Origin of the sequence: Staphylococcus schweitzeri (assembly GCF_002902405.1) — a bacterium.
Taxonomy (GTDB): domain Bacteria; phylum Bacillota; class Bacilli; order Staphylococcales; family Staphylococcaceae; genus Staphylococcus; species Staphylococcus schweitzeri.
Genome location: NZ_PPQS01000001.1, coordinates 1 through 57,671, shown reverse-complemented (window position 1 = coordinate 57,671; position 57,671 = coordinate 1). Strand labels below are relative to the sequence as shown.

The window sequence follows — 57,671 nt, the reverse complement described above, 5'->3', positions numbered from 1 at the left end:
ATACGATGCTTCTATACCTTCTAAACTTAACAGTTCATCTGCCGCTTGTGCAACTGTTACTGGATGATAAATTTTATCGTCTGAACCATGAGCAATTGCTATGCCATTGTCTTCAACTTTTACTGTTCGAATTAATTCAGATCGATTAATGTAAGTATCTACATCATCTTTTAAGAAATGTTGCGTTAAAATCGTATCTGCACCATGTGCACGTAAATAACTCGCTGCATCAAACGTTCTTGAACCTGTACGTAATGTAAAGTTTCTTGTGTCTACAATAATACCTGCATACATTACAGTTGATTCAAGACGTGTTAAACGTTGTTCTGTCGGTTGATATTCCAATAATTCTGTTACAAGTTCAGCTGTTGAACTTGCATATGGTTCCATATATATCAACAATGGATTAGAAATAAAGCTTTCTCCACGTCTATGATGATCAATAACCACTTTACGGTTGGCTTTATTTAAGACATTTTCATCTAAAACTAGTTCCGGTTTATGCGTATCAACAATCACTACGGTAGTCTTAGATGTCATCATATCCCAAGCATCATCTGACGTAATAAATCGCTCTCTTAACTCTGGCTTTTTATCAATTTCATTCATCACGCGTCGTAATGTAGGATCAATGTCTGTCTCATTTAATACGATGTACGCTTCTAAATTATTCATCATCGCAAATCGAGATACCCCAATTGCTGCACCGATTGCATCTAAGTCAGGACGTTTATGTCCCATAATAATGACTTTGTCACCCTCTACAAGGATATCTTTTAAAGCATGTGAGATAACACGTGCTCTTACACGAGTACGTTTCTCCATTGGGTCAGTCTTACCACCATAGAAACGCACATTGCCATTGATACTCTTAATAGCAACTTGGTCACCACCACGTCCTAATGCTAAGTCTAATCCTGATTGAGACAACTCACCTAAATCTATTAAGTTTTCAGTACCTTCACCAACACCGATACTCAATGTTAATTGAGCGCGATAACCAACACTCTTTTCACGTAATTGACTTAAAATATCAAATTTAGACTCTTCTAAGTCCGCTAATATTTTTTGATTTAAATAGGCTACGAATTGATCGGAGCTATACCTTTTAAAGAATATATTATACTCAGTTGCCCATCGACTAATGACACGCGTTACCATTGAATTGATTTCCGAGCGCTGTGTATCATTCATATTTTGCGTAATCTCATCGTAGTTATCTAAAAATAATGTCGCAATAATCGGTTTAGAATTTTCATATAGCTCATTTGTTTGTATTTGTTCAGTTATATCAAAGAAGTAGAGACAGTGATCATTTTCAGAATAACGTACTCGGAAATGATACTGGTTATATTCTATTTCAACGAATTTCATTCTTTCTAATTGCTTTAAAATGTTTGGAAATACTTCGTTTACAGATTCTGAAATAACATTTGCTTCCATATGATCTGTCATAAATTGGTTAACCCATTCGATATGATCATTTTCATCTAAAACAATAATACCGATTGGTAAATGTTTGATGGCTTTATTATTAATTGTTGAAATTTGCGCACTCAAACCATCTACATAATTATCCATTTTCATTAAAGCTTGTCTAAATAAAACGACGCTTACAATTATCATCACGACAAGAACGATAGATGCAATTAACGCTATAAGACTATTAAAGATAAACCATACACCCATTAAAACAATTGCTGTGATGATCATGATGAGAAATGGTATTAGTAAAGCTTTCTTAGTGGACTGCCGATTCATTATTCCACCTCTATTCACTTTTTAGAATTATTTTTCATGATTCGCTTCAAATTCAAACTTAAATCGATAACACCAAGTAATCCTACAATATGTGTCGTAGGTGTCAGTAATGTACCGATAATCAGTAGTAAAATCGTTACTGCATTTGGTAAGCCTTTCGCTTTCCCAAAGAAATGAATAACACTTAAACCTTGAATATACATCACTAATGATAACACAAGTTGGAAGTTTAAAAGTATGCTCTGGAACACACTTGGTTGACCTGTAAACAATAAGCATATGATAACAATAATGTATATCCATAATAAAATGCCGCTCATTTGCCAAGCGAAAAGAGGCTTAAATACAGGTGTTGCGATTTTAAATTTTCGTAAAATCGGAAATGTAATGATTAAGTTAATTAAGACAATTAAAAATGTAATGATAATGATAAAGCCAGGTAATTGAACAGTTGCTTGTCTAAACCCTTCTTCAAGCATTTTGGTCATATTCGCATCAGCACCACTCATTGTAATTACTTCATGCAGTGATTGCTTGAAAGGTTTTACTATGCTCGCAGAAGGCGGGATTTTCCCGAACGTTTGAAGTAACATGAATGCGATTAATGAAATCAAACTCATCGCTACGGTTGTTACGTATAAAATTCTCTCTTTAGATGTCTTTTCTTTTAATAATTGACCGATGATTAAACTTGCGATTAAGACTAATATAATAGCACTTAAAACGAAAGTATTACCTAGAATGGTTGTTATAATCACTGTAATAAGTGCACTAATTCCAAAAGATTGTGTTGATTTATTCCATAAAACGATACCTGGTATGGTTGCAAATAATGCAAATACTAGTCCTAAACCAGGCATTTGATATAAAGCTAAAGCGACAAATATCAACATTATTGTTGCAATCATTGTTGCTTTAGGTTGTATTTTTGAAAACACATAAGCCACTCCCATATTTTTAACTATAGCTATTATTTTAACCTCTTTAATAGAAATTAACAATTTATAGGTTATCTCTTTCTATTATATTTAATTGATTACTATTTTTCTTGTTTTATAACTAACAACACATGCCATATAGATTGTTATATTGTCTTTATGATACCTGCTTTGAAGCTAATATGCTTCAATGTTTAACAATAACTATATCGCATTTTAGATACAGCCATTTCCATTAAGTATTTATGTCATTTATTCAAATTTAGTAACTATAGTTTCGACGTCTCATTTTTAAGAAAAACGAAATGATATTATTTACGTTTGAAATGCTTTAAATTTAAAAAATGATATAAATTAGGTGCCCACGTATTAAAATTTAGTAGGAACCCATCATGCCCTACGTTATCAGGCACAAAGAAATGACGGTGATATTTAAATCGTTCACCTAAGGCGCGTACTTGATCATCTGGATACAATAAATCATCAATAAATCCCATTGTTAACACCTTTGTTTCTAAATTTTTAAAAACATGCGTTACATCCGTACGACCGCGGTCAATGTTGTGGCTGTCTAAAACATCAAGCAGCGTTAAATAGCAATTCAAGTCGAAATGCTCTTTAAATTTATTACCTTGATGTTGTTGATATGCTACGACTTCTTCTGGTGTGAAACGTTCATCGTAACTTTTAGATGACCGATATGTCAAAAAACCTAACTGACGTGCAATACTCAATCCTTCTTTACCACCAATATGAATCGATTGTCTTGCAATTTCATTGAAAGCTCTGCTGTATGATGAAGTTCTACTAGTAGCAGCAAGAATGATAGCTTTATCTACTTGAAATTGTTGGTTATACAATAATTCCATTGCTTGCATACCACCAAGACTTCCACCTATTAATATATTAATCTTGTCATGTCCCAGTGCTCGAATACCTAATTCGTTAGCTCTAACGATATCTCGTAATGTTAGATTTTTAGGAAAATGAGCATCATTCAAAGGTGAACTTGAGCCAAAGGGACTTCCTATGACATCGAAGGTTAAAAATTGATAGTCGTTGATGGGCATATATCCACCATCAATAATTTCTCGCCACCATCCAGGATTATCATCTGTACCATATGTTAAATGATTACCGGTTAATGCATGACAAACTACAACTAGTGGTTGTCCATAATAACCTACATGTTCATATCGTAAACGTAAGTTATCTATGACTTCCCCAGATTCTGTTATAAATTCCCCTAAATTTAAAGTATCTACTGTGTAATTTGTCATTGTCCTTTCCTCCTTAAATAAAAAACTTCTTACCCTATTGAAAAGTAAGAAGTTTATTTACTTATCATTCGAGTAACTCGTTGGTTTTAGCACCGTGCTATAAAGTCGGTTGCTGAAGTATCACAGGGCCAAGTCCCTCAACTTCTCACAATAAGAAATATGAAATTGTTATGTGTTTAGTTGAGTTTAAGTCATGAATTACTTTTTATCATTTGAAATTATTGTTATCTAAATCTTATGATTAGCCAAATTGTTTTATATGTACAATTTCCCAAATCGCTATAAACAATTTGTATATCAGAATTTTCTGATTAATATCAGTTTACCTAAGTTTAAATATCTGTTCAATGATTTTAAAATATTTTTAAAAGAAAAATCTTAGTGCAGCCATGATAATAATCCCACTAATAATTGTAATAGTTAAACTGCGTGTAATTATCGATAAAATAACAGTAGGAATTAACGCAATGATATAGGGTATGTTTAGTGTATATCCATCGCTATGTGGTGTTTGTTGAATGATGCTATCGATGACTAATGCCGTAAATAATGTAATAGGAATAAATGAAAGCCAGCGAACAACGACATCTGGTAACTGTACTTTAGAAATCATAATGAAGGGAATGATTCGAATTAGTAGCGTTACGATACCGCATAATAAAATAAGTATTAACATGTTCATATTCGTTGTCATCGTTCCATCATCACTCCTAACACTGCCGCCATTGTTGCTGCAAATAATATAGCAAGGTAAGAAGGCATAAATATGCTTAAAGATAACATCATTACAATTACTACAATAACTAATACAATGTATATTCTTAATCGTGACTTAGTGATTGATTCGAATTGTGCGATTGCCAAAAAGATAAACATAGCTGTAATTGCAAAATCTAAACCTAATGCTTGGGGGTTTGAAATATATTTTCCAAATAAAGCACCAGCGACAGATGAAACTGTCCAAAATAAATATGCCGTTATATTCAGTCCATGCAACCATCGATCGTTGATGGGTTCCCCCTTTAAATAAGGTGTAATCGCGACACCAAATGTTTCATCAGTTACTAATGTACCTAATCCTATACGGTTCCAAAAACCATATGTTTTATAATTTGGCGCAAGCGACATACTCAAGAGAAACATTCTAGAATTTACAATGAATACAGTTAATACAATCGCTGATATGGGCGTTCCTGCAATAAACAACGCACACATAATAAACTGAGCGGCACCAGCGTATATAATAAGACATAACAATGTTATTTCTAAAATACTAAAATTTTGTGATGCAGCTACAATACCAAATGAAATACCAACACCTGCATATCCAAACAAAGTAGGAATACATTCTTTTATGCCTTGCCTGAAACTTAAATGCGATGTCATCTGTCCAACTCCCTCTTTAATATTTTAAATGTTTATAATTATGTAAAAATAATATATCTAGTCTAATACACTTCTCACACACAAGCAATAAAATTAGACTTCGGTTTGTCTTACGTTAGTCTTACCTCCGTTTAAAAACCTCGTTGCTACAGTATTTTATTTATCGGAATTTTCGGATAAAACTTAAGACATCCCTGCATTTTTATAAAACCTTCGTCTGGTAGCAAAGTAGTTTACTAATGTTCTTTTACGTCTTTTGTGATATTTTTTATACTGTTTATTCTACATACACTCCCCTTCCCCTACTCTGTTAATATTTAATTGTCATAACTCTTCCTATTCATGCATCAAGTGTAGTATATATGCATCACATCATTAACTATGGTGATAGTTAATATAAATTTGCTCTATCCTGATGATTCATCGTTATTTCTACAATTACACTGACAAATAGAGTGAAAAACTTCATGCATTTGAGTTGTTTACAATGGCATAATAATATTAATTTCTGCAACAAAAAAAGTGGTGATAGATTCGTCACCACTTTTTTTTGTAAACCTTTAATTATTTAACTGGTTTTGAAATTTGTGTTTTACCACCCATAAATGGTACTAAAGCTTCTGGAATTGTTACTGTTCCATCTTCATTTTGATAATTTTCAACGATAGCAGCAAATGTACGTCCAACTGCTAAACCACTGCCATTTAAAGTATGTGCTAATTCAGGTTTAGCTGCTTTATCACGTTTGAAGCGAATATTTGCACGACGCGCTTGGAAATCAGTACAGTTAGAACATGAACTAATTTCTTTATAGTCATTGTAACTTGGTAACCAAACTTCTAAATCATATGTTTTACTTGCGCTAAAACCGATATCACCAGTACATAAAATAACACGACGATATGGCAAACCTAATTCTTCAAGAATTGCTTCTGCATTTGTTGTCATTTCTTCTAAAGCATTCCATGAATCTTCAGGTTGTTCGAAACGTACCATTTCTACTTTATTGAATTGGTGTAAACGAATTAATCCTCTTGTATCTCTACCTGCTGAACCTGCTTCACTACGGAAACATGCAGATTGACCAGTGAATTTTTCAGGAAGCACACCTGGTTGAATAATTTCATTACGATAGAAATTCGTTAAAGGTACTTCAGCAGTTGGAATTGTATATAATCCTTCTTTTTCTACTTTAAATAAGTCTTCTTCAAATTTAGGTAATTGACCTGTACCATACATTGTATCTGCATTCACAAGCTGTGGAACCATCATTTCTGTATAACCGTGTTGAGTTGTATGTTTTGTAATCATATAGTTCATTAAAGCACGCTCTAATTGCGCACCTTCATTTGTTAAGTATACAAAACGCGCACCTGAAATTTTTGCTGCACGATCAAAATCAGCCATTTTCAATTCTTCTACAATGTCCCAATGTGCTTTTGGTTCAAATGAGAACTCACGTGGTGTACCCCATTTTTTAACTTCAACGTTATCTTCATCAGATTCACCTTGAGGTACATCATCACTTATTAAATTTGGAATACGACAAAGGATACCTATCATTTTATTATCTATTTCATTTAATTGACTATCTTTTTCTTTAATATCGTCACCTAATGTGCGCATTTCAGCAATCACATCATCAGCATTTTCTTTATTACGTTTTTTTAATGCGATTTCTTCACTTACTTTATTACGACGTGCTTTCATTTCTTCTGTTGCACTAATTAACTTACGTCGTTGCTCATCCAATTCTAAAATTTCATCTACAACTTTTGGATCATCTCCACGTAATTCAATTTTGCTCTTAACTGTGTCAGGCTCATTTCTGAATAATCTAATGTCTAACATTAACCTTCATCCTTTCCCAAATAATTATCATTTATTATGGAATGACGTACGTCTTTATTTTTTAGAAAATAAAAAAAGACCACATCCCTACAAGGGACGTGGTCTACGCGTTGCCACCCTATTTAACAATTTTAGATATAGTTATACACTAAAATCTAAATTGCACTTCACTAAAATAACGGTTATTACCGATTGTTCTTTCAATAAGTAGGTAGATTCATATACATGTTGATTCTTGTTCACACTAACCACAAGCTCTCTGACATCAAGCACTATATATTACTTGTCCTACGAACAATGTCTTATTAAGTTAGTTTTAATATAGCAAACTATATTTGCTTTTTCAAGTAACGATTAAGAACTTAATTCATGTCGATTTAGTGACATGCAGTTGTTTGATAAATTGATTGCTTTAAATAATGTGCAACCGCTTCAATATCTTTATGAAATTGACGGTCATGTGTAATAGATGGCACTATACTTCGAAACTCATCATACTTGCGACGTGTTTTTGGTGATAATCCTTCGATACCTTTCAACTCTGCTGCTTGTAATGCAATAACACACTCAATTGCCAACACACGTCTTGCATTTTCAATAATTTGATAACCATGTCTAGCAGCTGTGGTACCCATAGATACATGATCTTCTTGATTCGCAGACGATGTAATAGAATCTACACTTGCAGGATGAGCTAAAGTTTTATTTTCAGAAACAAGGCTTGCTGCAGCATATTGCATAATCATTGCACCACTTTGCAATCCAGGTTCCGGACTAAGAAATGCTGGTAAATCGCCATTTAACTGAGGATTTACCAGTCGCTCTAGACGACGTTCCGATACATTTGCTAATTCACTTACACCTAATTTAAGATGATCTAATGCAAAAGCAATCGGTTGTCCATGGAAGTTACCACCAGAAATGACAAATGTTTCATCTGTTTCCTCAAATATAAGTGGATTATCATTAGCCGCATTCATTTCAAATTCTAATTGCTGTTTTACATAGTTAAATACTTGAAAACTTGCGCCATGAATTTGTGGAATACAACGCAACGTATATGCGTCTTGTACACGTATTTCTGCTTGTCGTGTCGTCAATGTTGATCCTTCTAACCAATCACGCATACGCGCTGCCACATTAATCTGTTCTTGAAAATTTCGAACAGCATGCACTTCATGACGATATGCATCTATAATCCCATTGAGCGACTGATGTGTTAATGCTGCAATCCATTCAGATTGATAACCTAAACCTTCTGCTTCTATATAACTAATAACACCTTGAGCTGTCATAGCTTGCGTACCATTAATCAACGCTAAACCTTCTTTAGCCTTAAGTTTCAAAGGTTGTCTATTTAATTCACTTAATACATCGTCACTATCCATTTCTACATCTTTATAAAACACTTTCCCTTCACCAATCAACGCTAATGCTAAATGTGATAATGGCGCTAAATCTCCTGATGCACCGAGTGAACCTTGTTGCGGTATCACTGGTATAATACGCTCATTTATAAAGAATTGTAATTGTCTTACGAGGTCTAAAGTAGCACCTGAATGCCCTTTTAATAATGTGTTTAACCTTAATACCATCATGACGAGTGCCACTTCTTTTGAAAATGGCTCACCTAATCCACAGGCATGTGAACGTATCAAGTTCACTTGTAATTCATTGTATTGTGTTGGGTCTATACGCACATCACTAAATAATCCGAATCCTGTTGTAATACCATAAACTGTTTCTTCATTTTCAATAATACGTTCAACTACATCTCTACTTTTTTTGACACGTTCTAACGCCTCATCAACAATTTCTATCTTCGCTTGTTGTTGTAAAAATGATTTAATATCCTCAATTTTAAGTGTTTCTCCATCTAAATATAATGTCATACATGTTACCCCCTTATTTATATTAAGTAACCCATCCTCTTTGAAGTATACGTTTTCATTTTTATGGAAACAATGATTTTAAGTACATTTATAGTCTATTATCAGAGCACTATTGTAACGTGTTAAAGAATATTAAGATTATTGTAAGCATATTTAATAATTTATCTATTGACGAATTGCATATACAGGTATAGTATTTTCTATTGTATTTAGCGGCAAATCATGATGAATTAACATATTTATAATACAATTTGTTAAAACTTACTATATATTTTTAAAATTGAATATATTCGAAAAAAAGCTTTTACATGGGAGGTTATATCACTATGGAAACGTTAAATTCTATTAACATTCCTAAGCGTAAAGAAGATTCACATAAAGGTGATTATGGCAAAATTTTATTAATAGGTGGATCTGCTAACTTAGGTGGTGCCATTATGTTAGCGGCTCGAGCATGTGTATTTAGCGGTAGTGGTTTAATCACTGTAGCAACACATCCAACGAATCACTCAGCATTACATTCTCGTTGCCCAGAAGCGATGGTTATTGATATTAATGATACGAAAATGTTAACGAAAATGATTGAAATGACTGACAGTATACTAATTGGTCCGGGTCTTGGTGTTGATTTCAAAGGGAATAATGCCATTACATTCCTACTACAAAATATACAACCGCATCAAAATTTAATCGTAGACGGCGATGCCATTACAATCTTTAGTAAATTGAAACCACAATTACCTACATGTCGTGTGATTTTTACTCCGCACCTCAAAGAATGGGAGCGATTAAGTGGTATTCCTATTGAGGAGCAGACATATGAACGTAATCGTGAAGCGGTAAATCGTTTAGGTGCAACAGTTGTACTAAAAAAACATGGTACTGAAATTTTCTTTAAAGACGAAGATTTTAAATTGACAATTGGAAGCCCTGCAATGGCTACTGGCGGTATGGGTGATACTCTTGCTGGTATGATTACAAGTTTTGTAGGTCAATTTGATAATTTAAAAGAAGCTGTTATGAGTGCCACATATACCCATAGTTTCATTGGTGAAAATCTTGCAAAAGATATGTATGTGGTGCCACCATCAAGACTTATCAATGAAATACCTTACGCAATGAAACAATTAGAAAGTTAATTGTTTCATTTATTGCTTAACTAAAATGCCATAATGATGGCTAAACCCTATATATTATGGCATAAAAATAAGACTCCCCTACATTCAGGGAAGTCTTATTTTTTATGTTATTCTTCATCATCGTCGTCTGATGTTTGTTGTATATCTTCTTCAACACGATCCATAAAATCTTGTCTTACTTCAATACGTCCATCGTCATCAGTTTCCTCTGATTCAATCACTTCAGTATGAATTGCATTTCCTGGTGTTTCATCATTTACAACCGCTTCATGTCGTTGCTCTGTACCATCTTCAGATATAGCAGAAGTTGTTTGCTCATCTTCATTCGCTGCATCTTCTTTTACTTTAGCAACAGTAGAAACAAATTGATCATCACCTAAGCGAATTAAACGAACACCTTGAGCTGCACGACCATTTTGTGAAATATCTGCAACATCTAGTCGAATAATAACACCTGCATTCGTAACAATCATTAAATCTTCTTCACCAGTAACAGTTGTAATACAAACAACATTACCATTACGTTCAGTAATCGTTGCAGTCTTAATACCTTTACCACCACGATTTGATAAGCGATAGTCATTAACTGGCGTACGTTTACCATAACCATTTTCAGTAACAACTAAAACTTCATCTACACTATTTTCGTGAGCAACATCAAGTCCTATAACTTCATCGCCTTCACGAAGTGTAATACCTTTCACTCCTGTTGCAGTACGACCTAAAGGACGTAATGTTGATTCAGGGAATCGAATTAATGATGCATGAGAAGTACCGATCAGGATATCTTCTTGACCACTTGTTAAGCGAACTGCAATTAACTCATCGTCTTCTCTGAATGAAATAGCAATCTTACCATTTCTGTTAATTCTTGAGAAGTTACTTAATGCTGAACGTTTTACAATTCCACGTTTCGTTGCAAACACTAAGAAGTTTTCTTCACTTTCAAGGTCTTTTACAGCAATCATTGTACTAATTACTTCATCATTTTCAAGTTCAATAGCATTAACTACAGGAATACCTTTAGATTGTCTTGATAACTCAGGCACTTCATAACCTTTAAGTTTATAAACACGTCCTTTGTTAGTAAAGAACAATACATGATCATGTGTACTTAAAGTTACTAATTGACTAACAAAGTCTTCTTCTAAAGTATTCATACCTTGAACACCACGACCACCACGGTTTTGAGCACGATATGTAGATACCGGCAAACGTTTAATGTAGTTATTATGGCTCAATGTAATTACAATTTGTTCTTCTGGAATGAGATCTTCATCTTCTAAATCTTCAAATCCACCTAGTTGGATTTCAGTACGACGATCATCACCAAAACGATCTCGAATTTCTGTTAATTCATCTCTAACTAATTGTAGTAATACTTCTTCATCAGCTAAAATTGCTTCTAATTCACTAATATAATTTAATAGTTCATTATATTCTGCTTCAATTTTGTCACGTTCTAAACCTGTTAAGCGTCTCAAACGCATGTCTAAAATCGCTTGTGCTTGTTTCTCAGAAAGTTTAAAGCGTTGTTGCAAGCTTTCCATGGCAACTTTATCTGTATCTGATTCACGAATTGTTGAAATAATTTCGTCGATATGGTCAAGTGCGATACGTAATCCTTCTAAAATGTGGGCACGATCTTTAGCTTTACGTAAGTTGTATTGCGTACGTCTTCTAACAACTGTCTTTTGATGCTCTAAATAATGTACCAAGGCTTCTTTTAAATTAATAAGCTTCGGTCTACCATTTACAAGTGCAATCATATTCACACCAAATGATGTTTGAAGAGGTGTTTGTTTGTATAAGTTATTTAAAATAACACTAGCATTTGCATCCTTACGTACATCAATAACGACACGCACACCAGTACGTAAACTTGTTTCATCACGTAAATCAGTGATACCGTCAATTTTCTTGTCACGAACGAGCTCTGCAATTTTTTCAATCATACGTGCTTTATTCACTTGGAAAGGAATTTCAGTAACAACAATACGTTGACGACCACCACCACGTTCTTCAATTTCTGCACGAGAGCGCATTTGAATTGAACCACGACCTGTTTCATAAGCACGTCTAATTCCACTTTTACCTAAAATAAGACCAGCAGTTGGAAAATCAGGACCTTCAATATCTTCCATTAACTCAGCTATTGAAATATCAGGATTCTTACTTAAACTAAGCACCCCATTGATTAATTCAGTTAAGTTATGTGGTGGTATATTTGTTGCCATACCTACAGCAATACCTGATGCACCGTTTGCTAATAAGTTAGGAAAACGTGCTGGTAAGACTGAAGGCTCTCTTTCATTACCATCATAGTTATCGATAAAATCTATTGTATCTTTATTAATATCACGTAACAGTTCAAGTGTAATTTTAGTCATACGTGCCTCAGTATAACGCATTGCTGCTGCACCGTCTCCATCCATTGAACCAAAGTTACCTTGACCATCAACAAGCGGATAACGATAACTAAAATCTTGAGCCATACGTACCATTGCTTCATAAATAGATGAGTCACCGTGAGGGTGATATTTACCCATTACGTCACCAACGATACGCGCTGATTTTTTATATGATTTATCCGGTGTCATACCTTGTTCATTCAATCCATAAAGTATACGACGATGTACTGGTTTTAAACCATCACGAACATCTGGCAATGCACGAGCAACAATAACACTCATCGCATAATCTAAAAATGATTCACGCATTTCACTGGTAATATTTCGTTCATTTATTCTTGATTGAGGTAATTCAGCCATCAAGAGATCCTCCTTCAAAAGTTCAGTTCACAGCGCTTAGAAGTCTAAGTTTGCATAAACTGCATTATCTTCTATAAATTGTCTACGGTTTTCTACCACGTCACCCATTAACATTTCAAATGTTTGGTCCGCTTCAATTGCATCTTCAAGTTTCACTTGTAATAATGCACGGTGTTCAGGATTCATAGTTGTTTCCCATAATTGATCTGCATTCATTTCACCAAGACCTTTATATCGTGCAATTGACCATTTTGGCGTTGGATTCAATTCAGATTTAAGTTTTTCAAGTTCTCTATCATTGTAAACATAATACTTTTGTTTACCTTGTGTTAATTTATATAACGGTGGTTGTGCAATGTATACATAACCTGCTTCGATTAACGGTCTCATAAATCGATAGAAGAATGTAAGTAACAATGTTCTAATATGTGCACCATCGACATCTGCATCGGTCATAATTACGATTTTATGGTAGCGTGCTTTTGCTAGATCAAAATCGCCACCAATACCTGTACCGAATGCTGTAATCATTTGACGAATTTCATTGTTATTTAAAATTCGGTCTAATCTAGCCTTCTCAACATTTAATATCTTTCCTCGTAATGGAAGAATGGCTTGTGTTCTAGAGTCACGCCCAGATTTTGTAGACCCCCCGGCAGAGTCACCCTCGACTAAGAAGATTTCACATTCTTCAGGACTTTTACTAGAACAATCTGCGAGTTTACCAGGTAAACTCGCAACATCTAATGCTGACTTACGACGTGTTACTTCACGTGCTTTTTTCGCTGCAACACGCGCACGTGCCGCCATAATACCTTTTTCAACCACTGTACGTGCGACTTGTGGATTTTCATATAAAAATCTTTCAAAATGCTCAGAGAACAATTTATCTACAACTTGACGTACTTCAGAGTTACCTAATTTCGTCTTTGTTTGACCTTCAAATTGAGGATCACCATGTTTAATAGATATAATTGCAGTCATACCTTCACGCGTATCTTCACCAGAAAGTCTATCTTTGTCTTCTTTCATAATCTTGCTACTTAAACCATAACTATTTAAAACACGCGTTAATGCACGTTTGAATCCATCTTCATGCGTACCACCTTCATACGTATGAATATTATTTGCGTAAGTTAACAGATTCGTAGCATATCCCGAGTTGTATTGAATCGCAATTTCCACTTCGATATCATCTTTAGATTGATGTATATAAATTGGCTCATCATGAATTGGTTCTTTCTTTTCATTTAATAATTCAACGTACGATTTAATACCACCCTCATAGTGATAGGAGTCTTCACGAATATTGTCTTCATCACGTTCATCTCTTAACGTAATTTGAATACCTTTATTTAAGAAGGCAAGCTCTCTAATACGTTGCTGTAACGTTTCATAATTATATATTGTTGTCTCTGTAAAGATTTCTCCATCTGCTTTAAAACGAATGACAGTACCTGTTTTATCAGTTGTACCAACTTCTTTTAAATCAAATTGAGGTACACCTTTTTTGTATGCCTGATGATAGATTGTCTCATTTCTGTGTACATATACTTCTAAATCTTGTGACAGTGCGTTTACTACTGATGAACCAACACCGTGTAAACCACCAGATACTTTGTATCCACCGCCGCCAAATTTACCACCAGCATGTAATACTGTTAAAATAACTTCAACTGCTGGACGCCCCATTTTTTCTTGAATATCAACAGGGATACCACGTCCGTTATCTGTTACTTTAATCCAGTTATCTTTTTCAATAACGACTTCAATTTGGTTTGCATAACCAGCTAATGCTTCGTCGATACTGTTATCAACGATTTCCCATACTAAATGGTGCAAACCTCTTTCTGAAGTTGAACCAATATACATACCTGGTCTTTTACGTACTGCTTCTAAACCTTCTAATACTTGTATTTGCCCAGCACCATAATTATCCGTGTTGTTTACATCTGACAATGCAGTCACCATCGCTTTCTGTTACTTTATAATTTCACCTTGATTAATACGATACAATTTAGCGTTATTCATAATTTCATGATCAATACCATCAACAGATGTCGTAGTGACAAATGTTTGTACTTTATGCTGAATTGTACTTAATAAATGCGTTTGACGTGAATCATCTAATTCACTAAGTACATCGTCTAATAATAAGATGGGGTATTCCCCAACTTCGATATTCATTAATTCAATTTCAGCTAGCTTAATGGACAATGCCGTTGTACGTTGCTGACCTTGAGAACCATAAGTTTGTGCATCCATGCCATTTACATCAAAACTAATATCATCTCGATGTGGTCCAAATAAGCTGATTCCACGCTCTTTTTCTCTTTGCATGTTATCACTTAGAATAGACATAATTTCTTCAAGACGTGCCGCTTCACTTTGAGCATAATCAACTTTAAGACTAGGTAAATAATTCAGCGACAACGTTTCCCTATCATTTGTAATCCCAGCATGAATCGGTTTTGCTAATGATTCTAGCTCTTGAATAAAATGTGCACGTTTATCAGTTACTTTTAAAGCATACTCAGCAAATTGCTGATTTAATACTTCCAGCATAGTCAGGTCTTTTTTCTGACCTAGTTGTAACTGTTTCAAGTAGTTATTCTTTTGCTTTAAAATACGTTGGTATTGAGCTAAATCATTTAAGTAAACAGCAGAAATTTGGCCCAACTCCATATCTATAAAGCGTCGTCTTATTTGAGGAGAGCCTTTAACAATATTTAAATCTTCTGGCGCAAAAAGAACCACATTAAGATGACCAACATATTGTGTTAGTCGACTTTGTTCTAAGTGATTCACTTTGACTTGTTTACCTTTTTTAGTTATAAACATCGTTAGTGGCATCGTGCCATGTCTATAACTAAGCTCACCTTCTATTTTAGCATAATCAGCGTCAAAACGTATGAGTTCCTTATCATTACTCGTTCTATGACTTTTTGCTAAAGCTAAAGTATAGATGGATTCAAGTAAATTTGTCTTTCCTTGTGCATTTTCTCCAATGAGGATATTCACATCAGGATGACACTTCAACGTAACCTCATCATAGTTACGATAGTTTTCTAATTGGAGTGTATTTAATTTCATTGTTCACCTTGATGAATGATTAAGAAAGAACCAGCATCTTCAGGTAACTCTGGGATATCTATACGATCTTGATGTTCTAATTTTTTACCGCGACGTGTTTCACGCACTCCATTAATTAATACTTCAACGTCTTGCAAAAACCATTTTGCTTGACCACCAGACTCAATAATCCCTTCTGTTTTTAGAAATTGACCTAAATTGATGTCGCCTTCTACTACAACTTCTTGAACCAAAATAATCACTCCATTTCTTTGTATGTCATTAATATATTATACCTTTTTTTGTCACAAATTTCATTTAAAAGAGAGGGAAAAACCGTTTACATATGAATAATTTATTCATTATTTTTCTTGATATCTCTAATTTTAATTTCAAAGTTCTTTTCAACTATGTTTTACTATCATTTTTCAATCTACCTGTTAGCAATTTAAAATTTGAAATTTAAGGGGCATTTGAGCGCAATTATATAAATCATGACATTTCTATCATAAATTTCATTCAAGCTTTTTATTCACCATTTAAAATGCTGTCACTTTTATTTTAATCTTGTTCAAAAAAATAAAGGATGACGTTTTAAATAATCACGTCATCCTTTATGATTGTTTAGTTTTAGTATGTTCTAATTGGTAAAATTAATTGCGTTACTGAGTCGTCACCTTTTGGTTTCAGAATGAATGGTTTCATTGTACCAAAGAATTCCACTTCAACTTCGTCATTATCAATTGCTTTTAAAGCGTCCATCATATATTTAGAGTTGAAAGAAATTTTTAAGTTTCCACCTTCAACATCATTTGCATCAACTTCTTCTTTAACAGTACCAATTTCTGGTGATGTAGATGAAAGTTCAACTACTTCGTCACCTGTGCTTAATTTAATAACGTTATTGCCACCTTCACGTGCTAATAATGATGCACGATCAATTGCATGATAAAATTCGCCATTATCTATGCTTAACTTAATTTCATAGTTTTCTGGGAATAAACGTGTTGTATCAGGATAATGTCCTTCTAATAATCGAGAAATAAAGTTTACATTCCCTACTTTAAATAAAACTTGATTTGAAGCAAAGAAGATATCAATGTCTTCTTCACTATCAGACATAATTTTATTTAATTCAGCTAAAGCTTTACCTGGAATGATGACATTTTTATTTTCGGAAACATCTTCTAATCGTAATTTTCTTACAGCCAAGCGGTGTGAGTCAGTCGCTGTGCATATTAATTCATTTTCTTGTATAAGCCAGTTCACACCAGTCAATACTGGTCGTGTTTCTGAGGTGGACACTGCAAAATTCGTTTGTGCTATCACATTTTTAAGCACTTTTACTGATAACTGAATTGCATCATCTCTAGAAACCTGTGGTAATAAAGGATATTGATCTGGATCTAAGCCACTTAAATTAAATTCAGAATGACCTGATGTAATTAATGTTTGGAATTGTTCATTTGTAGATAATTTAACATCTTTACCAGGTAGTTTTTTTATAATATCGACAAAGAATCGTCCAGGTAACACAACTGAACCTGTTTCTGAAATGTTGACAATATCTTCACCATCAACAGTTTTAGGAATAGTGATTTCGATTGAAATTTCAGAGTCTGAACCAGTTAGTATCACTTCATGTTCTTTTGCATCGATTTTGATACCAGTTAAAATTGGTAGCGTTGTTCTTGGTGATATTGCTTTTAATGTGTCATTTAATTGTGTAATAAAATAATCTCTTTTAATAGTGAATTCCATCATTAATTTAAACTCCTTCCAGTCGTTTATATATAATTATATAGGTTTTAAGTTCTTAGTAATAGTAGTAGGTGCTGTGGATTAGTGGATAAGTCTAAAAAACACTGAATTCGCAAAGTTATACACATGTTGATAACTTGTGTATGGTGTGTATTACTTTTAAACATTATCCACAAAATAGGTTTTACCCATCTTGCTATTTCATTTATTAAATATAAACGAAAAGACAGCTTCTATTATCGCTGTTGTATAACAGGTTTTATTTCCCATATACCTTCTACTTAAATATTTCTTATTTCTTTTTCAAGATTCTCTACTTCTTGTTTAAAAATAGGATCCTCTTTTAAATCTTTAGATATCTTTTCATGAGCATGGATTACTGTTGTGTGATCACGCCCGCCAAATTCTTCACCAATTTTAGGTAATGAAAAATCAGTAAGCTCTCTAGATAAGTACATAGCTATTTGACGCGGATAGGCGATTGACTTTGTACGTTTTTTAGCACTGAAATCTTCAATTCTAACACTATAGTACTGACCTACTACCTTTTGAATATCTTGAATTGTAATTTTTTTAGATTTTGGTGCTTGAATGATATCTTTTAAAGCTTCAGCAGTTAGTTCAGTAGTAATTGGTTTACCTAATAATTGTGAATATGCAAGTAAACGTGTTAATGCACCTTCTAATTCACGAATATTAGATTGAATTTGATTTGCTATATAATTTAAAGCTTCTGGTGGAATATCTAATTTTTCTTCTTCAATTTTCTTTTGCAAAATTGCCATTCGAGTTTCGTAATCTGGTGGCGTAATATCAACAATTAGCCCCCATTCAAAGCGTGAACGTAATCGATCTTCTAATTGGGCAATCTCTTTTGGTGGTCGATCACTCGAAATAACGATTTGCTTGTTATTCTGATGTAATTCATTAAAAGTATAGAAAAATTCTTCTTGCGTTTGAACTTTATTTTGAATGAACTGAATATCATCGATTAATAAGACGTCAATATTACGATATCTTTCTCTGAAAGCTTCACCCTCGTTATCACGAATCGATTTGATAAATTCGTTTGTGAATTTTTCACTTGAGGTGTAAATCACTTTGGCATCTGGATTATTATCTAAAACATGATGGCCAATGGCATGCATTAAATGGGTTTTTCCTAAACCAACACCTCCATAAATAAATAATGGATTATATGCTTTTGCTGGTGCTTCGGCAACGGCTAAACTTGCTGCATGTGGGAAGCGGTTACCAGGTCCGATTACAAATGTGTCAAATGTGTTATGGGCATTGAATTGCTCTCTACCAAGCACATGATTATCTTCAGTTGTTTCAGTAGAAGGTTTTGGTGTTTCCTGTATTGTAGCAACATCTTTATTACTATAATTTGCTAATTCTTCAGTAGTAATAAAATGAGGTTTCACTTCATATCCAACAACATCAAATAATATAGCTTGGATAATTTCTGCATATTGTTGATTTAACCAATTTGCATTAAAAGGAATACTCGATAATACGATAGCTTCACCCTCTTTAATAGTGTAAAGCTCGGTATCTTTTAGGAAAGTTGAGTAACTTACAGCTGATAATTTTTCTTGAGCAATTTCAAGCACTTTTTCCCAAATTTCTTTTTCCGACATAAATTTACTCCATCTTTCTTAAATTTTTAAGTTATACACAAAAATAACAGCCGTGGATAACTTTTAAACACACCATGTTAATAATTATCCACAAGTTAATAACAATCGGTGGATAACTTTACTATGTTTATTAGTTATGCACAGTGATTTTTATGTAAAAATAAATAAATAAATCCTTATAAAATAATGAGTTGGACGACTTATCCACACAATTATACTTTTTCAGTTCTCAATATGTCAAATAGCTGTGAATATGTTGTTAAAAATAGTATAACTTTGTGTGTAACTTCTAATTATCCACAATTCTGAAAACTGCATTTGTGCATAAGTGGATAACTTTCTCTTCTATAAAATATATTAGTGTGTGTATCAAAACAGCTTGGGAAATAATTTATAAAGTATGTATAAGAACTGTATAAGCTATTCAAATTAAGTAAATATATAGATTTGAGATGAACTCTATGAGAGATGTAATGAAATTTCAGCACATGTGTTGTGTATTTCTATTTTTAATCGATAAAAGTAAAAAATTGAGCAGTAATATAAAATGAACTTGCGTTATAAAAAGGATTTTGTTATATTGTAGTAGTTGCTTGAATTATGACTAGATAATCAATGAGCTAAAACGAGAATTTTAATCTAAGAAACGCAAAATCTTATCTATTAAAGTGATCAGAGTCTGCATAATCTGGTATATTAGATAACTGTATAAAGATGGAGGTGTTTTGCATGGTAAAACGTACTTATCAACCAAATAAACGTAAACATAGTAAAGTTCATGGTTTCAGAAAACGCATGAGCACAAAAAATGGCCGTAAAGTTTTAGCGCGCCGTCGTCGTAAAGGCCGTAAAGTTTTATCTGCATAAGATCACTGACTCATCAGTGATCTTTTTTTTCGTTTAAATTAAGAACAAATAGAATTTTTGCGTTAAGCTCAACAGATGTTTAAATATAGCTTTAAATAAAAAACGATAAATAAGCGAGTGATGTTAGTGGAGAAAACTTACCGAATTAAAAAAAATGCAGATTTTCAGAAAATATATAAAAAAGGTCATTCTGTAGCCAATAGGCAATTTGTTGTATACACTTATAATAATAAAGAAGTAGACCATTTCCGCTTAGGTATTAGCGTTTCAAAAAAACTAGGCAATGCAGTACTAAGAAACAAGATTAAAAGAGCAATTCGTGAAAATTTCAAAGTACATAAATCACACATATTGGCAAAAGATATTATTGTAATAGCGAGACAGCCAGCAAAAGATATGACAACTTTACAAATTCAAAGTAGTCTTGAACACGTACTTAAAATAGCAAAAGTTTTTAATAAAAAGATTAATTAAGATGGGGCAGGGGAGAAGGCAAAGTATAAAATAGACAACCCGAAGTCTAACCGCAGACAAACGTTAGACTGACATACAACTTCTCTTGTGTTTTACTTTTTCAGTATTTATCGAAGTATAAAAAATACATTTTAAATAAATGATACCTTATTAAAGGAGGCGAGTAGTAATATGGATTTAGATACAATTACAAGTATTTCAACACCCATGGGTGAAGGAGCGATAGGTATTGTTCGATTATCTGGACCACAAGCTGTTGAAATAGCTGACAAATTATATAAAGGAAAACATCTATTAAAAGATGTACCTTCTCATACAATTAACTATGGTCATATTATTGATCCAGATACTAAAGAAGTAGTTGAAGAGGTTATGGTGTCTGTATTAAGAGCACCGAAAACATTTACTAGAGAAGATATCATTGAAATTAATTGCCATGGTGGCATTTTGACTATAAATAGAGTATTAGAACTTACTATGACACATGGTGCTAGGATGGCTGAACCTGGTGAATTTACGAAGCGTGCCTTTTTAAATGGTCGTATCGATTTATCTCAAGCTGAAGCAGTTATGGATTTTATACGTTCGAAAACAGATCGTGCTTCTAAGGTTGCAATGAATCAAATTGAAGGTCGACTTAGTGATTTAATCAAGAAACAACGTCAATCTATATTAGAAATACTCGCGCAAGTAGAAGTTAATATTGATTACCCAGAATACGATGATGTTGAAGATGCGACAACAGAATTTCTTTTAGAGAGATCTAAAGAAATTAAACAAGAAATTAACCGCTTATTAGATACTGGCGCACAAGGTAAAATTATGCGAGAAGGTTTGTCTACAGTAATCGTTGGTAAGCCAAATGTTGGTAAATCTTCTATGTTAAATAACTTAATACAAGATAATAAAGCAATCGTCACAGAGGTAGCTGGTACGACTAGAGATGTCTTAGAAGAATACGTCAATGTTCGTGGTGTACCGTTAAGATTAGTTGATACTGCCGGTATCCGAGAGACAGAAGACATTGTTGAAAAAATTGGTGTTGAACGTTCTAGAAAGGCGTTAAGTCAAGCGGACTTAATTTTATTTGTATTAAACAATAACGAGGCGTTAACTCAAGAAGATTTCATATTATATGAAGTGGTAAAAAATGAAGATGTAATCGTTATTGTAAATAAAATGGATCTAGAACAAAATATAGACATAGATGAAGTTAAAGAGATGATAGGTGATACGCCTTTAATTCAAACATCAATGTTAAAACAAGAAGGTATTGATGAATTAGAAATTCAAATTCGTGATTTGTTCTTTGGTGGAGAAGTACAAAATCAAGATATGACTTATGTTTCTAATTCGAGACATATTTCATTATTAAAACAAGCAAGACAAACGATACAAGATGCGATTGATGCAGCAGAATCTGGTGTACCTATGGACATGGTACAAATTGATTTAACTAGAACTTGGGAAATATTAGGAGAAATCATTGGTGAAACTGCAAGCGATGAACTTATCGATCAGTTATTCAGCCAATTCTGTTTAGGTAAATAGATAATAGATAAGTGAATTAGACGAAATGATGTCTAAAGAAAGGCTAGTAAGATATCAATTAAGGAGGTTTATATTGTGGTGCAAGAATATGATGTAATCGTAATAGGTGCTGGACATGCAGGTGTTGAAGCAGGTTTAGCATCAGCAAGACGTGGTGCTAAGACGTTAATGTTAACAATTAACTTAGATAATATAGCATTTATGCCATGTAACCCATCAGTTGGTGGCCCAGCAAAAGGAATCGTAGTACGTGAAATCGATGCTTTAGGTGGCCAAATGGCGAAAACAATCGACAAAACGCACATTCAAATGAGAATGTTAAATACAGGTAAAGGTCCAGCTGTAAGAGCCCTAAGAGCACAGGCTGATAAGGTTCTTTATCAACAAGAAATGAAGCGTGTGATTGAGGATGAAGAAAACCTTCATATCATGCAAGGTATGGTAGATGAATTAATTATCGAAAATGATGAAGTTAAAGGTGTACGTACAAATATTGGTACAGAATATCATTCTAAGGCAGTTATCATCACAACAGGGACGTTTTTACGTGGTGAAATCATTTTAGGTAATATGAAGTACTCAAGTGGTCCAAACCATCAATTACCATCAATTACATTGTCAGATAATCTGAGAGGACTGGGATTTGATATTGTTCGTTTTAAAACTGGTACACCGCCACGTGTTAATTCGAAAACAATTGATTATTCGAAGACTGAAATCCAACCAGGTGATGATGTAGGACGTGCGTTTAGTTTTGAAACTACAGAATATATTTTGGATCAATTACCATGTTGGTTAACATATACTAATGCAGAAACTCATAAGGTTATTGATGATAATTTACATTTATCTGCCATGTATTCAGGTATGATTAAAGGAACAGGACCACGTTATTGTCCATCAATTGAGGATAAATTTGTGCGATTCAATGATAAACCACGACATCAACTTTTCTTAGAGCCTGAAGGTCGCAATACAAATGAAGTATATGTTCAAGGGTTGTCTACGAGTCTTCCTGAACATGTGCAACGTCAAATGTTAGAGACAATCCCAGGTCTTGAAAAGGCGGATATGATGCGTGCTGGCTACGCAATTGAATATGATGCGATTGTGCCTACTCAATTATGGCCTACACTTGAAACGAAAATGATTAAAAATCTTTATACAGCAGGCCAAATTAATGGTACATCTGGATATGAAGAAGCGGCTGGCCAAGGTTTAATGGCAGGTATAAATGCAGCTGGTAAAGTGTTAGGTACAGGTGAAAAAATATTAAGTCGTTCTGATGCATATATCGGTGTATTAATTGATGACCTCGTAACTAAAGGTACTAATGAACCATATCGATTATTAACTTCACGTGCAGAGTATCGTTTACTATTACGTCATGATAATGCGGATTTAAGATTAACAGATATGGGCTATGAACTAGGTATGATTTCTGAAGAACGATATGCGCATTTTAATCAAAAGCGCCAGCAAATTGATGCGGAAATTAAACGTTTATCAGATATTCGTATTAAACCGAATGAACATACGCAAGAGATTATCGAGCAACATGGTGGCTCTCGTTTAAAAGATGGTATTTTAGCTATCGATTTATTGCGTAGACCGGAAATGACTTATGATATCATTTTAGCCATTTTAGAAGAAGAACATCAATTGACTGCAGATGTTGAAGAACAAGTAGAAATTCAAACGAAATATGAAGGTTATATCAATAAATCGCTACAACAAGTTGAGAAAGTTAAGCGTATGGAAGAGAAGAAAATTCCAGAAGACTTAGATTATAGCAAGATTGATAGCTTGGCGACTGAGGCACGTGAAAAATTATCTGAAGTAAAACCTTTAAATATTGCACAAGCTTCTAGAATTTCAGGTGTAAATCCAGCAGATATATCTATATTATTAATTTACTTAGAACAAGGTAAACTCCAAAGGGTGAGTGACTAATGACTGTAGAATGGTTAGCTGAACAATTAAAAGAACATCATATTGAATTAAATGAAACCCAGAAGCAACAGTTTCAAACGTATTATCGTTTGCTTGTTGAATGGAATGAAAAGATGAATTTAACAAGTATTACGGATGAACATGATGTGTATTTGAAACACTTTTATGATTCCATAGCACCTAGTTTTTACTTTGACTTTAATCAGCCTTTAAGTTTATGTGATGTAGGCGCTGGAGCTGGTTTTCCAAGTATTCCATTAAAAATTATGTTTCCGCAGTTGAAAGTGACTATTGTAGATTCTTTAAATAAGCGTATTCAATTTTTAAATCATCTGGCGTCAGAGTTGCATTTAGAAGACGTAAGCTTTATTCATGACAGAGCAGAAACATTTGGCAAAGGTGTCTACAGGGAGTCTTATGACATTGTTACTGCAAGAGCTGTAGCTAGATTATCTGTATTAAGTGAGCTTTGCTTACCGATTGTAAAAAAAGGTGGACAGTTTGTAGCATTGAAATCATCAAAGGGTGAAGAAGAATTAGAAGAAGCACAATTTGCAATTAGAGTTTTAGGTGGTAACGTTACAGAAACACATACATTTGAATTGCCAGAAGATGCTGGAGAGCGCCAGATGTTCATTATTGATAAAAAAAGACAGACGCCGAAAAAGTATCCAAGAAAACCAGGGACGCCTAATAAGACTCCTTTACTTGAAAAATAATACAGAATCCTTTACAACTAACATAAAAGGAGCGAATGGATAATGAAAAAACCTTTTTCAAAATTATTTGGTTTGAAAAATAAAGATGACATCATTGGACATATTGAAGAAGATCGCAATAGTAATGTTGAATCCATTCAAATTGAACGTATCGTTCCCAACCGTTATCAACCAAGACAGGTGTTTGAACCAAATAAAATTAAAGAACTTGCAGAATCTATACATGAACATGGTCTATTACAGCCTATTGTTGTAAGACCGATTGAAGAAGATATGTTTGAAATTATTGCTGGAGAGCGCCGATTTAGAGCAATACAATCACTAAATTTACCTCAAGCAGACGTTATTATTCGTGACATGGATGATGAAGAGACTGCTGTTGTAGCATTGATTGAAAATATTCAAAGAGAAAATTTGTCTGTTGTTGAAGAAGCGGAAGCCTATAAGAAGTTATTGGAAATTGGTGATACAACGCAAAGTGAATTGGCAAAAAGTTTAGGTAAAAGTCAAAGCTTTATTGCTAATAAGTTACGTTTATTGAAGTTAGCGCCGAAAGTACTACTTCGCTTAAGAGAAGGTAAAATTACTGAACGTCACGCTAGGGCGGTATTATCATTGTCCGATAGCGAACAAGAAGCGTTGATTGAGCAAGTCATTGCACAAAAACTAAATGTGAAACAGACTGAAGATAGAGTACGTCAAAAAACGGGTCCCGAAAAAGTCAAAGCACAAAATCTTCGTTTTGCACAAGATGTCACTCAAGCACGAGATGAGATAGGCAAAAGTATTCAAGCGATTCAACAAACAGGATTACACGTTGAACATAAAGATAAAGATCATGAAGATTATTATGAAATAAAAATTCGAATATATAAACGTTAGTAACGAGATGACGTATCATGGTTATTAACACGTAAAAGGCAAAGCTAAGACCATAATAGCTTTGTCTTTTTTGTTTTACGTGAAACATAAAAATTTATATTTTCATGTTGATTTAAAAATTACAGTTAATGGTAATTTCCAATAATTTGAGCTGGATATACCTTCATTTCAAACCTTTATTGCTAGTTTATGAAAGTATCATGAAAGCTTTATGAACATCGCTTGAGTTACCTTTACAGTAGAAAGTTTAAGTTTTACACTTTGTGTGAATGATACGTTTGTATTGAATTAATTATAGAAGGGTACGTTGAAGATGTTTTCAATTGGTAGTGCAATTCTTCATTTTGTCATTGGTGGTATAGCTGTTGCATCAGCGTCAATTATTGCAGATAAGGTAGGCGGTAAGTTAGGAGGCATTATAGCTACTATGCCGGCAGTATTTCTTGCGGCTATTATCGCATTAGCTTTGGATCATCGTGGTACGCAATTAGTGGAGATGTCGATGAATCTTAGCACTGGGGCAATTGTCGGTATTCTGTCTTGTATTTTAACTGTATTTTTGACATCTCTCTATATTAAGCTCAAAGGTTATCGAAAAGGAGCAATATTCACGGTCGTCTGTTGGTTTGTTATCTCCCTCGCAATATTCAGTATTAGACATTTATAGTTTGGAAAATGCGTAATCTTTAGTTGTATTCATTTATTAAGTAATAAATTATTGGAGGCAGAACATCATGAAATTAACATTAATGAAATTTTTTGTGGGGGGATTTGCAGTATTATTAAGTTATATTGTATCTGTAACACTGCCTTGGAAAGAATTTGGTGGTATATTTGCAACATTTCCAGCAGTATTTTTAGTGTCTATGTTTATTACAGGTATGCAATATGGTGATAAAGTGGCTGTGCATGTAAGTCGTGGCGCAGTGTTTGGTATGACAGGGGTATTAGTATGTATTTTAGTTACATGGATGATGTTATATATGACTAACATGTGGTTTATTAGCATTATTGTTGGTTTCCTAAGTTGGTTTATAAGTGCAGTATGTATTTTTGAAGCAGTAGAATTAATAGCACAAAAAAGATTAGAAAAGCATAGTTGGAAAGCTGGAAAATCGAATAGTAAATAGTGTGGATATAGTTTCTTTTATTGGACTAATTTCGCAAACATTTAGTAAAGTTGCATAAATAATAAATGGAATTCAAAGTATCATTGAGAAAACTACAAGCACGTAGTAATGCAGGTATGTCTTAAGGGGGTCTTCGAACCTTGACGTTATAGTATGTCAAAACATTTAGTCAATCATAAAGGTGACTTTAATTAAGTTTATCTGATAGTCTGATTGTACTAATTGAATGGAGGCGTATGTAATTGAATCTGAGTAAACAAATTAAAAAGTATCGGGAACGAGATGGTTATTCACAAGAATATCTTGCTGAAAAGTTATATGTATCTAGGCAGAGTATTTCTAATTGGGAAAATAACAAAAGCTTACCAGACATACATAACTTATTAATGATGTGTGATTTGTTCAATGTAACTTTAGATGATTTAGTAAAAGGGACCATTCCATTTGTACCTGACATTAAAGTGCAACGAAGTTTAAACATATGGACGTATATAATGCTTGTTTTTATGTTATTAGCTGCAATTTTAACAGGACCTTTAGTTGTTTATTGGAATTGGGCTTGGGGTATAACGGTGGCAATCATTTATGGAATAGGTTATTATGCAGCAATGAAAATAGAAGACTTAAAAAAAGTGCATAAAATGGACAACTACGATCGAATTGTTGCTTTTATGAATGGAAAAGATCCTAGTGAAGTACAAACAACTAAAGCTAGAAATATGATGACAGGTGTACTATCGTTCATAGCATTTGTTGGTGTATTCATTCTTATAGTTTTAATAAGTATGCATTTGACAACTAAGTTTTTATAAATCATCGTGGTATCGTCTCATCTCATATTATCGGAGATAGCATAAAAAAATACCAACAAGGTTTTAAACCTTATTGGTATTCAAAGCGATTCATTTTCTAATGAGTCGTTTTATTTTGTAAGATTAAACAGTTTGTACGTTAACTGCTTGGTCTCCACGTTGACCTTCAGTGATTTCGAAAGTAACTTTTTGACCTTCTTCTAAAGTTTTGTAGCCATCGCTAGCGATACCTGAGAAATGTACGAATACGTCTCCGCCATTTTCTTGTTCGATGAAACCGAAACCTTTTTCTGCGTTAAACCATTTTACTGTACCGTTATTCATATAGAAAAACCTCCATGTGCTTTTGCACTTAATATTTGTAACAAATTCATAACTAAAAAAGAGGATATTCTAAACAAATACACTACAATTTAATTCACGAGCTTTTATTACGTAAGACCAACTATACGCTTAAAATGGTATAATGTACAGTGTTTTTTGAAAATAAATTAAAAAACATTTTAAAAAACCTTAGAAACGTTGATTTAAAGGGATTTATAAAAACAAAAAAATTGTAGTCTTTTATGGTATTTGATTGTTTTCAAAGTGACATATCGTTTAAACATGACGATTTTATAAGCAATCAATAAAAAAACAAGCAACGATAAACGAACGCTGCTTGTTGATATTAAAACCTGGTTTAAAAGGTTATAGCAATGCCATATACTGATAGACTACGCTTATTTACCTTTTTCTTCGCGACGTTTTAAATAATAAGCGCCACCTAATAAACCAGCTGGAATACCTATAATTGGTGTTGTAACTACGCTTAAGACAATAACAATAATTGCTAAAGCAATAACGTTAAACCAATTTACAGTCAAATTCTTCAAATCCTCGTATGATTGTTTTACTAATTCTCTAAATTTCATGATTCAATCTCTCCTTTTTTATAAATCAATTAATAGTTATATTGCATTTCTTAAAATCAAAATCTAAACTGTGTTAAATAGCTTTCTTTATCAACTTGTTTGAGTGAACAAAAGCAATCAGTGCGAAAATAATATAAATAAGTGTATATATAACGATGACAATAATCACCGGCATAAACGAGATATTACCCATCAGCTTCATAAAAGCAATGGCTGCAAATAAAGCATGTAATATAGCAATTAATAATGGTAAACCGAAGTTGAAAGTAATTTTTAGTAATAATCCTTTAAGCATATCTGTATGCGTAAAGCCTATACGTTTTAATATTCTGAAGTTACTTAGTTCATCCTCAGTTTCATCCATTTGTTTAATATAAATAATACATCCAGCTGCTACTAGAAATGCTAATCCTAAAAAGGATGTCACAAATATTAAAATACCGTTTGTAGCATCGACATTTTGTTTGATTGATTTAAATGAGATGATTTTTTCACCAATTTGATTTGCAATTGCTTGAGCTTCTTTCAGTTGAGAAGACTGTTTAATATTGTATCCATAAAAAGTATGAACATTATTTTGCGTTTTCAACTGTTGGTACTTTTCAGGACTTACTTCGACGACAGGTGAGTTGAAGCTTAGATTTAAAGGATAAACCTTACTTTTGTCTTCTTGTGTAACACGGAAAGTTTCATTCTTAGTACCTTTTACTACTATATCTTTGTTCAAATGAATATTTATTATGTTTGGGAGTGCTTTCGTATTTGTAATGATTGCATCATTCCCATTTAATTTTGAATTTGCACTTAAAATTGAATTTGTGCGACCTGAGTCACTACCATTTTCTAAAGTAATAACTTGATCTTTAACATTATCTACAGTAATAGTTTCATAATAATTTTTAGTAAATGTAATATGTTGTTGGTTAAGTTTAGATTCAAATTGTTGCGCATCTTGAGAGGCGATTACGTTGAAATCATTTGGCGCCATAGAGTCGAGCGTTTGATTCGTGTTTGATTTAGATAATGCTGCAAAACAAAGCACAGTCACTGTTACAGCAGAAATAATTGCAATGATAGTTAAAGACATCGCATTTTTCTTCATTCTGTACATAATTGACGATGTGAATACAACATCCGTAATAGATACACGCCCATTCTTTGACTTTTTCAATGTTTTAAAAATCAGTGACACGGAACTTCTGAAGAATAAATAGGCGCCTACAACCGTTAAAAATAAAATGATAAACGGTGATGTCATAGCCATAGTTAGTGCTTTGAACGTACCAAACATTTCTGTCGCCATATAATAGCCTAGTGCAATCATAGCAATACCTAATACGCCTGAAATAACCTCTGCAGTCGTTACTTTAGCAGTTGTAACATCAGTCTTAACTGAGTCTTTCATCATTGATAAGATACTGCGTCTTTTTAAAAATAAACCGCTTTGAAATAAAATCAGTATATACGCAATAATTAGCATTAAAATAGTTAAAACAAGGGCCATAGGTTCGAAATGTATCGATAAGTTAATCGATAACGACATCAATTTAGATACAATGGAAAGCAATAATTGTGCACCTGCGATGCCACATAATACACCGACAACTCCAGTAATTAAAAATACAATCATTTGTTCAAGTGCCAACATTTTCAAAATGTTTTGTCGTGTTAAACCAATTAACTGAAATAACGCAAATTCGCGCGTACGTCTTTTCACGAATAAATGATTGGCATACATTAAAAAGATGACGATAATAATGAATAAAAAGATTGATCCGACTAAAGCACCTTTCTTAATAATTGCCATAGAATCGTCATTGTTTATACCTTTAGTGAACTGTAAAGTGGTAAAACTGAAATATAAGACGATGCTAAAAAATAATGAAAATAAATACATCGCATAATGTTTTATATTTTGACGTAAATTTTTTAAAACGATATGGTTAAATGTCATTTGACACACCACCTAATACAGATTGGAGATGTACGATGTCTTCATAAAAGTCCTGTTTAGAACGTCCTTCCTGGTATAGTTGTGAATGAATTTGTCCATCTTTTAGCATGATGACACGTTCTGCAAAACTTGCTGCTACGGGATCATGTGTAACCATAATAATAGTTGTATCAAAAGACTTATTCATGTCTTCTAAACGTTGTAATAAATCATTGGCACTTTTAGAATCTAGCGCGCCTGTTGGCTCATCTGCAAATATGATTTGTGGTTTGTGAACAAATGCTCTTGCAGCAGCTGTACGTTGTTGTTGGCCACCTGACAATTCGCTAGGGTATTTATTTCCTAGGTCATAAATACCTAATGCTGTCGTGATCGCTTTATAATTTTCTTCCATTGTTGCTTTCGACATTTTTTGAACCGATAAAGGTAACATAATGTTTTCTTTAACAGTTAATGTCGGTAAAATACTATAATCTTGAAAAATAAATCCTAATGACTCTTTACGGAACTTGGCAAGCGCTTTTTGATTAAGTTTATTAAGTTCTTGTCCATTAGCAATAACACTGCCTTCAGAAACTTGGTCAATTGAACTCAAAACATTTAACAAGGTAGTCTTACCTGAGCCGGAAGGACCCATTATTGCTACGAATTCTCCTTTTTGTATATCAAAATTTATGTCTTTAAGTGCTTGGAATGTATGCTTTTTGCCATACGTTTTTGACAAATGTTGAACTGATAATATTGTCATATTCTCACTCCTTTGGTATGTAATTTCATTTTAAATAATGTTTGGAGCAGTAGCCTTTATCTAAACTTACAATTCTATGAATGAACCTTACAGAGTTGAAAGCTATCGCTACTTAGTAGATTTTTGAGTGAGGATACAGATTCATCGCACATATTAGATAGAAGTAATGGTGCTTTTCTATGTGACGATGTTTGTGTAAATTAAGAAAAGGGAATTTAATTATTGTATAATAAATTTTTTGTAAAAATTAAAAGAGGACTTTATTTGAAAGGAATTGATTTTTATGGCAAAAGCAAACCAAGGTATTAAATGGTCTAGTTTAATAATGGGTGTATTATTATTAATGTTGGCAGTCGTTATTTTTACATTTCCAATTGAAAATTTTTATGCTATTACCTGGTTGATTGGACTATTTGTATTAATTAACGGTGTGATTCAAATCATTTACCGTAGAAAAGCAAAAGCTTTAGTAGGCGGTAGTCAAAGTTGGATTGTCTTTATGGGTGTTGTAGATATTCTATTTGGTCTATTGGTTATTTTTAATGTTGGCGCAAGTTCAGCATTCTTTATTTATATGTTTGCATTCTGGTTTATTTTTAGTTCTATTGCAGGATTATTTACGTTTACGGGTAGTGGTAGCTTAAAACTAATTTCAGTGATTTTTAATTTATTAGGTATTGTTTTCGGTGTCATTTTATTATTTAATCCATTAATGGGTATCGTCTTTATTTCGACGATGATTGCTATTGCATTTGTATTCGTAGGTGTCATTTATGTTGTAGATGCACTTGCTTAAGTAAAATGAAGCGGTTCAAAAGAAGGGTGTGGCATGAAGTTTGTGCCATATCCTTTTTATTATGTTAATGCAGAATATTAATAAAAATGGGCGTTACCTACACTTAAGTAAGTTACGCCCATATTTTTATGTTTTACTATCATCGTTTTCAATACGATTAATAGTTACATTTAGTCCAAAATATTTTGCTAAAAAATGTTTATAGTTATCTTTAGTGACATCAAATTTTTCTGACGTGCTGTTCTTTGTTAAAGTTAAATGATTTTCAGACATCGTGGCGCGTCCAAATGATTGTGGCATTGTAATTAGTAAATGTTGCACGAATATTGAATCTGGATTAGTTTGATTATATTCGATATTGCTATTAAAATCGTCTATTTGTTTAGGTTTAAATTCAGCTTCATATTTTGTGTTCCAGTTATTATTTTCAAATTTTTGTACGTAAAATAGTTCCTTATGCTCATTTTCAAAAATAGCTCGAAATGTGCCACTTATATCTGTGACTGGTTGAGTTTGATCTGACGAAGTAATTGGCATAGCATGTAGAGGTAAGTCTCCAAATCCGACATCTGCTACATAAAATACATTGTTAATAGGTACAACAAGTGACGCATGTGAACCATTTAGACTACGACCACCATTAGGTGTATGGATGGTAGCGGACATTAACGACGGGTTAAATCCTTTTTGTAATAAATATGCTTTAAAAAATGAGTTCAATTCATAGCAAAAGCCACCGCGTTTATCTCGAACAATTTTATTGAAAAGTACATCAATATCTATAGATATAGGTTTACCATTTTGTACATCAATATTTTCAAAAGGCACTGTTAACATAAATCGAGTTGCATAATAATTTAATGCTTCAATACTCGGCTGATTAAAACGAGATGCATCAATTTGTAAGTAATCCTCTAACTTAGCAACATTCATTAGCACATCGCCTCCTATATTAAAGACTATAAGTAAATTGTAAACAGAAATGCTAAAATTTTAAATGAGAAAGCTTTGAAAATCATAATATGGACGATAATAGAAAAATACACTCTCAAAATGATATCATTTCTAAAAGAAACGATTTAAAGATGACAACTGAGAGCGTAGCACAATGGAAGAAGTGTACAGGGTGTCTAAAAACACAACAATACAAACATGTTTGCAAGACAAATTACTTTATTTAGTCCATTTGTGTTCTATGCGACCAAACTTCCAAATTAAACTTGAAATAAGCCAAGTAATTAAAAATAAAGCAACTAAAATATAACCTAAGTTATCAAATTCGATTGAACCAACGAATGACCAAAAAGTACCATGTAAATCCAGTTTGTCAGCAATGATTTGTAGCAATTCAATCATCCCGATAATTAACGCAGCTATGACAGATATCGCAGTAATTGTAATATTGTAATAAATTTTACGAATTGGGTTGAAAAATGCCCAATTATAAGCATATTTCATTACGACACCATCTAAAGTGTCTAATAGACTCATACCAGATGCAAACAGAATAGGTAAAGATAAAATGCCGATAAATGAAATTGCTTGTTGTGATGCACCTGAAGAAAGGGCAAGTAAGGCAATTTCACTTGCTGTATCAAATCCCAGTCCAAATAAAAAACCAAGTGGTAATACGTGCCAACTACGTGTAATTAATTTGAAGTAAGGACCGACAAATCGAGAAATAAATCCTCTTGATTCAAGTAAATCATCTACCTCAGATTCTTCAACATGCTCACGACGTAACTTTGCAAATAATTTAATCAGTGAGATTAAAATGATTAGATTTAATACACCTATGAGTACTAAAAAGAATCCAGATACGAGTGTACCAATTGTCCCACCAATATCTTGGAAATGCGGTAATTCATCTTTAGCCCATTTTACAGATACCCCTAAAAATACTGCCATTAAAAAAACAACTGATGAATGACCAATTGAAAAGTAGAAACCAACACCAGATGGATCTTTGCGTTGCTGTAATAATTTGCGAACCGTATTATCTATCGCCGCAATATGATCAGCATCAAATGCATGACGTAAACCTAATGTATATGCAAGAATCCCCATACCAAATAAGATATGATGGTCTTTTCCAGCAATCCATAAAAAACTAAACCCAATAACGTGTAACAAAATGACAATAGCTATGTATGGTAACCAGCTTAAGTGCGCATTTTTAAAAACAGTCAAAATATATCCTTCTTTCACAATATGATAATTAATCATACTGTAAGCTAAGCAGTCACTCTAGCAAAAAGCACTCATATAACAAAAATGTTATGCAAAATTGTTTGTTAAATAAATATATATATGTAATTACAAAAGTTTTTTGAGCGATATACATTATGAAGTATTAAACCGTAATAATATAAGATGTCACTTTACTCATCTTGGCATCATCTTTAAGATTTTCAAATTCGAAAAAATGAGCAAAATGAATCACAGTACCATTTTTTAAGATTTGACTACCATGCATGGAGCCCAAACGTCCATTTGTGATGATGGAGTGGAAATTGAGTGTAGCAATCTCATTAAAATGATTAGACAGTTCTTGAATCAATATTTGCGGTCCATAAATGTCAAAGTGTCCAGGCACAGACCAAATAAATTCTGTTGTAACGAGTGAACGTAATAATTCAATATCTAATGCTGCTGTGCCAATAATAAAATCTATCATTTTTTGATGTTTAGGTGCATGATTGCATGACACGTCTCCTGTTAATAAAAAAGGTAATGATGAATGAATTTCCGTTTTAAAATGTAGTTGATGCTGAAATAAAGCTTGTTCCAATATTGATATAGCTTTAGGACCTATGCCATGCAAAGTCATTAGAAATGTCTTTTTATATTGTGAGACATCTTCTAATGTATATATGCCTTGATCATTTAGCGCGCGTGTTGCAGGCTGTCCAATTTTAGGTAAATCCATTTGTACCCACCCTTTATGTTTTATGGTAGTCTTTCTGCCAATATACCCAGTTTGCACAGAATTATTTATAAAATTAATATTATTTAGTTGTTGGCGAATAGATGTGAGAAACATAAACAAAATGATATCTTTCTCGAAATATTATTAGTAAAATCGATATATTAGCTAATTAAATGAGCGTATAGAGTTTATTAATTTTGGAAGTAAGGAGGTTTGTAGGTGAATACAGAATATAAAAAAGGTATATTTTTAGCACTCAGTGCGTATATTCTTTGGGGAATATTACCAATATATTGGCAATTCATTGATGCAATTGGTGCATTTGAAATTTTAGCATTTCGAATTATATTTTCAGCAATCTTTATGATTTTTATACTAGCTGTAGGTAAGAAGCAGCGACATGCCTTTCAAAGAGATGTGAATCAACTGTTAGCTAAACCAATTCAGTTATTAGCGATTGTCGTAGCAGGATATGTCATTACGTTGAATTGGGGTACATTTATTTGGGCTGTAACGAACGGTCATGTACTACAATCAAGCTTAGGTTATTACATTAATCCACTTGTTAGCATTTTGCTCGCATTTATCTTTTTAAAAGAGCGATTTAATAAATTTGAATGGTTAGCCATATTATTCGCATTTATCGGTGTACTCTATATGACACTGAAAATTGGAGAATTCCCTATAGTGTCTATCATATTGGCGTTATCATTTGGTACATATGGCTTATTGAAAAAAGTAGTACAAATCGATGCAATTAGTAGTATCACTATTGAATGTATTGTTACTGCACCTGCTGGATTAATTTATGTTATTTATTTATGGCAGCAACAGCAAATGTCATTTGGATTTAATATGTCATCATTTTGGTTGTTATTCTCTGGTGCAATTACAGCAATACCGCTTATTCTATTTTCAGCCGGTGCAAAACGTATTCCACTTTCATTGATTGGATTTATTCAATACGTTGGACCGACAATAATGTTTGTACTCGGTATATTTGTATTTAAAGAGCCATTTGATATACATCAATTAATTACGTTTATATTTATCTGGATAGGTATTGTGTTATATAGTCTTTCTCAATACATTAAATTGAAGAAAAATCCGGTGGCAAAAACATTATAAAAAACTTGAAAAAGTAATTGTGCAAGTCATCAATTTTCCTTTTGTATCATGTTAGGGTGAGACTGAGGTATGTGTGCAGTAATAATGACAGACGTATAAAGTTGAAATAGTATAATGAACTGAAGTAAAGCACTTTCGTTGGATTCGCAATTAAAATGAATTTAAACGAAGGTGTTTTTTGTGATAATTTATGAGGGCATATGTAATGTCGATCAATGAAGCGGTTTTGAATAGAAATTTATTTTATGTGATGTTACGCAATGATTTAAAGGTTTATAAATATTTTTAATGAAGCGCGCAATGATTTTAAGTATGAACGTATTTAAGAGGAACGCCTTGATTTAGCAAAGATTGTTTTAAATAATAATTAAAAAGCGCCCTAATCAATGAGATTCGAGCGCTAATTTAAATACTTTAAAATATACCAATTACTTTCATCCAAAGTGATCCTAAACCAATCCAGATAATAAAGTAGACGAAACCTAATATTAAGTTCATTGTCCACCAACGTTTTTGAGTCACATAACCTGAAGAGAATAGAATTGGCGCTGGGCCACTACTATAGTGTGTTGTTGAAGCTAATAGGTTACCGAAGAAACCTAACATTAATGCACTGAATAATGGTGGTGCACCGGCTGCGATGGCAACGCCTAGTAATGCTGCATACATCGCACTGATATGTGCTGTAGAACTTGCAAATAAATAATGTGAATAGAAGTAGAACAATATTAAAATGACCAGTACTATAGGCCAGCTCAAGCCACCAAGACTTGTAGCAATGGATTTACTTAACCAAGGAATAAATCCAAGTTTGTTTAATTGGTCGGCCATTAACACTAACACTGAGAACCATACTAATGTGTTCCAAGCACCTGTTTCGTTTAAAATGTCTTGCCATGTTAAGACGCCTGTCAATAATAACAATGCTAAAGCGATGAATGCTGTTAAAGTTGCATCAACATGAATGAAGCTACCGATAATCCATAAAGTTAAAGCAACTACAAAAATACCAATCATGAATTTCTCAGCTAATGAGATTTTACCCATAGCCGACAATTCATTTTCAGCCCAACTTTTAGCATTTGGTGTTTCTTTAACAGATGGTGGATAAATTTTATAAATAATAAAAGGTACGACAATTAAGGAAACAAGTCCAGGAACTAAAGCAGCTAAGAACCAATTCATCCAGGTAATATGAACGTTTGACGTACTAGATGCTAAATTTTGTGCCAGTGGATTACCGGCCATTGCAGTTAAAAACATAGCCGCAGTAATTAAGTTACCTTGGAATTCTGTGAAAACCAAAAATGCACCCATTTTACGTGCTGATCCGTCTTTCGGTTTTGAACCAAATGATTCAGAAAGTGATTTGATAATTGGGAACATGATTCCACCAGCACGTGCTGTATTACTTGGTGTAGCAGGTGCTAAAATTAAATCAACCCCGACAATAGAATATGCTAAGCCTAATGTTTTTTTACCAAATAATTTGACGAAATGAAGTGCGATACGTCTACCAAGACCTGTTTTCACGAATCCTCTCGAAATGAAAAATGCCATAGCAATTAACCAAATGCTATTATTACCAAAACCAGCGACAGCCGTTTTCATGTCAACAATGCCAACGAGTACCATGATTGTAAATCCAATTATAGAGACAGCCCCAATTGGCATCGGTTGTGTAATACAAGCAATGATTGTCGCGACGAATATTGCGAACATATACCATGCTGTTGGATCCACAGCATCCGGTTTAAAAGGTGTAAGTGCCCAAATAAGGAGACCTACAACGATAGGGAGTATAAACTTACGATATTTAACCGTGTTTTCCATGTTAAAACGTCCTTCTTTCTATGTTTTATACATATTTCAATTTAAGAATAATGGTAACAGCAAAAGATGTACAGTAATAATTAAATATAAAATTAAATTAATGAAAGTATAAATATAATCATTTTTGAGAAGCGGTGAGCAAAAGGTATTAATAATTTTTTCTAATTGCTTAATTTTAAATGAGTGGACTTTTAAACAAATAAAAACCCCGTCAACATGTTGTTAACGGTTGGTTAGCACATACTTATTATAAATTTTTTAATACACGTGACATTTCTTCTATTTTACCAGCATGAAGTGGAATGTGAATGGCATTTAATACTAATAACTCTTCTAAGTTATGACAACCGGCAATTGGCTGTTTCAATTCAATAGCTAAATCATCTTCAGTTAGTTGTCGTACTTGTTCAGGTAATGTTTGTAGCCCTTCTAAAATCACTTCAATACTAGGTACTTCATCATTCCATTCATCTGGAGACGAACCATTTCCAAATAAAGGTTTATAAGTATTTAAATCAATATTCTCTTTACCAGCAACAGCTAAGGCTGATTCAAAAATTGTTAATACATGCCCAAATTGCCAATGAATGGTATTCGCAAAAGGCTTATGATAATCATCAAGTACCTTTTCAACTTTCCAAGCATCATACACACTAACTAAATATCCTAAACCAGTATCGATAACATCAAACACAGTTTTTGTAGTCATTTCCTAATATCCCCCCATAAATAAAACATACTTTCGTAAGTATTACCCTATTAACAAAGTTGTTAGTCATTTTAAAAATGAAAATATATACCACAACTACCTTACAATGCAAGATAGTTGACGGAAACCTCTCAATATACTATCTTATTATGTAAGATAGTAGGTGATTAAAATGTCAGTGTCTAATCAAATCATGAAAGGTCTCTTAGACGGTGCGATATTAGGTCTCATTGCACAAGGTGAAACGTATGGATATGAAATTATGATGAAACTCAAGGACAAAGAGTTTCCAGAGATAAGCGACGGCAGTATTTATCCAGTTTTGATGCGATTAAACAAAAAAGGATATGTTGAAACAACTTTTAAAAAATCTAGTAATGGTGGCCCAAGGCGAAAGTATTATACGATTACCGATTCAGGCTTAAAAGAACTCGAAATATTTAAATTAAAATGGCAAGCTTTGAATAAAGGAATGATTAACTTGTTTGGAGGGGAAAACGATGTTAAGTAAACAGTCTCAAGATTTCTTGGAAAAGTTACGTGTTGAATTGTTATTTAGAGGTAAGACTGAAGTAGAAGTAGAAGAGTTATTGGAAGAGCTCGAAGACCATTTAACAATGGCTGAAAAGAATAACGAAGATACAAGTTCAATTATTAATACACCGGTTAAGACAATGGCTAATCAGTTATCACCAGAGATAAGTGTAACTAAAGGTCTGTATAAATATATTACGTTATACTTCATTTTTATTTTTGCAGTTATTATTATTCCTAGATTTTTAGATTTGGGTACATTTGATGTGACAATAGCTTTATTATTCTATATAGCTAGTATTATTATTTTTGGTGCTGTCGTCGGTATTCTGATTTTGCGTTATACATTGGTTCGGTTTGGTGACAGAAAAATAACATATGTTATCAATGTAACTTATGGAATAGTCGTATTTTTATGGATGATTTTTGGTGGCTTGATTATTAGAAAATATCCTATCTATAGCTTTTTTGAGTTGAGTGACAAACAGAGTTTTGTCATTGGCTTAGTACTTTTAATTGCAACTGTTATGACTTGTATTTTAATAAAACAGAAAATGTATGCGATTATAGTGTTGGTAATTACGGCGCCAAGTTTAATAGCAAGGATAGCATCTATCTTTAGCAAAGAACCGGATACATTTAATATAGTTTCAGCAGGTATACTAATCATTCTAAATATAGTATTTATTATTTATACGTTTGTAAATTATAGGAAGTTAAAAAAAGAAGACTAAGCAATGTCGTTAAGCCAAAGTATATCTCTACAGTGAAAACGGCATAAAAACCATTCAAAAGCACCCTAAAGTTAGACTTAAACTAACAAAGTAGGGTGCTTTATTTTGTGCAAATATAACTATTCAGTTGTGCCTAGGGCTATGCATAAATCATCATCATCAGAAATAGCTTCAATGGCTGCAGTCAACCCTTTAACAATGCTTTCTAATGATATAGATGGTGTATCGGGTTTACCAGCTACCTGCTCTGGTATGTATGGCACATGGATAAATCCGAAACGAAGGCGAGGATAATGCTTATCTTGTAAGTAACCTAAGTGATAAAGTATGTGATTACATACAAATGTACCTGCACTATTTGAAAGTGCTCCAGGAAGTCCTTGATCAATAATGCTTTGAGTCATTGTTTTAACCGGTAAATTTGAAAAATAAGCTGACGCACCGTCTAAATGAATGGCTTGATCGATAGGTTGAAAACCATCATTATCTGGGATACGGGCATCATCAATATTAATGGCGACACGCTCAGGAGTAATGGCATGTCTACCACCAGCTTGTCCAATTGCTAACACAACATCATAGTGATTAGACGCTAATGCTTTATTTATAATAGTGTCTACTTTCTTAAAAGAAGTTGGTAGTTTTAATTTAACAATTGTATGTTTACCAATATGGTCTTTTAATTGAGTCACAGCTTCCCAAGAAGGATTAATATCTTGATTGTCAAAAGGCACAAACCCTGTTACTAAAATATGCATTTTAAGACACCTCGCAGTATTAAAAATTTAATTTAGTATAACATTCGCGTATGAAAAAATATATCAGGCAATGCATGTACACAAAAAAGCCTCAAAAATCCTATACAAGTCGGATTTTCAAAGCTCATTTTGAAATGTATTTATTTAAAACTAAGCATGTTGGTGTAAATCATCAAAGTTTGTTAAACGACGTTGCCACTCGCTATCACTAATATGATTTGTTTGAACATAACGATTACGCTCATGTTTAGCACATTCGTAAGAGCATGCACCTAAATATTTAGCTTCATTTTCTTCTGAAACTAATATTTGTTTATTACATTCTGGATTAGCACAATTAATATAGCGTTCACATGGTTTGCCATCAAACCAATCTTTGCCGATAATTGTTTTTTCAACTTGGTTAATATCAACACTGATGCGGTCATCAAATACATACATTTTACCGTCCCAATACTGACCTTTTGTTTCAGGATCTTTACCGTATGTAGCGATACCACCATGAAGCTGTGCCACATCTTCGAAGCCTTCTTTTAAAAGCCAACCAGAAAATTTTTCACATCGAATACCGCCAGTACAGTACGTAACCACTTTTTTATCAGCAAATAATTCTTTGTTTTCTTTAATCCAGTCTGGTAAATCTCTAAAACGTGTAATATCCGGGCGAATTGCGCCACGGAAATGACCTAAATCAAATTCATAGTCATTACGTGCATCAATAATGACTGTGTCATCAGCTTCAAGAGCTTTTCTAAACTCTACAGGTGATAAATACTGGCCAGTTGTTTGGCGTGGATCTACATCATCCTCTAAATCTAAAGCAACGATTTCTTTTCGAGGACGTACATGCATTTTCTTAAAGGCATGTTCATCAGCTTCATCAATTTTAAATACCATGTCTTTGAACCGTTCATCAGCATGCATATGTGCCATATACTGTTCGGTTTCTTCTTTTGTACCTGACAATGTACCGTTAATACCTTCTGTAGAAACAAGAATTCTACCTTTTAAATTGTGTGCTTTACAAAACGCTAAGTGATCCTGAGCAAACTGTTCAGGGTTATCAATTGTCGTATATTTATAATATAAAAGAACTTGATAGTTCATGGGTTAATCTCCTTCTAAAAGCATGCTAGGAGCATGTTAATTTTTAAAATAAAGCGTTACACGCATAATTATCTACGCTAATCATTTTAACAGAGATATAGAGGCAATCAATATTTCTAGCTTGAAATCGTCCACTAGACCGATAAAACAGAGAATTGAAAACGTTATCATTTGATTTAAATGTTACCTTGGTTAAAAATGAAAATGATAAGGTAGAAATAACGAATGAAAGGAATGACGATGATGAAGAAACAAGGTTTACCAACATTAGTTTATAGCGGGAAGTCTAGCAGTGCCGTTCCGATTATATCTGAGAGTGAATTACAAACTATTACTGCTGAACCATGGCTTGAAATTTCAGAAAAAGGATTACAACTAGAAGGATTAAATTTTGATCGACATGGCCAACTATATTTATTAGATGTCTTTGAAGGAAATATCTTTAAAGTCAATCCTGAAACTAAAGAAATTAAGCGACCTTTTGTAAGCCATAAAGCAAATCCGGCGGCAATTAAAATACATAAAGACGGTCGATTATTTATTTGTTATTTAGGAGATTTTAAATCTACAGGGGGTATTTTTGTAGCGACAGAAAATGGTGACAACATACAAGATATCATTGAAGATCTATCAACAGAATATTGTATTGATGACATGGTATTTGATTCTAAAGGTGGGTTTTATTTTACAGATTTTAGAGGATACTCTACCAACCCGCTAGGCGGTGTTTATTATGTTACGCCGGACTTTAAAACAGTAACGCCTATTATTCAAAATATCAGTGTAGCTAATGGCATTGCTTTAAGTACGGATGAAAAAGTGCTATGGGTAACTGAAACGACAGCCAATCGGTTACATCGTATTGCACTTGAAGATGATGGTGTGACAATACAACCATTTGGGGCAACAATACCGTACTATTTTACGGGGCATGAAGGTCCAGATTCTTGTTGTATTGATAGTGATGATAATCTATATGTGGCTATGTATGGTCAAGGTAGAGTATTAGTATTTAATAAAAGAGGTTATCCAATAGGACAAATATTGATACCAGGTCGTGAAGAAGGTCGTATGTTACGTTCTACACATCCGCAATTTATACCTGGAACAAATCAACTCATAATTTGTTCCAATGATATAGAAATGGGCGGAGGATCTATGCTTTATAGCGTTAATGGCTTTGCAAAAGGTCATCAAAGTTTTCAGTTTCAATAAGACCAACCTGAATGAAAGGAGTCTTAAATTAAGTTGAAAGTTAACATTTGTTACGCACGAGTTAAACAAAAAATGCCAACTATATCTAGGGATGATATAGTTGGCATTTCATATATATATTAAATCAATGAGGATTGTGATGTGAGGTTATTCTGAGATTGAGAATTCTGCAGATGCTTCGAATTTAACATCTTTGCCTAGCATAACTCCACCAGTTTCAAGTGCTTGGTTAAAGTTAATGCCATAGTTTTCTCTATTGATTGTACCAGTAACAATAACACCTGTTACTTGAGAACCATCCATTGGATTTTTACTTACTCCGTTGAATTCAACATCGAATGTTTCTTCGTTAGTGATGCCTTTAATTGTTAAATCACCAACAACTTTGCTTTCAGATACTGATTTTGTCACAAATGTGATTTTATCAAATTCGTCAGTACCAAAGAAATCACCAGATTTTAAGTGGTTATCACGTGCTTCGTTTTTAGTATTAATTGAGCTTGGAATAATTGTTGCAGTAGCTTTCAAAGTACTGAAGTCATTAATATCTCCTTCAACCGCTACATCAAATTGATCAAATGAACCTTTCACTTTAGAAACCATTAAATGTTTAATTTGGAATTCTAAACTACTGTGCACACCATCAAAAGTGAAGTTAGTCATAATATAAAACCTCCATATTTTTATCTTTTAGATATATTTTTTATATTCGATATACATACGATACCACTGATGAATAAAAGATGCAAGCATTTTATTTCGAATTCGAATAATTTTTGTGATGCATAAAAAGAGAGACCTATAAAAAACTTGCTATTGTTATACCCTAGTCAATTAATTTAAACATAATGAAGTGAGTGCAAGTCCGTGAAATTAAGTTAATGAAATAAATCTGACTATTATTATCATTTTTATAGTCACTACTATTGACTTTGCAACAAGCGACTCGTACTATTTTAATATAATTCTGAAAATTCGAAATATAAATTTTGGAAATGTAGATAATAGTTTTTGAAGTTTAAAAAGAAAAGGAGGTATTTTATGGGAAATTATTTGGTATTGCAATCAGATTTTGGGCTTAGTGATGGCGCTGTAAGTGCAATGTATGGAGTCGCATATACTGTAAGTGATGATATACATGTTGAAAACTTAACGCATGATATACCACCGTATGACATTTGGGTAGCATCATATCGTTTATATCAAACTTTAAAATACTGGCCTAAGGGCACAGTTTTTGTATCAGTGGTAGACCCGGGTGTAGGTAGTGATAGGAGGAGCATTGCTTGTTTAACAGATTCTGGTCATTACATTATTACACCTGATAATGGTTCTTTAAGTCACATCAAACATTACGAAGGTATTAAAAAAGTAATCGAAATTGATGAAGTGAAAAGTCGATTGCCCCATTCTGAAGAAAGTCATACTTTTCATGGTAGAGATGTCTATGCATATAATGGAGCGAGATTAGCTGCAAATAAGGTAGCATTTGAACATCTTGGCCAGGAAATTAATGTTGATAGTATTGAAGCATTAGAAATAAAAGAAGCTACAAAAAATGAGGATTCTGTTACAGGAAGAATTGATATTTTAGATATCAGATTTGGGTCATTATGGACAAATATTCCATTGGAATTCTTAAAATCCTTGGAAATTGTTCATGGTAATAATTTGGTGGTAACAATTTATCATCAAGATAAGAAAGTCTATCAAAATATTATTAAATTTGCGCGATCGTTTGCAGATGTTAATGTGGGTGAACCTCTTGTGTATGTTAACTCACTAGTAAATATTGGTGTAGCGGTCAATCAAGACTCATTTTCAGATTTATATCATATTGGTACTGGAAATGATTGGACGATTCATTTATCTAAAGCACCATCAATTTAATGAATTTCTTATGTAAGGAGTAATGAAGATGAAAAAACAAGATATTTCAGTTAAAACTGTTGTTGCGATTGGTATAGGAGCAGCGGTATTTGTGATTTTAGGGCGTTTTGTTGTAATACCAACAGGTTTTCCTAATACGAATATAGAAACATCTTATGCATTTTTAGCATTAATATCTGTAATATTTGGACCTTTTACTGGTTTAATGACTGGATTAGTTGGACACGCTATTAAAGATTTCACGACATACGGTAGTGCCTGGTGGAGTTGGGTTATTTGTTCAGGAATTATAGGCTGTTTATATGGATGGATTGGCCTAAAATTAAATCTTTCTTCAGGCCAATTTTCTCGGAAATCGATGATTTATTTTAATATCGGTCAAATTATTGCGAATATTATTTGCTGGGCACTTATTGCACCAACATTAGATATTTTGATTTATAACGAACCAGCTAACAAGGTTTATACCCAAGGTGTTATCTCTGCAGTATTAAATATTATTTCAGTTGGTATTATTGGGACAATATTATTAAAAGCATATGCTTCATCTCAAATTAAAAAAGGTAGTTTACGTAAAGAATAATTATTTTGTTGAATTAGATATGTAAATGAATGTAGAAAGGTAATGATATATTATGACTGAAGCAATTATCTCGTTCAAAGACTTTAGTTTTCAATATCATAGTCAAGCAACACCTACATTACAGAATATAAATGTTGATATTTACCCTGGAGAAAAAGTACTAGTAGTTGGTGCTTCAGGTAGTGGTAAATCGACTTTTGCAAATTGCATAAATGGATTAATTCCATTTAAAACTGAAGGTAAAGTAACTGGGGAACTATATATAAATAATCAAGATGCAACTGTTGGTTGTTTACATGAAAGATCTAATGTTGTTGGTACAGTTTTACAAGATACAGATGGACAGTTCATAGGCTTAACAGCAGCTGAAGATATGGCCTTTGTATTAGAAAATAATTGTGTTGAACAAGATGATATGAAGAAAAATGTGAGTTATTGGGCTAAAAAAGTGGATATGATAGAACATTTAAATCACCGACCACAAGATTTATCTGGGGGTCAAAAACAACGCGTTTCATTAGGTGGTATATTAATCCATCGTACCCCTATTTTAATATTGGATGAGCCACTGGCCAATTTAGATCCTGCGACAGGACATGAAACGCTGAGATTGTTAAATAATATTCATGAAGAAACAAAGTCAACGATGATTATTGTCGAACATCGATTAGAAGAATCATTAGATTATACGTTTGATAGAGTTCTTCTTTTTAAAGATGGGAAAATCATCGCTAATACAACGCCTAGTGATTTGCTAAAATCATCTAAGCTTAAAGAAGCAGGCATACGTGAACCATTATACTGTACAGCGCTTAAATATGCAGAAGTAGATGTTGAAGCCATTGATAACTTAGCGAATTTACGTGAAGTTTGTATGAGTGAACATGTTAAATTTAAAGTGAAAAAATGGATAGATAAAACATCTTCAAATGATGATAATAAGTACAAATCTGAACCGCTATTAGAATTAAATGAGGTGTGTGTTCAATATAGTGACTATAGTAAAAGTGTACTTAATAATGTTCAATTAAATGTTTATAGAAGAGAAATGCTTACTATAGTTGGTCACAATGGTGCCGGCAAATCAACACTTGCTAAAGCAATTTGTGGATTTTTAGATATAACAGGTAATATCCAATTTTGTAATAAGGGATTTAATCAATTGTCAATTAGCGAACGATCTGAATTCATAGGTTATGTGATGCAAAATCCAAATCATATGATTTCCGAAAAAATGATTTACGATGAAGTAGCATTAGGGTTAAGAGCACGAGGTATGAAAGAATCAGATATAAAGATACGAGTAGAGAATGTGCTCAAAATATGCGGAATTTATGCATTTCGGAATTGGCCAATTGCAGCTTTAAGCTATGGTCAAAAAAAGAGGGTCACTATAGCATCTGTTTTAGTCTTAAATCCGGAAATAATCATATTGGATGAACCGACTGCTGGTCAAGATTTCTATCATTATAATGAGATAATGTCATTTTTAATTGAGCTAAACAGACAGGGGAAGACGATTATTATGATTACGCATGATATGCATTTATTGTCTGAGTATAGTTCAAGAACAGTTGTATTATCAAAAGGTCAGGTCGTTGCTGATACCACGCCAGTATCGGTATTAAATGATAAAGAAATCTGTGAGATTGCATCATTGAGACAAACATCGCTATTTGAAATGGCCGAATATATAGGGATTAGCGAGCCACAGAAATTAGTACAATTATTTATTAACCAGGATAGGAAGGTGAGACGCCAATGAATCAATATAATACTATAGGTTTTCACCCGGGAAATAGTCGTATTCATCAATTAAATGCGACTGTTAAACTTTTATTCTTATTAGTTGTTTCTATTTCTGCAATGGTGACTTATGACACAAGATATTTAATTTTAATTAGTGCTTCATCTATTTTATTGTTCAAATATGCTCATATTGAATGGAAACAAGTTCGTTTTGTTGTTAAATTCATTTTGTTTTTCACAATATTAAATATTATTGCTGTATACATATTTGATCCTGAATATGGTGTGAAGATTTATAATCAGCGTACAGATATAATCAATGGTATTGGTCGATTTACGCTAACATCACAGGAATTATTCTATCTTTTTAATCTAATATTAAAATATATTAGTACAGTTCCTTTAGCGTTAATATTTTTATTCACAACGAATCCGAGTCATTTTGCTGCAAGTTTAAATCAGCTAGGTGTGAATTATAAAATCAGTTACGCAGTCTCACTAGCATTAAGGTATATTCCAGATATTCAAGAAACATATTTTAATATTTCACAAGCGCAACAAGCAAGAGGATATGATAATTCAAAAAATGCGAAATTTACTAGCCGTGTTAAAGGTATCAAACGCATTGTGTTACCTTTAATATTTTCTAGTATCGAAAGAATTGACACTATTAGTACTGCTATGGAGTTAAGACAATTCGGACAGTATAAAAGGAGAACCTGGTACGTCAAAAAACAATTAAAAAAAGATGATTATGTTGTTTTGTGTCTGACGTTAATACTTCTGATGTTAGTAGTTACATTATTCTTTTTAAATAATAGTCGATATTTCAACCCGTGGCATTAGTATTCAAAAAAATAGTCTTTAAAGAAAAAGAGGTGAGAGATTTAATGATAAACACTGAACGTCTAAAATTAGTGATGCCTAGTGGTAAATATACAAATGAATTGTTTAATATTTGTAGTCATCCACAAGCAAATATATACACACCTAAAGGTATTCACTTCTCTAAACAAGATACGCAAAAGTGGATTGAAAAATGGAGAAATCATTGGGAGCAATATCAATTGGGCTATTTTGTATTGTTAAAAGAATCGAATCACAGCGTTATTGGTATTTGCGGATATGAATATCGGCTATTGGAGCAAGAAACAGTGTTAAATTTATTTTATAAATTACATCCAAGGTTTGAAGGACAAGGGTATGCATATGAGACTATTACAGCAATCACAAATTTTGTTAATTGTATTGATAAAGAAACAATCAAAGTTATCAGAACAAATAAATATAACCAACGTTCAATAAATTTAGCAGAAAGGCTTAATTTCAAGCGAGACGATGCAATGGACGACGTTATCAATAAAGGAGATATTGTGTTTTATAAATAAACTAATATGACAGTATCTAAAAAATAAAATTAAAATTCAAGTATTTCCTCAAAAAGTTATGAGCCATTTAATAAAAATGTTATAATTGTGCGTAATAAAACATAGGGAGATATTTTAATGCACAAAAAATATTTATTGTTATTTTTTCTGTTATTGTCAGTTGGAGTGTTATATAGCTGTTCTAAGCACAATGAGCAAGTTAAAGATACATCTATTGATCCAAATGAATATGCAAAACATAAATCGAAAGTGAATGATAACTGGGAAACTTATCACGGTCAAGTTTATCATGTATTTTATCATCCTTTAGTCACAGATCCCAAAATAGCATTTACAGGTGACGCACACCAAGCTAAGGGCAACAATGATTGGATGATTACTGTAAGTGAATTTAAAAAATCGTTAAATGAATTATATAAAAGTAATTACATCATTGTTAACCCACATGACGCATACGATTTGTCATCTCATCCGGTAAAAGCTAAAAAATTAAAGTTACCTAAAGGTAAAAAGCCTTTAATTATCTCAATTGATGATATGAATTATTATAGTTATATGAGACATCATGGCTATGCTGACCGCTTAGTACTCGATAAAAATAAACATGTTGTATCTGAAACGACAGACCAAAAAGGACATGCTACCTATTCTGATGACAATGATATCGTGCCGATTTTAAATAAATTTGTAAAAGAACATCCAGACTTTTCTTTAAATGGTGAAAAAGGTGTTATTGCATTAACTGGTTATGAAGGTGTATTAGGATATCGTACGAATGAATTAAACAGTAAAGACTATGAAAAAAATAAAAAAGCCGCTGAAGAAGTAGTTCGCGCTATGAAACGAGATGGTTGGTCGTTTGCGAGTCATTCATATGGTCATATTAATTTTGAAAAGACATCATTTGATGGTATTAAAAAGGATACTAAAAGATGGAAAGATGAAGTTGAACCAATTGTAGGTAAAACGGATATGTTTGTATTTCCGCATGGTGCACAAGATAGACATACACCAGCATATAATTACTTAGTAGATGATGCCGGATTTAAGTTTATTGCAGGCGTCGGTCCAAACAATTTTACAGATATATCATCAACGAACGTTTACCAAGATAGAGTTGCAATTGATGGTCTAAACTTATTTGAATTTAAATATAAACTAAAACCATTTTTCAACCCTGAAAATGTATATAGTCAAGAAGATCGACATTACTTTAAAGGTAATCGAAAATATGAAGAATAAGTTGAAATGAATAGAACAATCCTGAAACAAAGATAATGTATTAACTCATTAGGCAAGGACAATTTGTGCAAGAAGTACAACTTCAATATAAAAATTTTAGTTATGAATTTTTATATGCGCAATTGTCCTGCTTTTTTATACAAAAATTCACTTTAAATATATCGAATTTTCAGAAAAACGTTGTAATAATTTGATAAAAATGATAAGTTATTATCCATATTACACTTTAGTTTGGTAGAGCGTTAAAGCGAAAGGCATAAAGTATCATTTATTTTACATAGAATGTTGAAGGTAAGGGTGGTCGAGTGAATTATTCAAAACAATTAATTGCTTTAAAAGAAGCAGAGACAGCATTTTTAAAATACTTTAATCAAGCGAATTATGAGCTGGTAGATTTTAACGTCATTGAAAAATTGGACTGGAAACAATTAAATCATGAAGATTTGCAACAAATGGGTGAGCGTAATTTTTGGCAGCATGAACAACAAATTTATGCACTTCGAAATGATTTTACAGATCAATTATTACGTTATTACACGATGTATCCAACATCAGCAACGAGAGTAGCATATACAGGCTTAATCATTCGAAATAATGAAGCGGCTGTACAAGTAGGTTTGGAAAACAATACGCCAACATTAACTAATGTGCAACAGAGCCTAAAGTTATTTATTCAATTTATCCAACAACAATTACAAGATAATGTGCAATTTGTCGTACTAGGGCATTATCAATTACTCGATGCATTGCTAGATAAAGCATTACAAACACCGGACATATTATCGATGATTGAGGAACGTAATCTATCAGGGTTGGTCACATATTTGTCAGCTGAACATCCGATTGTTCAAATTTTACAGGAAAATACGCAACAACAATTAAATATATTGCAACGTTACATTTCTAAAGATCATCCAGCACTTGTTGAACTAAATGTTTGGCAACAATGGCTACATACACAAGGTTATGAAGATGTTCATTTAGATATTACAGCACAGCCACCAAGATCGTACTACAAAGGACTATTTATTCAATGTCATTTAGTAGAAAATGATTCACGTATTTTAACTGGAGGATACTACAAAGGAAGTATCGAAGGGTTTGGATTAGGACTAACGCTTTAATGTAAAGGAGTGATAATCATGTTAAGAATTGCTATAGCGAAAGGTCGACTAATGGAAAGTTTAATTGCTTACTTAGATTCAATTAAATTTACAACATTATCAGAAACATTAAAGAATAGAGAACGGCAACTATTATTAAGCGTAGACAATATTGAATGTATTTTAGTAAAGGGAAGTGACGTGCCCATCTATGTTGAGCAAGGAATTGCTGATATTGGCATCGTTGGTAGCGACATATTAGATGAGCGCCATTACAATGTTAACAATTTGTTGAATCTGCCTTTTGGGATGTGTCATTTTGCAGTTGCAGCGAAACCCGAAGCAACAAATTATCGTAAAATCGCAACAAGTTATGTCCATACTGCTGAAACATATTTTAAATCAAAAGGCATTGATGTTGAGCTTATTAAATTGAATGGTTCTGTTGAATTAGCCTGTGTTGTTGATATGGTCGACGGTATCGTTGATATCGTTCAAACAGGCACTACTTTAGAAGCAAATGGACTGGTTGAAAAGCAACATATTAGCGATATCAATGCAAGGTTAATTACTAATAAAGCAGCTTATTTTAAAAAATCACAGTTAATAGAGCAATTTATTCGTTCTATGGAGGTGTCTATTACCAATGTTTAATGTACAACAATTTTTAAAACAATTTTCGCTAGAAGCACCATTAGATGAGTCATTATATCCAATTATTCGCGATATTTGTCAGGAAGTTAAGTTTCATGGTGACAAGGCTTTAAAAATGTATAATTTAACATTTGATCATACTAAAACAGATCATTTAGAAATTAGTCGTGAACAGATTAAAGCAGCATTTGATACGTTAGATGAAAAAACAAAACAAGCATTACAACAAAGCTATGAAAGAATTAAAGCATATCAACAAAGTATTAAACAGACGAATCAGCATGTAGGAGAAGCAGGTGAATGTTATGAAATTTATCACCCGCTAGAAAGTGTCGGTATTTATATACCAGGTGGCAAAGCAAGTTATCCTTCAACGGTATTAATGACCGCGACATTAGCACAAGTTGCGGGTGTGGAAAATATTATCGTTGTGACACCACCTCAACCTAATGGTGTGTCTCAAGAAGTATTAGCAGCATGTTACATTACGCAAGTTAACCAAGTATTCCAAGTTGGCGGTGCTCAAAGTATTGCAGCGTTGACATATGGTACTGAAACGATACCTAAAGTAGATAAGATTGTTGGTCCAGGTAATCAATTTGTTGCATATGCCAAGAAATATTTATTTGGACAAGTCGGTATTGACCAAATAGCAGGGCCAACAGAAATAGCACTGATTATTGATGACACAGCAGACTTAGATGCCATAGTATATGATGTTTTTGCACAAGCAGAACATGATGAATTAGCACGTACATATGTCATTAGTGAAGATGCGCAAGTCCTTAAAGATTTAGAATCACGTATTGCTAAAGTATTGCCTAAAGTGGACAGATACGACATCGTTTCTAAAAGTATTGCTAATCAGCATTATCTTATACAAGCTAGTAATTTTGATGAAGCATGCAACGTTATGAATACGATTGCCCCTGAACACGCTTCGATTCAAACGGTAGACCCTCAACCATATATTGAAAAAGTGAAATATGTAGGTGCATTGTTTATTGGACATTATTCGCCAGAGGTCATTGGGGATTACGTTGCAGGTCCAAGTCATGTATTACCTACAAATAGAACGGCTAGATTTACCAATGGGTTATCGGTTAATGATTTCTTAACACGTAACACAGTGATTCATTTAACAAAAGACACATTTGATCAAATTGCTGATTCAGCGCAACATATTGCTCAAGTTGAAGCATTATACAATCACCAACAGTCTATTTTAATACGTCAGTCTTAGGGGAGTGTAATTGAAATGATTTATATTGATAAAAATGAAAGTCCAGTTATGCCGTTGGATGAAAAAACAATGACGTCTATTATTAGCGCAACCCCATATAATTTGTATCCGGATGCAGCATATGAACAATTCAAGGAAGCTTATGCTAAGTTTTACGGATTATCGTCTGAACAAATTATTGCAGGAAATGGTTCTGATGAATTGATTCAGAAGTTAATGTTGATAATGCCAGAAGGTCCGGCATTAACGCTAAATCCAGATTTTTTTATGTATCAAGCATATGCGGCACAAGTAAATCGAGAAATTGCATTTGTAGATGCGACAGCAGATTTAACATTTGATTTGGAAGCCATTTTAACGAAAATTGATGAAGTACAACCATCATTTTTCATTATGAGTAACCCACATAATCCTTCAGGCAAGCAATTTGATGGAGCGTTTTTAAAAGCTATTGCAGATAAAATGAAAGCATTAAACGGATACTTTGTTATTGATGAAGCATATTTAGATTATGGCATGGCATATGATGTTGAAATGGCACCACATATTTTAAGGATGCGTACATTATCAAAGGCGTTTGGAATAGCTGGCTTAAGATTAGGTGTATTAATGAGTACTGCTGAAACGATACAGCGTATTCAAAAAATAGAACATCCATATCCATTAAATGTATTTACGCTAAATATTGCAACCTATATTTTTAAACATAAAAATCAGGCAAAACGATTTTTAACGATGCAACGTCAATTAGCTAATCAGTTAAAACAAATATTTGATACCCATGTTTCAGATAAAATGTCAGTATTCCCATCAAATGCTAATTTTGTACTTACCAAGGGTTCAGCAGCACAACAATTAGGACAATACGTATATGATAAAGGATTTAAACCACGTTTTTATGATGAGCAGGTAATGAAAGGCTATGTAAGATATTCAATTGCAACAGCATCACAGTTAAAGCAATTAGAGGAAATTGTTAAAGAATGGAGTGCAAAATATGATTTATCAAAAACAACGAAACACAGCTGAAACACAACTAAATATTTCAATATCAGATGACCAGTCACCATCGCATATTAATACAGGTGTGGGCTTTTTAAATCATATGTTAACCTTGTTTACATTTCATAGCGGTCTGTCATTAAACATTGAGGCACAAGGTGATGTTGACGTAGATGATCACCATGTAACTGAAGATATCGGCATTGTCATTGGCCAATTGTTACTTGAAATGATTAAAGATAAAAAGCACTTCGTTCGTTATGGAACGATGTACATTCCAATGGATGAAACATTAGCACGTGTCGTTGTGGATATAAGTGGGCGTCCATATTTATCTTTCAATGCAACGTTAAGTAAAGAAAAAGTTGGTACGTTTGATACGGAGTTAGTAGAAGAATTTTTTAGAGCAGTCGTAATCAATGCAAGATTAACAACGCATATTGATTTGATTCGTGGTGGTAATACACACCATGAAATTGAAGCTATTTTTAAAGCATTTGCTCGCGCGTTAGGTATGGCATTGACTGGAACCGATGATCAACGTGTACCATCATCGAAAGGTGTGATTGAATGATTGTCATCGTTGATTATGGATTAGGGAATATTAGTAATGTAAAACGTGCTATTGAACATTTGGGGTATGAGGTGGTTGTCTCAAATAACCAAAAAATAATCGATCAAGCAGAAACAATCATATTACCGGGTGTCGGTCATTTCAAAGATGCGATGTCAGAGATAAAGCGATTAAATCTCGATGCAATATTGGCTAAGAATACTGATAAGAAAATGATTGGTATTTGTCTCGGTATGCAATTAATGTATGAGCGTAGCGATGAAGGTGATGTGTCCGGATTAGGATTTATTCCAGGAAATATCTCGTATATTCAGACAAACTACCCAGTGCCACACTTAGGCTGGAATAATTTAGTGAGTCAGCATCCTATGTTAAATCAAGATGTTTACTTCGTACATTCTTACCAAGCGCCGATGTCAGAAAATGTAATTGCATATGCGCAGTATGGTACTGATATTCCAGCAATTGTTCAATTTAACAATTATATTGGTATTCAATTCCATCCTGAAAAAAGCGGTACATATGGGTTACAAATTTTGCGTCAGGCAATACAAGGGGGATTTATAAATGATTGAATTATGGCCAGCAATTGATTTGATTGGGTCAACAAGTGTGAGGTTAACAGAGGGTAAATATGATAGTGAAGAAAAAATGTCACGCTCGGCTGAAGAAAGTATTGCTTACTATAGTCAATTTGAATGTGTGAATCGTATTCATATCGTCGACTTGATAGGTGCTAAGGCACAGCATGCCCGAGAGTTTGATTATATTAAGTCATTGAGGAGATTAACAACCAAAGATATTGAAGTAGGTGGTGGCATTCGTACGAAGTCACAAATCATGGATTATTTTGCCGCAGGGATTAATTATTGCATAGTTGGAACGAAAGGCATTCAAGATACTGATTGGCTTAAAGAGATGGCACATACATTTCCAGGTCGTATTTATCTGTCAGTTGATGCTTACGGAGAGGATATTAAAGTAAATGGTTGGGAAGAAGATACAGAGTTGAATTTATTTACCTTTGTGAAACAGTTATCTGATATACCTCTTGGAGGCATTATTTATACTGATATCGCTAAAGATGGCAAAATGTCAGGGCCTAACTTTGAATTAACGGGTGAATTAGTAAAAGCAACGATAATACCTGTTATTGCTTCTGGAGGTATTAGACATCAGCAAGATATTCAACGATTAGAGTCATTAAATGTTCATGCTGCTATTATAGGAAAAGCCGCACACCAATCATCTTTTTGGGAGGGGCTAAAATGATAAAAAAACGTATCATTCCATGTTTAGATGTCAAAGATGGTCGTGTCGTTAAAGGGATTCAATTTAAAGGATTAAGGGATATTGGCAATCCTGTTGATTTAGCAATGTATTACAATGAAGCGGGTGCGGATGAGCTAGTATTTTTAGACATCTCTAAGACGGAAGAGGGGCATAGTTTAATGCTAGAAGTCATTGAACAAACGGCATCACGCTTGTTTATCCCTCTTACTGTAGGAGGTGGGATTCAAAGTCTCGATGATATTACCCAATTGTTAAATCATGGTGCAGATAAAGTCTCTTTAAATTCAAGTGCACTAAAAAATCCAAAATTAATTAAACAAGCTAGTGATAAATTTGGAAGACAATGCATCTGTATTGCGATTGATAGCTACTATGATACTGAAAGAAATGCACATTACTGTTGTACACATGGTGGTAAAAAGGTGACAAATATTAAAGTATATGACTGGGTACAGCAAGTAGAACAGTTAGGTGCAGGTGAACTCCTCGTTACGAGTATGGGACATGATGGTATGAAGCAAGGATTTGATATTGAACATCTAGCGAAAATAAAGTCTCTTGTGAACATTCCAATCATTGCATCTGGGGGTGGTGGCAATGCACAACACTTTATAGAATTGTTTGACCAGACCGATGTATCTGCTGGTTTAGCTGCAAGTATATTGCATGATAGGGAAACGACGGTTCAATCTATTAAAAAAGTGATACGACAAGGGGGTATAGCAGTAAGATGACCAATTATAAAATTGATTTTAGTAAAGGGTTAGTACCAGCTATTTTACAAGATAATCGAACAAAACAAGTATTGATGTTGGGTTATATGAATCAAGAAGCTTTTGATAAAACGATAGAAGATGGTGTGGTATGTTTCTATTCGCGGTCGAAACAACGTCTATGGACAAAAGGTGAAACATCTGGTCATACGCAACTTGTTAAAGATATTCATGTAGATTGCGACAATGACACTATTTTAATTGATGTCATACCAAATGGACCAACATGTCATACAGGCAGTCAAAGTTGTTTCAACACAGAAGTACCATTTTCAGTGCAAACATTAGCGCAGACAGTTCAAGATAGTGCACAATCAAATAATGAAAAGTCATATACAAAATATTTATTAACAGAAGGTGTAGAAAAGATTACGAAAAAATACGGTGAAGAAGCTTTTGAAGTCGTAATTGAAGCGATTAAAGGTGATAAAAAGGGCTTTGTATGTGAAGTGGCAGATGAACTTTATCATTTGTTTGTTTTGATGTACGCACTTGGAGTCGATTTTGCAGAAATTGAGACAGAATTAGCGCGTAGACATCATAAGCGTAATAATTTTAAAGGCGAGCGTCAAAATATTGAACAATGGTAAAACAAGTATGGATTGAGATGTAGAAAGACAAGTTAGCTTCATATTTGTGATTCTGAATTTTGGATTTGTTAGCTAAGTATAAGGCAGAAATAAATTTACGTTGTAATTTAGTTAAATTGAACAGAGGTTATACAAAGTGAACAAACAATTAATAGGACAAATGAATCAAGTTATTATTTTTATTAATGTTACTTTAGCAATAGCGTAGACGATAATTGAAACTACAGATAAAACTGAATATTGAAAGAGGTCGGGACAAAAGCGTTTAGGATTTGAGCAGAACCGAACGATAAGCAAAATTGTTTTCCAAATTTTGTCGAACCGTGAGAGTTTCTGCCGAAAATCC

At 33.2% G+C, this 57,671-nt stretch carries 53 protein-coding genes, 1 pseudogene, 1 riboswitch and 1 other annotated feature (1 of these 56 running past the window's edge); of the genes and pseudogenes, 29 read left to right on the top strand and 25 right to left on the bottom strand.

From position 1 onward, the window contains the following. The 7 genes from gdpP to hutH form a co-directional block, all read right to left on the bottom strand. Window positions 1-1,761, bottom strand: partial view of a cyclic-di-AMP phosphodiesterase GdpP gene (gene gdpP / locus CD116_RS00280; RefSeq protein WP_047548295.1) — the 5' portion only. The gene continues 207 nt to the left of window position 1, outside the view; only the first 1,761 of its 1,968 coding nucleotides appear in the window; the start codon lies at window positions 1,759-1,761; its stop codon lies beyond the left edge, outside the window. A 14-nt stretch (window positions 1,762-1,775) separates the two neighbouring features. After that, complete coding sequence (locus tag CD116_RS00275) at window positions 1,776-2,714, bottom strand: YybS family protein (RefSeq protein WP_078101659.1); 939 nt, start codon at window positions 2,712-2,714, stop codon at window positions 1,776-1,778. 296 nt (window positions 2,715-3,010) lie between these two features. Beyond that, window positions 3,011-3,979: a homoserine O-acetyltransferase MetX gene (gene metX, locus CD116_RS00270; RefSeq protein ID WP_047424438.1), complete on the bottom strand. Its 969-nt coding sequence runs from the start codon at window positions 3,977-3,979 to the stop codon at window positions 3,011-3,013. 58 nt (window positions 3,980-4,037) lie between these two features. Next, window positions 4,038-4,136: riboswitch (SAM riboswitch) on the bottom strand. Between the two features lie 207 nt (window positions 4,137-4,343). Continuing rightward, window positions 4,344-4,673 (bottom strand): AzlD domain-containing protein, encoded by a 330-nt coding sequence (locus CD116_RS00265; RefSeq protein WP_047548289.1) that lies wholly within the window; start codon window positions 4,671-4,673, stop codon window positions 4,344-4,346. Beyond that, window positions 4,670-5,365, bottom strand: coding sequence for an AzlC family ABC transporter permease (locus CD116_RS00260; RefSeq protein ID WP_047548285.1), 696 nt, complete (start codon window positions 5,363-5,365; stop codon window positions 4,670-4,672). The genes CD116_RS00265 and CD116_RS00260 overlap by 4 nt, the downstream gene beginning before the upstream one ends. Before the next feature lie 564 nt (window positions 5,366-5,929). Next, on the bottom strand, window positions 5,930-7,216 hold the full coding sequence (gene serS, locus CD116_RS00255) for a serine--tRNA ligase (protein ID WP_047548282.1): 1,287 nt from the start codon (window positions 7,214-7,216) through the stop codon (window positions 5,930-5,932). Between the two features lie 89 nt (window positions 7,217-7,305). Continuing rightward, window positions 7,306-7,519 (bottom strand) — a binding site (T-box leader). Between the two features lie 74 nt (window positions 7,520-7,593). Then, on the bottom strand, window positions 7,594-9,108 hold the full coding sequence (hutH, locus tag CD116_RS00245) for a histidine ammonia-lyase (protein WP_047530328.1): 1,515 nt from the start codon (window positions 9,106-9,108) through the stop codon (window positions 7,594-7,596). Between the two features lie 326 nt (window positions 9,109-9,434). On the opposite strand from hutH, the gene CD116_RS00240 reads away from it, so the two are divergent. Then, on the top strand, window positions 9,435-10,247 hold the full coding sequence (locus CD116_RS00240; RefSeq protein WP_047424448.1) for an NAD(P)H-hydrate dehydratase: 813 nt from the start codon (window positions 9,435-9,437) through the stop codon (window positions 10,245-10,247). Between the two features lie 107 nt (window positions 10,248-10,354). Here the strand turns inward: CD116_RS00240 and gyrA are convergent, their stop codons facing one another. From gyrA to dnaA, 6 genes are all read right to left on the bottom strand, one after another. After that, a complete protein-coding gene (gyrA, locus tag CD116_RS00235; protein WP_047530325.1) occupies window positions 10,355-13,018 on the bottom strand; it encodes a DNA gyrase subunit A in 2,664 nt (887 codons plus the stop codon). A gap of 36 nt (window positions 13,019-13,054) precedes the next feature. Further along, on the bottom strand, window positions 13,055-14,989 hold the full coding sequence (gene gyrB / locus CD116_RS00230) for a DNA topoisomerase (ATP-hydrolyzing) subunit B (protein WP_031787634.1): 1,935 nt from the start codon (window positions 14,987-14,989) through the stop codon (window positions 13,055-13,057). Window positions 14,990-14,998: 9 nt separating this feature from the next. Next, a complete protein-coding gene (recF, locus tag CD116_RS00225) occupies window positions 14,999-16,111 on the bottom strand; it encodes a DNA replication/repair protein RecF (protein WP_047424454.1) in 1,113 nt (370 codons plus the stop codon). Then, window positions 16,108-16,353: a S4 domain-containing protein YaaA gene (gene yaaA, locus CD116_RS00220; RefSeq protein ID WP_001789359.1), complete on the bottom strand. Its 246-nt coding sequence runs from the start codon at window positions 16,351-16,353 to the stop codon at window positions 16,108-16,110. The genes recF and yaaA overlap by 4 nt, the downstream gene beginning before the upstream one ends. Window positions 16,354-16,720: 367 nt before the next feature. Continuing rightward, on the bottom strand, window positions 16,721-17,854 hold the full coding sequence (dnaN, locus tag CD116_RS00215; RefSeq protein ID WP_078101643.1) for a DNA polymerase III subunit beta: 1,134 nt from the start codon (window positions 17,852-17,854) through the stop codon (window positions 16,721-16,723). Window positions 17,855-18,132: 278 nt separating this feature from the next. Then, window positions 18,133-19,494 carry a chromosomal replication initiator protein DnaA gene (gene dnaA / locus CD116_RS00210; protein ID WP_047548279.1) on the bottom strand — a complete coding sequence of 454 codons (1,362 nt, stop codon included), beginning with the start codon at window positions 19,492-19,494 and terminating at the stop codon, window positions 18,133-18,135. Window positions 19,495-20,223: 729 nt separating this feature from the next. On the opposite strand from dnaA, the gene rpmH reads away from it, so the two are divergent. From rpmH to CD116_RS00165, 9 genes are all read left to right on the top strand, one after another. Beyond that, window positions 20,224-20,361: a 50S ribosomal protein L34 gene (rpmH, locus tag CD116_RS00205; RefSeq protein ID WP_000240855.1), complete on the top strand. Its 138-nt coding sequence runs from the start codon at window positions 20,224-20,226 to the stop codon at window positions 20,359-20,361. 120 nt (window positions 20,362-20,481) lie between these two features. Next, on the top strand, window positions 20,482-20,835 hold the full coding sequence (rnpA, locus tag CD116_RS00200) for a ribonuclease P protein component (RefSeq protein WP_078101642.1): 354 nt from the start codon (window positions 20,482-20,484) through the stop codon (window positions 20,833-20,835). Between the two features lie 171 nt (window positions 20,836-21,006). Continuing rightward, window positions 21,007-22,386, top strand: a complete 1,380-nt coding sequence (gene mnmE, locus CD116_RS00195) for a tRNA uridine-5-carboxymethylaminomethyl(34) synthesis GTPase MnmE (protein ID WP_047548276.1) — start codon at window positions 21,007-21,009, stop codon at window positions 22,384-22,386. Window positions 22,387-22,461: 75 nt separating this feature from the next. Beyond that, window positions 22,462-24,339: a tRNA uridine-5-carboxymethylaminomethyl(34) synthesis enzyme MnmG gene (gene mnmG, locus CD116_RS00190; protein ID WP_047548273.1), complete on the top strand. Its 1,878-nt coding sequence runs from the start codon at window positions 22,462-22,464 to the stop codon at window positions 24,337-24,339. After that, on the top strand, window positions 24,339-25,058 hold the full coding sequence (gene rsmG / locus CD116_RS00185) for a 16S rRNA (guanine(527)-N(7))-methyltransferase RsmG (RefSeq protein WP_047424467.1): 720 nt from the start codon (window positions 24,339-24,341) through the stop codon (window positions 25,056-25,058). The genes mnmG and rsmG overlap by 1 nt, the downstream gene beginning before the upstream one ends. 42 nt (window positions 25,059-25,100) lie before the next feature. Next, a complete protein-coding gene (noc, locus tag CD116_RS00180; protein ID WP_047548270.1) occupies window positions 25,101-25,940 on the top strand; it encodes a nucleoid occlusion protein in 840 nt (279 codons plus the stop codon). 313 nt (window positions 25,941-26,253) lie between these two features. Beyond that, on the top strand, window positions 26,254-26,607 hold the full coding sequence (locus tag CD116_RS00175; protein WP_047548267.1) for a DUF3147 family protein: 354 nt from the start codon (window positions 26,254-26,256) through the stop codon (window positions 26,605-26,607). A 67-nt stretch (window positions 26,608-26,674) separates the two neighbouring features. Continuing rightward, window positions 26,675-27,070 carry a DUF3147 family protein gene (locus CD116_RS00170; protein WP_047448511.1) on the top strand — a complete coding sequence of 132 codons (396 nt, stop codon included), beginning with the start codon at window positions 26,675-26,677 and terminating at the stop codon, window positions 27,068-27,070. A gap of 242 nt (window positions 27,071-27,312) precedes the next feature. Further along, on the top strand, window positions 27,313-27,882 hold the full coding sequence (locus CD116_RS00165; RefSeq protein WP_047424474.1) for a helix-turn-helix domain-containing protein: 570 nt from the start codon (window positions 27,313-27,315) through the stop codon (window positions 27,880-27,882). A 123-nt stretch (window positions 27,883-28,005) separates the two neighbouring features. On the opposite strand, the gene CD116_RS00160 is transcribed toward CD116_RS00165, so the two are convergent. The 4 genes from CD116_RS00160 to vraD all read right to left on the bottom strand — a co-directional run bounded on the left by CD116_RS00160 (window position 28,006) and on the right by vraD (window position 31,498). Further along, entirely contained in the window at window positions 28,006-28,206 is a 201-nt protein-coding gene (locus tag CD116_RS00160) for a cold-shock protein (RefSeq protein ID WP_001059079.1), read from the bottom strand. Between the two features lie 398 nt (window positions 28,207-28,604). Further along, entirely contained in the window at window positions 28,605-28,796 is a 192-nt protein-coding gene (vraH, locus tag CD116_RS00155; RefSeq protein WP_047548264.1) for a peptide resistance ABC transporter activity modulator VraH, read from the bottom strand. 73 nt (window positions 28,797-28,869) lie between these two features. Continuing rightward, complete coding sequence (gene vraE / locus CD116_RS00150) at window positions 28,870-30,750, bottom strand: peptide resistance ABC transporter permease subunit VraE (RefSeq protein ID WP_047548261.1); 1,881 nt, start codon at window positions 30,748-30,750, stop codon at window positions 28,870-28,872. Continuing rightward, window positions 30,740-31,498 carry a peptide resistance ABC transporter ATP-binding subunit VraD gene (vraD, locus tag CD116_RS00145; RefSeq protein WP_047530304.1) on the bottom strand — a complete coding sequence of 253 codons (759 nt, stop codon included), beginning with the start codon at window positions 31,496-31,498 and terminating at the stop codon, window positions 30,740-30,742. The genes vraE and vraD overlap by 11 nt, the downstream gene beginning before the upstream one ends. A 283-nt stretch (window positions 31,499-31,781) precedes the next feature. Between vraD and CD116_RS00140 the strand changes: the two genes are divergently transcribed. Further along, window positions 31,782-32,294, top strand: coding sequence for an HdeD family acid-resistance protein (locus CD116_RS00140; protein WP_047530302.1), 513 nt, complete (start codon window positions 31,782-31,784; stop codon window positions 32,292-32,294). A 126-nt stretch (window positions 32,295-32,420) separates the two neighbouring features. Here the strand turns inward: CD116_RS00140 and CD116_RS00135 are convergent, their stop codons facing one another. The 3 genes from CD116_RS00135 to CD116_RS00125 form a co-directional block, all read right to left on the bottom strand. Further along, window positions 32,421-33,227 carry an arylamine N-acetyltransferase family protein gene (locus CD116_RS00135; protein WP_047548258.1) on the bottom strand — a complete coding sequence of 269 codons (807 nt, stop codon included), beginning with the start codon at window positions 33,225-33,227 and terminating at the stop codon, window positions 32,421-32,423. Window positions 33,228-33,467: 240 nt separating this feature from the next. Then, on the bottom strand, window positions 33,468-34,484 hold the full coding sequence (locus tag CD116_RS00130) for a HoxN/HupN/NixA family nickel/cobalt transporter (RefSeq protein ID WP_078101658.1): 1,017 nt from the start codon (window positions 34,482-34,484) through the stop codon (window positions 33,468-33,470). Window positions 34,485-34,647: 163 nt separating this feature from the next. Continuing rightward, the gene (locus CD116_RS00125; protein WP_047424490.1) at window positions 34,648-35,223 is read right to left on the bottom strand and encodes a helix-hairpin-helix domain-containing protein; all 576 of its coding nucleotides are present in this window, start codon (window positions 35,221-35,223) and stop codon (window positions 34,648-34,650) included. 219 nt (window positions 35,224-35,442) lie between these two features. On the opposite strand from CD116_RS00125, the gene rarD reads away from it, so the two are divergent. Next, window positions 35,443-36,351 carry an EamA family transporter RarD gene (gene rarD, locus CD116_RS00120; RefSeq protein WP_047530298.1) on the top strand — a complete coding sequence of 303 codons (909 nt, stop codon included), beginning with the start codon at window positions 35,443-35,445 and terminating at the stop codon, window positions 36,349-36,351. A 414-nt stretch (window positions 36,352-36,765) separates the two neighbouring features. Here rarD and CD116_RS00115 read toward each other — a convergent pair whose 3' ends face one another. Together CD116_RS00115 and bstA are read right to left on the bottom strand one after the other, a co-directional pair. Continuing rightward, window positions 36,766-38,184, bottom strand: a complete 1,419-nt coding sequence (locus CD116_RS00115) for an anion permease (RefSeq protein WP_047548254.1) — start codon at window positions 38,182-38,184, stop codon at window positions 36,766-36,768. Window positions 38,185-38,431: 247 nt separating this feature from the next. Then, window positions 38,432-38,893 (bottom strand): bacillithiol transferase BstA, encoded by a 462-nt coding sequence (gene bstA, locus CD116_RS00110; protein WP_047548250.1) that lies wholly within the window; start codon window positions 38,891-38,893, stop codon window positions 38,432-38,434. Between the two features lie 172 nt (window positions 38,894-39,065). On the opposite strand from bstA, the gene CD116_RS00105 reads away from it, so the two are divergent. Then, window positions 39,066-39,404, top strand: a complete 339-nt coding sequence (locus tag CD116_RS00105; RefSeq protein WP_047548247.1) for a PadR family transcriptional regulator — start codon at window positions 39,066-39,068, stop codon at window positions 39,402-39,404. After that, complete coding sequence (locus tag CD116_RS00100) at window positions 39,394-40,161, top strand: membrane protein (protein ID WP_047548245.1); 768 nt, start codon at window positions 39,394-39,396, stop codon at window positions 40,159-40,161. The genes CD116_RS00105 and CD116_RS00100 overlap by 11 nt, the downstream gene beginning before the upstream one ends. Window positions 40,162-40,280: 119 nt before the next feature. Here CD116_RS00100 and pcp read toward each other — a convergent pair whose 3' ends face one another. Together pcp and trhO are read right to left on the bottom strand one after the other, a co-directional pair. Continuing rightward, a complete protein-coding gene (gene pcp, locus CD116_RS00095) occupies window positions 40,281-40,919 on the bottom strand; it encodes a pyroglutamyl-peptidase I (protein WP_047548242.1) in 639 nt (212 codons plus the stop codon). 150 nt (window positions 40,920-41,069) lie between these two features. Then, on the bottom strand, window positions 41,070-42,026 hold the full coding sequence (trhO, locus tag CD116_RS00090) for an oxygen-dependent tRNA uridine(34) hydroxylase TrhO (RefSeq protein WP_047428074.1): 957 nt from the start codon (window positions 42,024-42,026) through the stop codon (window positions 41,070-41,072). Window positions 42,027-42,269: 243 nt separating this feature from the next. Here trhO and CD116_RS00085 point away from each other — a divergent pair, with 243 nt between their 5' ends. Beyond that, window positions 42,270-43,241 carry an SMP-30/gluconolactonase/LRE family protein gene (locus CD116_RS00085; RefSeq protein WP_078101657.1) on the top strand — a complete coding sequence of 324 codons (972 nt, stop codon included), beginning with the start codon at window positions 42,270-42,272 and terminating at the stop codon, window positions 43,239-43,241. A gap of 147 nt (window positions 43,242-43,388) precedes the next feature. Here the strand turns inward: CD116_RS00085 and CD116_RS00080 are convergent, their stop codons facing one another. Beyond that, a complete protein-coding gene (locus CD116_RS00080) occupies window positions 43,389-43,904 on the bottom strand; it encodes a YceI family protein (protein ID WP_047548238.1) in 516 nt (171 codons plus the stop codon). A 378-nt stretch (window positions 43,905-44,282) separates the two neighbouring features. Between CD116_RS00080 and CD116_RS00075 the strand changes: the two genes are divergently transcribed. From CD116_RS00075 to hisF, 14 genes and pseudogenes are all read left to right on the top strand, one after another. Continuing rightward, window positions 44,283-45,131, top strand: coding sequence for an SAM hydrolase/SAM-dependent halogenase family protein (locus CD116_RS00075; protein ID WP_047428076.1), 849 nt, complete (start codon window positions 44,283-44,285; stop codon window positions 45,129-45,131). Between the two features lie 28 nt (window positions 45,132-45,159). Then, a complete protein-coding gene (locus CD116_RS00070; protein ID WP_047548235.1) occupies window positions 45,160-45,714 on the top strand; it encodes an ECF-type riboflavin transporter substrate-binding protein in 555 nt (184 codons plus the stop codon). Between the two features lie 52 nt (window positions 45,715-45,766). Continuing rightward, window positions 45,767-47,479: an ABC transporter ATP-binding protein gene (locus CD116_RS00065; RefSeq protein ID WP_047548232.1), complete on the top strand. Its 1,713-nt coding sequence runs from the start codon at window positions 45,767-45,769 to the stop codon at window positions 47,477-47,479. Then, entirely contained in the window at window positions 47,476-48,309 is an 834-nt protein-coding gene (locus CD116_RS00060; RefSeq protein WP_047548229.1) for an energy-coupling factor transporter transmembrane component T family protein, read from the top strand. The genes CD116_RS00065 and CD116_RS00060 overlap by 4 nt, the downstream gene beginning before the upstream one ends. Window positions 48,310-48,353: 44 nt before the next feature. Continuing rightward, a complete protein-coding gene (locus tag CD116_RS00055) occupies window positions 48,354-48,851 on the top strand; it encodes a GNAT family N-acetyltransferase (protein WP_047548227.1) in 498 nt (165 codons plus the stop codon). Window positions 48,852-48,968: 117 nt separating this feature from the next. Beyond that, window positions 48,969-50,093: a polysaccharide deacetylase family protein gene (locus CD116_RS00050; protein ID WP_047531009.1), complete on the top strand. Its 1,125-nt coding sequence runs from the start codon at window positions 48,969-48,971 to the stop codon at window positions 50,091-50,093. A 305-nt stretch (window positions 50,094-50,398) separates the two neighbouring features. Further along, a complete protein-coding gene (locus tag CD116_RS00045) occupies window positions 50,399-51,217 on the top strand; it encodes an ATP phosphoribosyltransferase regulatory subunit (RefSeq protein WP_047548225.1) in 819 nt (272 codons plus the stop codon). Window positions 51,218-51,235: 18 nt separating this feature from the next. Then, complete coding sequence (gene hisG / locus CD116_RS00040) at window positions 51,236-51,850, top strand: ATP phosphoribosyltransferase (protein ID WP_047428101.1); 615 nt, start codon at window positions 51,236-51,238, stop codon at window positions 51,848-51,850. Next, window positions 51,843-53,093 carry a histidinol dehydrogenase gene (gene hisD / locus CD116_RS00035; protein ID WP_047548223.1) on the top strand — a complete coding sequence of 417 codons (1,251 nt, stop codon included), beginning with the start codon at window positions 51,843-51,845 and terminating at the stop codon, window positions 53,091-53,093. The genes hisG and hisD overlap by 8 nt, the downstream gene beginning before the upstream one ends. A gap of 15 nt (window positions 53,094-53,108) precedes the next feature. Beyond that, the gene (locus CD116_RS00030) at window positions 53,109-54,122 is read left to right on the top strand and encodes a pyridoxal phosphate-dependent aminotransferase (RefSeq protein WP_047548221.1); all 1,014 of its coding nucleotides are present in this window, start codon (window positions 53,109-53,111) and stop codon (window positions 54,120-54,122) included. Beyond that, complete coding sequence (gene hisB / locus CD116_RS00025) at window positions 54,091-54,669, top strand: imidazoleglycerol-phosphate dehydratase HisB (protein ID WP_047531016.1); 579 nt, start codon at window positions 54,091-54,093, stop codon at window positions 54,667-54,669. Before CD116_RS00030 ends, hisB begins: the two co-directional genes overlap by 32 nt. Then, entirely contained in the window at window positions 54,666-55,244 is a 579-nt protein-coding gene (gene hisH, locus CD116_RS00020; RefSeq protein ID WP_047531018.1) for an imidazole glycerol phosphate synthase subunit HisH, read from the top strand. Before hisB ends, hisH begins: the two co-directional genes overlap by 4 nt. After that, a complete protein-coding gene (hisA, locus tag CD116_RS00015; protein WP_047428112.1) occupies window positions 55,237-55,941 on the top strand; it encodes a 1-(5-phosphoribosyl)-5-((5-phosphoribosylamino)methylideneamino)imidazole-4-carboxamide isomerase in 705 nt (234 codons plus the stop codon). The genes hisH and hisA overlap by 8 nt, the downstream gene beginning before the upstream one ends. Beyond that, window positions 55,938-57,325, top strand: a pseudogene (gene hisF / locus CD116_RS13785) (imidazole glycerol phosphate synthase subunit HisF). The gene hisA and the pseudogene hisF overlap by 4 nt, the downstream one beginning before the upstream one ends. Window positions 57,326-57,671 lie beyond the last annotated feature (346 nt).

Coding starts and splice junctions, on each gene's coding strand:
- CD116_RS00140 (WP_047530302.1), top strand. CDS start 31,782: ATGGCAAAAGCAAACCAAGGTATTAAATGGTCTAGTTTAATAATGGGT.
- CD116_RS00275 (WP_078101659.1), bottom strand. CDS start 2,714: ATGGGAGTGGCTTATGTGTTTTCAAAAATACAACCTAAAGCAACAATG.
- CD116_RS00080 (WP_047548238.1), bottom strand. CDS start 43,904: ATGACTAACTTCACTTTTGATGGTGTGCACAGTAGTTTAGAATTCCAA.
- trhO (WP_047428074.1), bottom strand. CDS start 42,026: ATGAACTATCAAGTTCTTTTATATTATAAATATACGACAATTGATAAC.
- recF (WP_047424454.1), bottom strand. CDS start 16,111: ATGAAATTAAATACACTCCAATTAGAAAACTATCGTAACTATGATGAG.
- vraD (WP_047530304.1), bottom strand. CDS start 31,498: ATGACAATATTATCAGTTCAACATTTGTCAAAAACGTATGGCAAAAAG.
- CD116_RS00260 (WP_047548285.1), bottom strand. CDS start 5,365: ATGACATCGCATTTAAGTTTCAGGCAAGGCATAAAAGAATGTATTCCT.
- rsmG (WP_047424467.1), top strand. CDS start 24,339: ATGACTGTAGAATGGTTAGCTGAACAATTAAAAGAACATCATATTGAA.
- CD116_RS00170 (WP_047448511.1), top strand. CDS start 26,675: ATGAAATTAACATTAATGAAATTTTTTGTGGGGGGATTTGCAGTATTA.
- dnaA (WP_047548279.1), bottom strand. CDS start 19,494: ATGTCGGAAAAAGAAATTTGGGAAAAAGTGCTTGAAATTGCTCAAGAA.
- bstA (WP_047548250.1), bottom strand. CDS start 38,893: ATGACTACAAAAACTGTGTTTGATGTTATCGATACTGGTTTAGGATAT.
- CD116_RS00050 (WP_047531009.1), top strand. CDS start 48,969: ATGCACAAAAAATATTTATTGTTATTTTTTCTGTTATTGTCAGTTGGA.
- CD116_RS00070 (WP_047548235.1), top strand. CDS start 45,160: ATGAAAAAACAAGATATTTCAGTTAAAACTGTTGTTGCGATTGGTATA.
- CD116_RS00105 (WP_047548247.1), top strand. CDS start 39,066: ATGTCAGTGTCTAATCAAATCATGAAAGGTCTCTTAGACGGTGCGATA.
- CD116_RS00060 (WP_047548229.1), top strand. CDS start 47,476: ATGAATCAATATAATACTATAGGTTTTCACCCGGGAAATAGTCGTATT.
- CD116_RS00065 (WP_047548232.1), top strand. CDS start 45,767: ATGACTGAAGCAATTATCTCGTTCAAAGACTTTAGTTTTCAATATCAT.
- CD116_RS00055 (WP_047548227.1), top strand. CDS start 48,354: ATGATAAACACTGAACGTCTAAAATTAGTGATGCCTAGTGGTAAATAT.
- rnpA (WP_078101642.1), top strand. CDS start 20,482: ATGTTAGTGGAGAAAACTTACCGAATTAAAAAAAATGCAGATTTTCAG.
- hisA (WP_047428112.1), top strand. CDS start 55,237: ATGATTGAATTATGGCCAGCAATTGATTTGATTGGGTCAACAAGTGTG.
- serS (WP_047548282.1), bottom strand. CDS start 7,216: ATGTTAGACATTAGATTATTCAGAAATGAGCCTGACACAGTTAAGAGC.
- CD116_RS00125 (WP_047424490.1), bottom strand. CDS start 35,223: ATGGATTTACCTAAAATTGGACAGCCTGCAACACGCGCGCTAAATGAT.
- hisG (WP_047428101.1), top strand. CDS start 51,236: ATGTTAAGAATTGCTATAGCGAAAGGTCGACTAATGGAAAGTTTAATT.
- rpmH (WP_000240855.1), top strand. CDS start 20,224: ATGGTAAAACGTACTTATCAACCAAATAAACGTAAACATAGTAAAGTT.
- hutH (WP_047530328.1), bottom strand. CDS start 9,108: ATGACATTATATTTAGATGGAGAAACACTTAAAATTGAGGATATTAAA.
- hisD (WP_047548223.1), top strand. CDS start 51,843: ATGTTTAATGTACAACAATTTTTAAAACAATTTTCGCTAGAAGCACCA.
- CD116_RS00160 (WP_001059079.1), bottom strand. CDS start 28,206: ATGAATAACGGTACAGTAAAATGGTTTAACGCAGAAAAAGGTTTCGGT.
- CD116_RS00240 (WP_047424448.1), top strand. CDS start 9,435: ATGGAAACGTTAAATTCTATTAACATTCCTAAGCGTAAAGAAGATTCA.
- vraH (WP_047548264.1), bottom strand. CDS start 28,796: ATGAAATTTAGAGAATTAGTAAAACAATCATACGAGGATTTGAAGAAT.
- CD116_RS00115 (WP_047548254.1), bottom strand. CDS start 38,184: ATGGAAAACACGGTTAAATATCGTAAGTTTATACTCCCTATCGTTGTA.
- noc (WP_047548270.1), top strand. CDS start 25,101: ATGAAAAAACCTTTTTCAAAATTATTTGGTTTGAAAAATAAAGATGAC.
- vraE (WP_047548261.1), bottom strand. CDS start 30,750: ATGACATTTAACCATATCGTTTTAAAAAATTTACGTCAAAATATAAAA.
- CD116_RS00135 (WP_047548258.1), bottom strand. CDS start 33,227: ATGAATGTTGCTAAGTTAGAGGATTACTTACAAATTGATGCATCTCGT.
- dnaN (WP_078101643.1), bottom strand. CDS start 17,854: ATGATGGAATTCACTATTAAAAGAGATTATTTTATTACACAATTAAAT.
- CD116_RS00175 (WP_047548267.1), top strand. CDS start 26,254: ATGTTTTCAATTGGTAGTGCAATTCTTCATTTTGTCATTGGTGGTATA.
- mnmE (WP_047548276.1), top strand. CDS start 21,007: ATGGATTTAGATACAATTACAAGTATTTCAACACCCATGGGTGAAGGA.
- CD116_RS00265 (WP_047548289.1), bottom strand. CDS start 4,673: ATGACAACGAATATGAACATGTTAATACTTATTTTATTATGCGGTATC.
- pcp (WP_047548242.1), bottom strand. CDS start 40,919: ATGCATATTTTAGTAACAGGGTTTGTGCCTTTTGACAATCAAGATATT.
- hisH (WP_047531018.1), top strand. CDS start 54,666: ATGATTGTCATCGTTGATTATGGATTAGGGAATATTAGTAATGTAAAA.
- hisB (WP_047531016.1), top strand. CDS start 54,091: ATGATTTATCAAAAACAACGAAACACAGCTGAAACACAACTAAATATT.
- CD116_RS00100 (WP_047548245.1), top strand. CDS start 39,394: ATGTTAAGTAAACAGTCTCAAGATTTCTTGGAAAAGTTACGTGTTGAA.
- CD116_RS00085 (WP_078101657.1), top strand. CDS start 42,270: ATGAAGAAACAAGGTTTACCAACATTAGTTTATAGCGGGAAGTCTAGC.
- CD116_RS00030 (WP_047548221.1), top strand. CDS start 53,109: ATGATTTATATTGATAAAAATGAAAGTCCAGTTATGCCGTTGGATGAA.
- gyrB (WP_031787634.1), bottom strand. CDS start 14,989: ATGGTGACTGCATTGTCAGATGTAAACAACACGGATAATTATGGTGCT.
- metX (WP_047424438.1), bottom strand. CDS start 3,979: ATGACAAATTACACAGTAGATACTTTAAATTTAGGGGAATTTATAACA.
- CD116_RS00075 (WP_047428076.1), top strand. CDS start 44,283: ATGGGAAATTATTTGGTATTGCAATCAGATTTTGGGCTTAGTGATGGC.
- gyrA (WP_047530325.1), bottom strand. CDS start 13,018: ATGGCTGAATTACCTCAATCAAGAATAAATGAACGAAATATTACCAGT.